The 57671-nt window shown below is 72.5% G+C and carries 47 protein-coding genes (1 of these 47 running past the window's edge); 17 read left to right on the forward strand and 30 right to left on the reverse strand.

The genetic code is table 11. The annotated features are described in order from the left end of the window. Positions 1-395: 395 nt before the first annotated feature. On the reverse strand, positions 396-1403 hold the full coding sequence (locus tag ACZ4VK_RS23870; RefSeq protein ID WP_468355358.1) for a stage II sporulation protein M: 1008 nt from the start codon (positions 1401-1403) through the stop codon (positions 396-398). A 119-nt stretch (positions 1404-1522) separates the two neighbouring features. Between ACZ4VK_RS23870 and ACZ4VK_RS23875 the strand changes: the two genes are divergently transcribed. Then, the gene (locus tag ACZ4VK_RS23875; protein ID WP_468355361.1) at positions 1523-2503 is read left to right on the forward strand and encodes an RDD family protein; all 981 of its coding nucleotides are present in this window, start codon (positions 1523-1525) and stop codon (positions 2501-2503) included. A gap of 3 nt (positions 2504-2506) precedes the next feature. On the opposite strand, the gene ACZ4VK_RS23880 is transcribed toward ACZ4VK_RS23875, so the two are convergent. The 8 genes from ACZ4VK_RS23880 to ACZ4VK_RS23915 form a co-directional block, all read right to left on the reverse strand. After that, positions 2507-3121 carry a hypothetical protein gene (locus ACZ4VK_RS23880; RefSeq protein WP_468355364.1) on the reverse strand — a complete coding sequence of 205 codons (615 nt, stop codon included), beginning with the start codon at positions 3119-3121 and terminating at the stop codon, positions 2507-2509. 153 nt (positions 3122-3274) lie between these two features. Further along, entirely contained in the window at positions 3275-4729 is a 1455-nt protein-coding gene (ahcY, locus tag ACZ4VK_RS23885) for an adenosylhomocysteinase (protein WP_468355367.1), read from the reverse strand. A 307-nt stretch (positions 4730-5036) separates the two neighbouring features. After that, on the reverse strand, positions 5037-6002 hold the full coding sequence (locus ACZ4VK_RS23890; protein ID WP_468355370.1) for a cation diffusion facilitator family transporter: 966 nt from the start codon (positions 6000-6002) through the stop codon (positions 5037-5039). A gap of 66 nt (positions 6003-6068) precedes the next feature. Then, positions 6069-7220, reverse strand: coding sequence for a mannose-6-phosphate isomerase, class I (manA, locus tag ACZ4VK_RS23895; RefSeq protein WP_468355373.1), 1152 nt, complete (start codon positions 7218-7220; stop codon positions 6069-6071). A 137-nt stretch (positions 7221-7357) separates the two neighbouring features. Continuing rightward, entirely contained in the window at positions 7358-8506 is a 1149-nt protein-coding gene (locus tag ACZ4VK_RS23900) for an SIS domain-containing protein (RefSeq protein ID WP_468355376.1), read from the reverse strand. 804 nt (positions 8507-9310) lie between these two features. Next, the gene (locus ACZ4VK_RS23905; RefSeq protein ID WP_073820091.1) at positions 9311-9493 is read right to left on the reverse strand and encodes a Trm112 family protein; all 183 of its coding nucleotides are present in this window, start codon (positions 9491-9493) and stop codon (positions 9311-9313) included. A 101-nt stretch (positions 9494-9594) separates the two neighbouring features. Next, a complete protein-coding gene (locus tag ACZ4VK_RS23910) occupies positions 9595-10959 on the reverse strand; it encodes a phosphomannomutase/phosphoglucomutase (protein WP_468355379.1) in 1365 nt (454 codons plus the stop codon). 137 nt (positions 10960-11096) lie between these two features. Next, positions 11097-11531, reverse strand: coding sequence for a DUF3499 domain-containing protein (locus tag ACZ4VK_RS23915; protein ID WP_468355382.1), 435 nt, complete (start codon positions 11529-11531; stop codon positions 11097-11099). 299 nt (positions 11532-11830) lie between these two features. Here ACZ4VK_RS23915 and ACZ4VK_RS23920 point away from each other — a divergent pair, with 299 nt between their 5' ends. Next, entirely contained in the window at positions 11831-12286 is a 456-nt protein-coding gene (locus tag ACZ4VK_RS23920) for a metallopeptidase family protein (RefSeq protein ID WP_468356333.1), read from the forward strand. A gap of 42 nt (positions 12287-12328) precedes the next feature. On the opposite strand, the gene ACZ4VK_RS23925 is transcribed toward ACZ4VK_RS23920, so the two are convergent. From ACZ4VK_RS23925 to ACZ4VK_RS23935, 3 genes are all read right to left on the reverse strand, one after another. Then, positions 12329-13861, reverse strand: coding sequence for a DUF5719 family protein (locus ACZ4VK_RS23925; protein WP_468355385.1), 1533 nt, complete (start codon positions 13859-13861; stop codon positions 12329-12331). Continuing rightward, a complete protein-coding gene (locus ACZ4VK_RS23930; RefSeq protein WP_468355388.1) occupies positions 13858-17607 on the reverse strand; it encodes a glycosyltransferase family 2 protein in 3750 nt (1249 codons plus the stop codon). The genes ACZ4VK_RS23925 and ACZ4VK_RS23930 overlap by 4 nt, the downstream gene beginning before the upstream one ends. Positions 17608-17848: 241 nt before the next feature. Beyond that, complete coding sequence (locus ACZ4VK_RS23935; RefSeq protein WP_015033978.1) at positions 17849-18112, reverse strand: WhiB family transcriptional regulator; 264 nt, start codon at positions 18110-18112, stop codon at positions 17849-17851. A gap of 697 nt (positions 18113-18809) precedes the next feature. Between ACZ4VK_RS23935 and ACZ4VK_RS23940 the strand changes: the two genes are divergently transcribed. From ACZ4VK_RS23940 to ACZ4VK_RS23950, 3 genes are all read left to right on the forward strand, one after another. Then, on the forward strand, positions 18810-19319 hold the full coding sequence (locus tag ACZ4VK_RS23940; RefSeq protein ID WP_468355391.1) for a cysteine dioxygenase: 510 nt from the start codon (positions 18810-18812) through the stop codon (positions 19317-19319). 83 nt (positions 19320-19402) lie between these two features. Continuing rightward, the gene (gene cofD, locus ACZ4VK_RS23945; RefSeq protein WP_468355394.1) at positions 19403-20359 is read left to right on the forward strand and encodes a 2-phospho-L-lactate transferase; all 957 of its coding nucleotides are present in this window, start codon (positions 19403-19405) and stop codon (positions 20357-20359) included. A 95-nt stretch (positions 20360-20454) separates the two neighbouring features. Continuing rightward, complete coding sequence (locus tag ACZ4VK_RS23950) at positions 20455-21762, forward strand: coenzyme F420-0:L-glutamate ligase (protein WP_468355397.1); 1308 nt, start codon at positions 20455-20457, stop codon at positions 21760-21762. A 128-nt stretch (positions 21763-21890) separates the two neighbouring features. Here ACZ4VK_RS23950 and ACZ4VK_RS23955 read toward each other — a convergent pair whose 3' ends face one another. The 3 genes from ACZ4VK_RS23955 to ACZ4VK_RS23965 all read right to left on the reverse strand — a co-directional run bounded on the left by ACZ4VK_RS23955 (position 21891) and on the right by ACZ4VK_RS23965 (position 26007). Beyond that, positions 21891-22931 (reverse strand): DNA-3-methyladenine glycosylase family protein, encoded by a 1041-nt coding sequence (locus tag ACZ4VK_RS23955; RefSeq protein ID WP_468355399.1) that lies wholly within the window; start codon positions 22929-22931, stop codon positions 21891-21893. A 287-nt stretch (positions 22932-23218) separates the two neighbouring features. Continuing rightward, positions 23219-24301, reverse strand: coding sequence for a mannose-1-phosphate guanylyltransferase (manB, locus tag ACZ4VK_RS23960; RefSeq protein WP_468355402.1), 1083 nt, complete (start codon positions 24299-24301; stop codon positions 23219-23221). A gap of 104 nt (positions 24302-24405) precedes the next feature. Beyond that, a complete protein-coding gene (locus ACZ4VK_RS23965; RefSeq protein WP_468355405.1) occupies positions 24406-26007 on the reverse strand; it encodes a peptidoglycan recognition protein family protein in 1602 nt (533 codons plus the stop codon). Positions 26008-26144: 137 nt separating this feature from the next. Between ACZ4VK_RS23965 and ACZ4VK_RS23970 the strand changes: the two genes are divergently transcribed. The 4 genes from ACZ4VK_RS23970 (at position 26145) to ACZ4VK_RS23985 (ending at position 32236) form a co-directional block, all read left to right on the forward strand. After that, complete coding sequence (locus tag ACZ4VK_RS23970) at positions 26145-26900, forward strand: TIGR03089 family protein (protein ID WP_468355408.1); 756 nt, start codon at positions 26145-26147, stop codon at positions 26898-26900. A 221-nt stretch (positions 26901-27121) separates the two neighbouring features. Beyond that, positions 27122-28375 carry an LCP family protein gene (locus ACZ4VK_RS23975; protein ID WP_468355411.1) on the forward strand — a complete coding sequence of 418 codons (1254 nt, stop codon included), beginning with the start codon at positions 27122-27124 and terminating at the stop codon, positions 28373-28375. A 307-nt stretch (positions 28376-28682) separates the two neighbouring features. Next, the gene (locus ACZ4VK_RS23980) at positions 28683-30419 is read left to right on the forward strand and encodes an LCP family protein (RefSeq protein ID WP_468355414.1); all 1737 of its coding nucleotides are present in this window, start codon (positions 28683-28685) and stop codon (positions 30417-30419) included. A gap of 50 nt (positions 30420-30469) precedes the next feature. Next, positions 30470-32236, forward strand: a complete 1767-nt coding sequence (locus ACZ4VK_RS23985) for an LCP family protein (protein ID WP_468355417.1) — start codon at positions 30470-30472, stop codon at positions 32234-32236. 89 nt (positions 32237-32325) lie between these two features. Here ACZ4VK_RS23985 and ACZ4VK_RS23990 read toward each other — a convergent pair whose 3' ends face one another. Continuing rightward, complete coding sequence (locus ACZ4VK_RS23990) at positions 32326-33351, reverse strand: glycosyltransferase family 2 protein (protein ID WP_468355420.1); 1026 nt, start codon at positions 33349-33351, stop codon at positions 32326-32328. A gap of 72 nt (positions 33352-33423) precedes the next feature. Between ACZ4VK_RS23990 and ACZ4VK_RS23995 the strand changes: the two genes are divergently transcribed. Continuing rightward, entirely contained in the window at positions 33424-34956 is a 1533-nt protein-coding gene (locus ACZ4VK_RS23995) for an LCP family protein (protein ID WP_468355423.1), read from the forward strand. 33 nt (positions 34957-34989) lie between these two features. Here the strand turns inward: ACZ4VK_RS23995 and ACZ4VK_RS24000 are convergent, their stop codons facing one another. Beyond that, entirely contained in the window at positions 34990-35523 is a 534-nt protein-coding gene (locus ACZ4VK_RS24000; RefSeq protein WP_468355426.1) for an acyl-CoA thioesterase, read from the reverse strand. 130 nt (positions 35524-35653) lie between these two features. On the opposite strand from ACZ4VK_RS24000, the gene ACZ4VK_RS24005 reads away from it, so the two are divergent. After that, positions 35654-36919: an LCP family protein gene (locus ACZ4VK_RS24005; protein WP_468355429.1), complete on the forward strand. Its 1266-nt coding sequence runs from the start codon at positions 35654-35656 to the stop codon at positions 36917-36919. A gap of 108 nt (positions 36920-37027) precedes the next feature. Further along, on the forward strand, positions 37028-38353 hold the full coding sequence (locus ACZ4VK_RS24010; protein WP_468355432.1) for a UDP-glucose dehydrogenase family protein: 1326 nt from the start codon (positions 37028-37030) through the stop codon (positions 38351-38353). Positions 38354-38430: 77 nt separating this feature from the next. Here the strand turns inward: ACZ4VK_RS24010 and ACZ4VK_RS24015 are convergent, their stop codons facing one another. The 4 genes from ACZ4VK_RS24015 to ACZ4VK_RS24030 all read right to left on the reverse strand — a co-directional run bounded on the left by ACZ4VK_RS24015 (position 38431) and on the right by ACZ4VK_RS24030 (position 42346). After that, a complete protein-coding gene (locus ACZ4VK_RS24015; protein ID WP_468355435.1) occupies positions 38431-39354 on the reverse strand; it encodes a membrane dipeptidase in 924 nt (307 codons plus the stop codon). A gap of 123 nt (positions 39355-39477) precedes the next feature. Next, entirely contained in the window at positions 39478-40677 is a 1200-nt protein-coding gene (locus tag ACZ4VK_RS24020; RefSeq protein WP_468355438.1) for a dipeptidase, read from the reverse strand. Beyond that, entirely contained in the window at positions 40674-41171 is a 498-nt protein-coding gene (gene purE / locus ACZ4VK_RS24025; RefSeq protein ID WP_468356336.1) for a 5-(carboxyamino)imidazole ribonucleotide mutase, read from the reverse strand. The genes ACZ4VK_RS24020 and purE overlap by 4 nt, the downstream gene beginning before the upstream one ends. Positions 41172-41206: 35 nt before the next feature. Beyond that, entirely contained in the window at positions 41207-42346 is a 1140-nt protein-coding gene (locus ACZ4VK_RS24030) for a 5-(carboxyamino)imidazole ribonucleotide synthase (RefSeq protein WP_468355441.1), read from the reverse strand. A gap of 188 nt (positions 42347-42534) precedes the next feature. On the opposite strand from ACZ4VK_RS24030, the gene ACZ4VK_RS24035 reads away from it, so the two are divergent. Continuing rightward, positions 42535-43050 (forward strand): GtrA family protein, encoded by a 516-nt coding sequence (locus tag ACZ4VK_RS24035; protein ID WP_468355444.1) that lies wholly within the window; start codon positions 42535-42537, stop codon positions 43048-43050. A 66-nt stretch (positions 43051-43116) separates the two neighbouring features. Here ACZ4VK_RS24035 and ACZ4VK_RS24040 read toward each other — a convergent pair whose 3' ends face one another. Together ACZ4VK_RS24040 and ACZ4VK_RS24045 are read right to left on the reverse strand one after the other, a co-directional pair. Continuing rightward, positions 43117-44388: an ATP-binding protein gene (locus ACZ4VK_RS24040; protein WP_468355447.1), complete on the reverse strand. Its 1272-nt coding sequence runs from the start codon at positions 44386-44388 to the stop codon at positions 43117-43119. Between the two features lie 25 nt (positions 44389-44413). Beyond that, positions 44414-45091 (reverse strand): response regulator transcription factor, encoded by a 678-nt coding sequence (locus ACZ4VK_RS24045; protein WP_468355450.1) that lies wholly within the window; start codon positions 45089-45091, stop codon positions 44414-44416. 430 nt (positions 45092-45521) lie between these two features. On the opposite strand from ACZ4VK_RS24045, the gene ACZ4VK_RS24050 reads away from it, so the two are divergent. Further along, entirely contained in the window at positions 45522-47042 is a 1521-nt protein-coding gene (locus ACZ4VK_RS24050) for a peptide MFS transporter (protein WP_468355453.1), read from the forward strand. A gap of 60 nt (positions 47043-47102) precedes the next feature. Here the strand turns inward: ACZ4VK_RS24050 and ACZ4VK_RS24055 are convergent, their stop codons facing one another. From ACZ4VK_RS24055 to ACZ4VK_RS24080, 6 genes are all read right to left on the reverse strand, one after another. Next, positions 47103-48494 carry a hypothetical protein gene (locus tag ACZ4VK_RS24055; protein ID WP_468355456.1) on the reverse strand — a complete coding sequence of 464 codons (1392 nt, stop codon included), beginning with the start codon at positions 48492-48494 and terminating at the stop codon, positions 47103-47105. A 14-nt stretch (positions 48495-48508) separates the two neighbouring features. After that, a complete protein-coding gene (locus ACZ4VK_RS24060; protein WP_468355459.1) occupies positions 48509-49543 on the reverse strand; it encodes a hypothetical protein in 1035 nt (344 codons plus the stop codon). Beyond that, positions 49540-50385 (reverse strand): hypothetical protein, encoded by an 846-nt coding sequence (locus tag ACZ4VK_RS24065; RefSeq protein WP_468355462.1) that lies wholly within the window; start codon positions 50383-50385, stop codon positions 49540-49542. Before ACZ4VK_RS24065 ends, ACZ4VK_RS24060 begins: the two co-directional genes overlap by 4 nt. A 116-nt stretch (positions 50386-50501) precedes the next feature. Continuing rightward, positions 50502-51197, reverse strand: coding sequence for a peptidase (locus ACZ4VK_RS24070; RefSeq protein WP_468355465.1), 696 nt, complete (start codon positions 51195-51197; stop codon positions 50502-50504). Positions 51198-51332: 135 nt separating this feature from the next. Next, positions 51333-51752, reverse strand: a complete 420-nt coding sequence (locus ACZ4VK_RS24075) for an ATP-binding protein (RefSeq protein ID WP_468355468.1) — start codon at positions 51750-51752, stop codon at positions 51333-51335. A gap of 178 nt (positions 51753-51930) precedes the next feature. Next, a complete protein-coding gene (locus ACZ4VK_RS24080) occupies positions 51931-52299 on the reverse strand; it encodes an STAS domain-containing protein (protein ID WP_468355471.1) in 369 nt (122 codons plus the stop codon). Positions 52300-52521: 222 nt separating this feature from the next. Between ACZ4VK_RS24080 and ACZ4VK_RS24085 the strand changes: the two genes are divergently transcribed. The 3 genes from ACZ4VK_RS24085 to ACZ4VK_RS24095 all read left to right on the forward strand — a co-directional run bounded on the left by ACZ4VK_RS24085 (position 52522) and on the right by ACZ4VK_RS24095 (position 57061). Next, positions 52522-53457, forward strand: coding sequence for an RNA polymerase sigma factor SigF (locus tag ACZ4VK_RS24085; protein WP_468355473.1), 936 nt, complete (start codon positions 52522-52524; stop codon positions 53455-53457). Positions 53458-53669: 212 nt separating this feature from the next. Beyond that, a complete protein-coding gene (locus tag ACZ4VK_RS24090; RefSeq protein WP_468355476.1) occupies positions 53670-54866 on the forward strand; it encodes a DegT/DnrJ/EryC1/StrS family aminotransferase in 1197 nt (398 codons plus the stop codon). Then, positions 54863-57061, forward strand: coding sequence for a lipopolysaccharide biosynthesis protein (locus ACZ4VK_RS24095; protein WP_468355479.1), 2199 nt, complete (start codon positions 54863-54865; stop codon positions 57059-57061). The genes ACZ4VK_RS24090 and ACZ4VK_RS24095 overlap by 4 nt, the downstream gene beginning before the upstream one ends. A 21-nt stretch (positions 57062-57082) precedes the next feature. Here ACZ4VK_RS24095 and ACZ4VK_RS24100 read toward each other — a convergent pair whose 3' ends face one another. Further along, a protein-coding gene (locus ACZ4VK_RS24100; protein ID WP_468355482.1) for a glycosyl hydrolase crosses the window boundary here: on the reverse strand, positions 57083-57671 show its 3' portion. 473 nt of this gene lie beyond the right edge of the window; the window shows 589 of its 1062 coding nt (coding positions 474-1062); the start codon falls outside the window, past its right edge; the stop codon is at positions 57083-57085.

The raw sequence follows: 57671 nt of genomic DNA on the forward strand, positions 1-57671 counted from the left end.
TTCTCAAGGAACGGACGCTTCCTTTGTACTCACCCTCTCGGGCTTTCCTCCGGGCTTCCCTTCGGTCTTGCGTTTCCGACTCTATCAGATCTTTCAGATCCGATTTCCTCAGTGCTTTCCGGTCCCTTTTGTTTTCACTCCGGGGGCCTTTCGGCGGTTCCGACTTTATCAGATTCATTTCGGCCGACCTAATCGGTGGCTTTCGTGATTCGAATAAGAATCGGGGTGACTCCGTGGAATCGAATTCCCGACCGGAGTGAGTTGGACTCTAGTTGGTCGCTGCGGAACTGTCCAGTTCCCACGCAACCGTTTAAATCTACCTCCCCACGTCCACCATGTCAATGGCTTTTGTGGGCACCAGTGGAGACTAGCAGGTCAGCGGGGCCGTACGCACATCAGGCGGCGGTGGGGAGCTCGGCGCTGCGGTCGCGCTCGTCCAGGTCGCCCGCCTCGCCGGCGCGGGAGGCTCGGCCGCCCAGGACGTAGACGTAGGCGAGGAAGACCAGCTCAGCGGCGATGCCGATGGTGATGCGGGCCCAGGTCGGCAGGCCGGAGGGGGTCACGAAGCCTTCGATCAGGCCCGAGACGAAGAGGACCAGAGCCAGGCCGATCGCCATGCCGACGGCGGCCCGGCCTCGTTCCGCCAGGGCCGCGCGACGAGTGGTCGGGCCCGGGTCGATGACCGTCCAGCCGAGGCGCAGCCCCGTGCCGGAGGCCACGAAGACGGCGGTCAGTTCGAGCAGGCCGTGGGGAAGGATCAGGCCCAGGAAGACGTCGAGGCGGCCTGCCGATGACATCAGGCCGATGGCGACGCCGACGTTCAGCATGTTCAGGAAGAGGATCCAGAGCACCGGGATGCCCAGGAACGCGCCCAGGACCAGGCACATGGCGGCGGCCTGGGCGTTGTTCGTCCAGACCTGGGCGGCGAAGGAGGCCGCCGGGTGGCTGGAGTAGTACGTCTCGTACTGGCCGCCGGGGCGGGTCATCTCACGGAGGTCGGTGGGAGCGCCGATCGCGGCCTGGACCTCCGGGTGCGTACCGATCCACCAGCCGATCAGCACGGCGAGCAGGGTGGAGAGGACGGCGGTGGGGATCCACCAGTGCCGGGACCGGTAGACGGCCGCCGGGAAGCCGGCTGTCAGGAAGCGGGCCGCGTCGCGCCAGGAGGAGCGGCGGGTGCCGGTGACGGTGGCTCGGGCGCGGGCCACGAGCTGGGTGAGCCGGGCCGTGAGCATGGGGTCGGGCGCGCTGGACTGGACGATCGAGAGATGGGTGGCCGTGCGCTGGTACAGGGCGACGAGTTCGTCGGCCTCGGCTCCGGTGAGCTTGCCGCCCCGGCGCAGGAGCTGGTCGAGGCGTTCCCACTCGGCGCGGTGGGCGGTGACGTAGACGTCGAGGTCCATGATCGGCTGCTGCTCCAGGCATCGGCTGCGGACGGGTCCGTACTGCTGCGGCGCGCTGCGGGTCAGCTTGGCAGACTGGCGTTCGGAGGGGTCGGGTAGGTCGGAGAAGGGTGGGTGCCGTGAGTGGGTTGGTGACGGGAGACGCCGTCGTACTGGGGTTGCAGCCCGCGCGGCTGCCGAGCCGGGCGCTGGCGGTGCTCATCGACCTCGTCGTCGTGTGGGCCGCGTATCTGCTGATCACGCTCGGACTCGCGGTCGCCACCGCGTCGCTGGACGAGGCGGCGGTGACGGCGGTGTCCATCGCCTCCTTCCTCCTGATCCTCGTCGGGGCGCCGATCGCGGTGGAGACGCTTTCGCACGGGCGGTCGCTGGGGAAGATGGCCTGCGGCCTTCGGGTGGTGCGGGACGACGGCGGGCCGATCCGGTTCCGGCACGCGCTGGTGCGCGGTGCGATGGGGGTCGTGGAGATCCTGATGACCTTCGGGGCCGTCGCCTGTATCGCGTCGCTGGTGTCGGAGCGGGGGCGGCGGCTCGGGGACGTCTTCGCGGGGACGCTGGTGGTGCGGGAGCGGATACCCGCCGCGCGGGTCCAGGTCCTGCCTCCGCCGCCGCCGTGGCTCGTGGGGCGGTTCACCGGGCTCGATATCTCGGCCGTGTCCGAGGCTCTGTGGCTGGAGATACGGCAGTACCTCACGCGCGCGCGTCAGCTGGATCCGGTGGTGGGGCGGCAGCTCGCGGAGCGGCTCGCCGACGATCTGGTGGCCCGGACGGGGACGCCTCCGCCGCCGGGGGTGCCGGCCGACGCGTATCTGGCCGGGGTGGTGGCCGAGCGGCAGGCTCGGGACGCCCGGCGGGCGTTCGTCTCCTCACCGGAGCCGGAGCCGGAGACGTGGGCGGGGATGGGGACGGGTACGGGTACGGGCACGGCGGGTGGGGGTGGGTCGGTTGCCGGTTCGCCGACTGGCGGGTCGTCGGTTGCTGGTTCGTCGGTTGCCGGTTCGCCGACTGGCGGGTCGCCGGTTGTCGGCTCTTCGCCCGCTTCCCCGCCCGCAGGCGGGGAGTCCGCCTCGCCTGTCACCGGGTTCGCTCCGCCCGCCTGAGCTTCAGGGGAAGACCGACGGCGGGGTCTCCAGGGCTTCGAGTTCGATGCCGGGGGCCGCGAGGACCACGTCGCCGGCGATGTGGACGGTGTGCCGCTCGCCTGTGTCCAGGGCGCTGACCTGGTACTCGTCCACCAACAGGGGGCCGTTGTCAGTGGCGTGCGCTTCACTCTTCAGCAGGGCCCAGGACTGGTCGACCGTGAGGGGGGCGAGCACCGGGTCCGTGAAGGCGACGAGCCTGACACGGGTCTCGGGGGAAGCGGGGGTGAGACGCAGGAGTCGCGTGAGCGCGACGAGGAACGCCGGGGACATGCCGGTGAAGGCGTGGGCGCGCACATTGCCTTCGGTGGCGTGGGTTCCGGTGGGGTCCGTGCGGACCCAGGTGACGCCGTCGAGGGCCGCGCCGCGGACCTGCCAGCCGGCGGCGTGGAGTTCGAGGCGGATGGGGCGGCCGAGTTCGTCGACGGCCAGGTCGACGGAGCCGCGGTGGTCGCCGGAGGGGGTGGTGATCTGCGAGACGTAGCGCCAGCCGGAGGGGCCGGGCGCGCAGTGGAAGTGTTCTTCACCGAGGGGGGTGTGGTCGTGCGGATCATGGAGCGAATATCGGCCGCGGGGCATGGGTCGGTCCTCGGGAGGGGGCGCTTCCAGGAGCGGTAGCGGGGGCGGGACGGGGCAGGCCCCCCGGCACGGGGGTGCGGGGGGCCTGCCTGAATCCTCTACGGGTGTCCGGGACGGCGCCGCGTCAGCGCGCGGGCGCCGCCGGCCGGGGCATCAGTAGCGGTAGTGGTCCGGCTTGAAGGGGCCCTCGACCTCGACGCCGATGTAGGCGGCCTGCTCGGGACGGAGGGTCGTCAGCTTCACGCCGAGCGCGTCCAGGTGGAGGCGGGCGACCTTCTCGTCCAGGTGCTTCGGCAGCACGTAGACGTCGGTCGGGTACTCCTCCGGCTTCGTGAAGAGCTCGATCTGGGCCAGGGTCTGGTCCGCGAAGGAGTTCGACATGACGAAGGAGGGGTGGCCGGTCGCGTTGCCCAGGTTGAGCAGGCGGCCCTCGGACAGGACGATGAGGACCTTGCCGTCGGGGTAGGTCCAGGTGTGAACCTGCGGCTTGACCTCGTCCTTGACGATGCCCGGGGTATTGGCGAGGCCGGCCATGTCGATCTCGTTGTCGAAGTGGCCGATGTTGCCGACGATGGCCTGGTGCTTCATCTTGGCCATGTCCCCGGCCATGATGATGTCCTTGTTGCCGGTCGTGGTGATGAAGATGTCGGCGGTCTCGACGACATCGTCGAGGGTCGTGACCTGGTAGCCGTCCATTGCCGCCTGCAGCGCGCAGATCGGGTCGATCTCGGTGACGATGACCCGGGCGCCCTGGCCGCGGAGGGACTCGGCGCAGCCCTTGCCGACGTCGCCGTAGCCGCAGACGACCGCCGTCTTGCCGCCGATGAGGACGTCGGTGGCGCGGTTGATGCCGTCGATGAGGGAGTGGCGGCAGCCGTACTTGTTGTCGAACTTCGACTTCGTCACGGCGTCGTTCACGTTGATCGCCGGGAAGAGGAGGGTACCGGCCTGGTGCATCTCGTACAGGCGGTGGACGCCGGTGGTGGTCTCCTCGGTCACGCCGCGGATCTCGGACGCCAGCTGGGTCCACTTCTGCGGGTTCTCGCCGAGGGTGCGGTTGAGGAGACGGAGGATGTAGCCGTACTCCTCGCTGTCCGCGGTGGACGGGTCCGGGGCGGAGCCGGCCTTCTCGAACTCGACGCCCTTGTGGACGAGGAGGGTGGCGTCACCGCCGTCGTCCAGGATCATGTTCGGGCCGCCGGTGGGCGTGTTCGGCCAGGTCAGCGCCTGCTCCGTGCACCACCAGTACTCCTCGAGGGTCTCGCCCTTCCAGGCGAAGACCGGGACGCCCTGGGGGTTCTCCGGGGTGCCGTTCGGGCCGACGGCGATGGCCGCGGCGGCGTGGTCCTGGGTGGAGAAGATGTTGCAGGAGGCCCAGCGGACCTCGGCGCCGAGGGCGACCAGGGTCTCGATGAGGACGGCGGTCTGCACGGTCATGTGCAGGGAGCCGGTGACGCGGGCGCCGGCGAGCGGCTGCTGCTCGGCGTACTCGCGGCGGATCGACATCAGGCCGGGCATCTCGTGCTCGGCGAGGGTGATCTCCTTGCGGCCGAAGGCGGCGAGGGAGAGGTCGGCGACCTTGAAGTCCTGGTGGGCGACAGTCGTCATGACTGGTGCTGCTCCTCGTGTGATCGAGTGCGAGGGTCGGTTGGGCGCCGGGCGCCACGGAGGGTCTCCGGGCACAGGAATGCCCGGGGTTCTCCACGGTGCCGTCGTCGGAGGCCCTCTCTCCCTCGGCCGGTCCGTACGGACCGCCCGACCGCCATCAGCAGCGACGTCTGGCTGGTCACGAATCTACACCGGACGGGGCCGCGGGCCACAGTCCGCATCGGGCGGCGGGACGGTCCGGGAGCCTCGTTCGGACGCGCGAGACCCCCGGGACGGCGGGGTCCCGGGGGTCTCGTGGCGGCGGGGGTCAGTGACCGGCGCCGTCGGGGCTCTTGGCCGGGTTCCGGCCGGCCGATGCGGCCGTCTCGCTGTAGATGTCGGGCTCCAGGTAGATGACCCGGGCGATGGGGACGGCGGCGCGGATGCGGTCCTCCGCCGCGTTGATGGCGTTCGCGACCTCGGTGGCCGATTCGTCGTGCCGGACGGCGATCTTCGCGGCGACGAGGAGCTCCTCGGGGCCGAGGTGGAGCGTCCGCATGTGGATGAGGCGGGTGACGGTCTCGCCGTCGACGACCGCGTCCTCGATCTTCTTCACGTCGTCGATGCCGGCGGACTCGCCGAGCAGCAGCGACTTGGTCTCGGCGGCCAGGATGATGGCGATGGCGATGAGCAGGACACCGATGCAGAGGGTGCCGATGCCGTCCCAGATGCCGTCACCGGTCAGCAGCGCGAGGCCGACGCCGCCGAGGGCGAGGATGAGGCCGACGAGGGCACCGAGGTCCTCGAGGAGGACGACGGGCAGCTCGGGGGCCTTGGCCCGGCGGACGAACTGGGTCCAGGACAGCCCGCCGCGGATCGCGTTGGACTCCTTGATGGCGGTGCGGAAGGAGAACGTCTCGGCGATGATCGCGAAGACGAGGACGCCGACCGGCCAGTACCAGGCCTCGATCTTGTGCGGGTCGTGGATCTTCTCGTAACCCTCGTAGATGGCGAACATGCCACCGACGGAGAAGAGCACGATGGAGACGAGGAAGGCGTAGATGTACCGCTCGCGGCCGTAGCCGAAGGGGTGCTGGGGGGTCGCCTCTCGCTGGGCCTTCTTGCCGCCGAGGAGCAGCAGGCCCTGGTTGCCGGAGTCGGCGAGCGAGTGGACGCTCTCCGCGAGCATCGAGGACGAACCACTGAAGAGGAACGCCACGAACTTGGCTACGGCGATCGCCAGGTTGGCGGCGAGTGCCGCCACGATCGCCTTGGTTCCGCCTGACGCGCTCATGGGTGTACGTGGTCCCTTCGTCGATGCACCGGCACTGTCGCCGCGGTTCGGCCGGTCATTGTCGCATCAGGCCACGACGGTGGCGCGGAAGACCGTCCCCGTACCCGAGAGTTCGGTCGGTTCGCCCGCCGGTACGAAGACGGATTCGCCGGGAGCGAGGGTGACGTCACCCGCTTTCGGGCGGCCCGCGACGGCGAGCAGGATCTGCGGAGTGGGCCTGGTCAGGTCGGTGGGGGCGGCGCCCTCGGCCCGCGCGAACCGGGAGAGGCGGAACTCGTCGGTCGGGGTGTCGTAGACCTCCTCGCCGGTCGGGGAGGCCTCGGGGCGCAGGACGTTCGGGTCGGCCGGCTCGAAGCGGACCACGCGAAGGAGTTCGGGGACGTCGACGTGCTTGGGGGTGAGACCGCAGCGCAGGACGTTGTCGGAGTTGGCCATGATCTCGACGCCGAGGCCGTCGAGGTAGGCGTGCGGGACGCCCGCGCCCAGATAGAGGGCCTCGCCGGGCTGGAGCCGTACCCGGTTGAGCAGCATCGCGGCGAGGACGCCCGGGTCGCCGGGGAAGTGGTGGGCGAGGCTCGCGAACACGGCGTGGTCGCCGCCGAGGCGGTCGGCGGCCGCTGCGGCCTCCGCGACGGTGTGCGCCATCTCCTCCGGGTCCGCGGTCAGCAGCGCCGTCAGGACCTCGCGGAGCGCGGCCTCTTCGGGGTGGGCGTGGAGCAGGTCGACGTACGGCTTGAGCGAGTCGACGCCGAGCGCGGCGACCAGGTCGGCGGCCTCGGCCGGGGCGCGGAAGCCGCACAGGCCGTCGAAGGGCGTGAGGGCGCAGATCAGCTCGGGCTTGTGGTTGGCGTCCTTGTACGTGCGGTGCGGGGCGTCGACCGGGATGCCGGCGGCCTCCTCGGCCGCGTGACCGGCCTGGGCCTGCGTCAGGTCGGGGTGGACCTGGAGGGAGAGCGGGGCGCCGGCGGCGAGCACCTTCAGGAGGAACGGGAGGTGCGGGCCGAACTTCTCGACGGAACGCTCCCCCAGCTCGCGTACGGGATCGGCGTCGATCAGCTCGTTCAGCGAGCCGCGCTCGGTGCGGGAGGGCGCGCCGGGGTGGGCGCCCATCCACATCTCGGCCTGGGGCTCGCCGGACGGGGCGATTCCGAGCAGCTCCGGGATGGCCGTCGTGGATCCCCAGGCGTAGGGGCGAACGGTGTTGACGAGGCGGTCCATGGTGCCTGCCAGCTCCTCGGGGTGGTGACGGATGGTGAGGGGTGTCGGGAGACAGGTGACAGGGGGCGGGTGACGGGTGGGTGTCGGGGTGGTGGACGGGGTGGGAGGGGTGGGGGTGTCTGGGGGTGTGCCGCGCCCTAGTGGGGCGTGCGGGCCGGGGTGGTCAGGGAGAGGTAGACGGCCGCGAAGTCGGTCACCGCCAGCAGTTCCGCCAGGGTCTCCAGGTCGCCGCCCTCCTCCGGTTCCAGCTCGCTGACGGCCGTCTCGTGACTGAGGGCCAGTTCGCGGGCCGCGCGCGCCGCCGTGAGGCCGTCCGACGGGCGGTCACGCAGCAGGACCACCCGCGCGCGCAGCGCCTGCGGCTCGTCCACCCGGTCGCGGAAGAAGTCGTCGGGGTCGGCGCCCGCCGCGTAGTCGCCCGCCAGCAGGACCCCGTGGGCCGGCAGGGCCTCCGGGAGTTCCGCGGCCAGGGCCGGCAGGCCGGCGAGTTCGGCGAGGACCGCGGCGAAACGGCGGCCCGCCGGGGCCGCGGCGGCGCCCTCCGTCCAGATCAGCGGCAGCGAGTCCGCGAGCTCGGCGGCGAGCGTCTTCGCCGGGTTGCTGTACGTGGCGATGGCCGGGCCGCAGCGCTCGGCCGTACGGTCCAGCCGGTCGGCCACCTTCTCCAGCGTCTCGGGCGGCGCTTCGAGGAGCCCGACCCGGTCCAGCAGTACGAGCAGCGGGGTGAACAGGGCCCACAGGGCGCCGGGACCGGCCGCGATGGTCTCGGCGTACTCGTCGACCGTCTCGTTCGGGGCGGTGGCCATCGGGACGAACATGCCGTGGGAGCCGCTGACGGACTCCGCGAGCGGTGAGGCCTTCGGGGCGACGGCGACGACCGTGACACCGCGGCGGTACGCCTGCTCGGCGAGGAGCGCGAGGCCCGGTTCCGCGCCGTCCGTCGTCAGGAGCAGGAGGAGGTCCACCGAGCCCGCCCAGCCGGGCAGGGTCCAGCGCAGGGCGCCCGCGGCGGGGGCGACGCCGGTCGGCTGGAGCCGTACGACGGGGGCGGAGGCTCCCGCGAGGGCGCCGATCAGGTCGGCGACGCCGGCGGCGACGGTGCCGGGGCCGGCGACGAGGACGGCGCGGGGGCGGCCCTCGGGGCGCAGGTCCGTGATTCCGGCTTCAGCGGCGTGCCGGGCCGCCGTCCTCACCCGGGCGCCGGCCTCGGCCGCTTCGCGGAGCAGGCCGCGGCGGTCGGCCACGGCCAGGTCGTCCGGGGCGTCGAGGAGGGTCTCGTCGAGCATGGGCGGTGCCTCCGGTCGCGTCGTGGTCGGGGGGCGGGGCCTTGCGGGGGCCTTGCGGTGGTGCGGTTGCGGGGTGGTGCGGGGCCTTGCGGGGTGCGGGGCCTGGAGGTGCGGGTCTTTGTGCGCCCGGCCTTCGGCCGGGCTTGTCGGTTCCCACCCGCACCACCCGTGCGGATGGGAGGGCAGAGGTGCGGGTCCTCCCGTGGGGGTTCTCGCCGTCGGCGGCTGGCCCACGGTGGGCAGGGGCGCCGACCTGGTGGTCGTCAGCCGTGCCGTACGGCCTCCCGGCTCGGCCGTCCCGCGCCGTGCCGTGCGGCGTCCCGTCGGCCGACCCGTACGCCGTCTCGGCTCGGCCGTGCCGTGCGGCGTCACGTGTCGGCCCGTTCCGGCTCGGCCGCCCCGCGCCGGTCGACCTTCGCCAGTCGACCTTCGCCAGTCGACCTTCGCCGGTCGGCTCAGCGTCGCGCCCCACGTGGGCGGCTCAGCGTCGCCTTCGTCGGGCGGCTCCGCGTTGCCTCCCATGGGGGCGGCTCCGTGGTGCCTCCCGCGTGGCGGCTCCGTGGCGCCTCCCCCGGGCGGATCCGTGTCGCCTACCCCGAGTGGCTCCGTGGCGCCTCCCACGGACGGTGGGGGGCAGAACGGTGGGGCGATTGTCGGTCGGCGGGTTGGGCTGCCTGCGGAGGTCTGTGCCGCCCTTTGGGTGCTTCGGGGTGCCGGTCGTGTCTGATGCCGTCGACGGGGTGCCGTCGTGACCTCAGGAGCCTCGGGTGGCTAACGGCCTGCCCGCGCGGCTGGGACGCGTCGTCAGGACGGGCGGCGGGCCTCGTCCGTCAGGAGGACCGGGATGTTGTCGCGGACCGGGTAGGCGAGGCCGCAGTCCGGGCTGGTGCAGAGGAGTTCGGGGGTTTCGTCCGCCGTGCGGTCGTTCAGCGGAGCGTGGCACGCGGGGCAGGCCAGGATCTCCAGGAGGCCGGCTTCGAGCGGCATGGGGTGTCCCTTCGAACAAACGGTGGTGGTGCTGCCCTTCGGGCCAGGTCAGCCTACCGCCGGGGAACGAGGGGCGCCCCGTTCCCCGGCGGCCGGCCGGGTCAGTCCGTCGCCCGGACGAGGGCGAGGACCTCGTCGCGGATCTTGGTCATCGTGGCCTCGTCGCGGGCCTCCACGTTCAGGCGGAGCAGCGGCTCCGTGTTGGAGGCGCGGAGGTTGAACCACCAGTCCCCCGCCGTCACCGTCAGGCCGTCGAGGTCGTCGAGGGTGACGTCCCCGTGCTCGTACGTCGCGCGCACCTTCGCCGCGCTCGCCGTCTGGTCCGCGACCGTGGAGTTGATCTCGCCCGAGGACGCGTAGCGGTCGTACGCCGCGACCAGGTCGGAGAGGGTGCCCTCCTGGCCGCCGAGGGCCGCGAGGACGTGGAGCGCGGCGAGCATGCCCGTGTCCGCGTTCCAGAAGTCCCTGAAGTAGTAGTGCGCGGAGTGCTCGCCGCCGAAGATGGCGCCGGTCTTCGCCATCTCCTCCTTGATGAAGGAGTGGCCGACGCGGGTGCGGACGGGCTCGCCGCCGTTCTCGCGGACGACCTCCGGCACCGACCAGGAGGTGATCAGGTTGTGGATGATCGTTCCGCCGGGGTGCTTGGCGAGCTCGCGGGCGGCGACGAGGGCCGTGATCGCGGACGGCGAGACGGGCTCGCCGCGCTCGTCGACGACGAAGCAGCGGTCGGCGTCGCCGTCGAAGGCGAGACCGAGGTCGGCGCCCTCGGCGCGGACCCGTGCCTGGAGGTCGACGATGTTCTTCGGGTCGAGCGGGTTGGCCTCGTGGTTCGGGAAGGTCCCGTCCAGCTCGAAGTACATCGGGACGAGGTCCAGGGGCAGGCCCTCGAAGACGGTGGGGACGGTGTGGCCGCCCATGCCGTTGCCCGCGTCGACGACCACCTTGAGGGGGCGGATCGACGTGAGGTCGACCAGGGCCTTCAGGTGGGCCGCGTAGTCCGCGAGGGTGTCCCGCTCCGTGATCGAGCCCGGGGTCGCCGCGGCTTCCGGCGCGCCCGTCTCCGACCAGCGCTCGGCCAGCTCGCGGATCTGCGCCAGGCCGGTGTCCTGGCCCACGGGGGCGGCGCCCGCGCGGCACATCTTGATGCCGTTGTACTGGGCCGGGTTGTGCGAGGCGGTGAACATGGCGCCGGGCAGGCCGAGGCTGCCCGACGCGAAGTACAGCTGATCGGTGGAGCAGAGGCCGATCAGGGTGACGTCGGCGCCGAGGCGGGCCGCGCCGCGCGCGAAGGCGTCGGCCAGGCCGGGCGACGAGGGGCGCATGTCGTGTCCGATGACGATCGCGTCCGCGTCCGTCACCCGTACGAAGGCGGCACCGAACAGCTCGGCGAGGTCCTCGTCCCACTGGTCGGGCACCACTCCGCGGACGTCGTACGCCTTCACGATCTGCGACAGATCGGCAGTCACGGATCCACCCTCCTGAGTCTCGGCACGCGTGTGCGGCGCGTGTACGGAACGCCAAAACTACCCGGAACGGTGAAGGGCACACGCGGACGGTGGCCGGTTGTGCCCGGTCGCCGGATCAGTTGTCGGGAAAACCCGGATCAGTTGTCGGGGGAACGGAGCACCCTGAGGTGCCCTCGGCGGCCGACCTCCATGGGGTCCCCGCCGCGGCCTCCGCCGCCCTTGCCGCCGGCCTCGGCCGCGCGTTCCTGGGGGCGTGCCGCCTCCCGCACCGCGTTGGCCAGGGCTTCGAGGTCGTCGCCGCTGGGGCGGGACGGGGCGGAACCGTCGGTGAGCCGCACGACCTCCCACCCGCGTGGGGCGGTGAGGCGCTCGCTGTGCTCGGCGCACAGGTCGTAGCAGTGGGGCTCGGCGTAGGTGGCGAGCGGGCCGAGGACCGCAGTCGAGTCGGCATAGACGTACGTCAGTGTCGCGACGGCAGGGCGGCCGCACGCGGTGCGCGAACAGCGACGTACAGGGCTCACGACGTTGGACGGTACCGCACTCTTGAGCGGGCCGCGACGACTCTCCCTCACGTCACTCCACCGTGTCGCGCTGTGACCTCGACCACCCTCCTCGGGAACGCGGTCGCTCCGACCTGCGCGGGAGGGGACACAAGGGGGCGGGGCCGGGCATCGATCCGGACAGTCCGGGGTACGGATCCGGTCAACCACGGCCAGATGGCCGATCGCGAGAGGCTGTCGAATCGAGCGGGTGGTCGGCCGGAATGTTCAGGTTTCGACACGGGTCGTGGTGGCGGCCCGGGGGCGCCGGGGAAGGTCGCCGGGATGCGCCACGGTGCGGGGAGACGGATGAGGGTTACGCTGCGTCAGTGATGGACAGTCCTGTGCCGCCGAGCCCCCCGCACCGCTCAACGGAGCCCCCCGCGGAGCCTCGGGCGCGCCGCCGCGACCGGCACGGCCGCGGGATGCGCGGTCCTGTCGCCCCGCCGCAGGTGCCGCTCTCCGCGAGCCGGGCCGACACCTTCCGCGATCTGGTCCTCGACTCGGTGGAGCGTCTGGAGCGGCGCTGGCCGCAGCTCGCGGACGTCGAGTTCATGGTGCTTGAGGTGCCGCCGCCGGTGTCGGGAGAGACGGTGCCGCTGGGCGGTTCGGCGCCGGCCGAGAAGAACGAGCCGGCGCGGGTGGTCGTCTACCGGCGGCCGGTCGAGATCCGGTCGAAGAACCGGGACGAGCGGGCCCTCCTGGTCCACGAGGTGGTCGTGGAGCAGGTCGCCGAGCTCCTCGGGCTCTCCCCGGAGTCGGTCGACCCCCGGTACGGGCAGGACTGACCCCGCCCGTAGCCGTACCCGCTCGCCCGGCGGCCGCCGGGCTCAGTCCAGTACCCCGAGGTCCTGGTGGGCCGACGGGACCTCGACCGTGCCCCGGTCGTCGACGAAGGTCTGGACCGTGAACATCGGGGTGTCGTCCAGCGGCAGGACGAGGATCCGCGCCGCGTACACCTTGCCGCCGGAGACCGGTTCGACGGTCAGCGCGTAGGAACCCTTGAGGCCCTCGGGGACCAGGTCCGTGAGGGTCGTCGTCGTGCCCGCCTTGACGGTGACCGTCCTCGACACCGGCGTGCCCGCCTCGGAGCCGGCCGAGGCCGTGACCTTGACCTGGGCGGCGGCGTCGGGAGCGGTCAGGGTGAGCGTCGTGCCCTTGGCCCGGTTGTCGGCGACCGTCGCGCGGGCGGCGATCCCGGCGGTCGCCGGTACGAAGGCGATCTCGGTGTCGTCGCCCTTGCCGCGGACCACCCGGAGGCCGGCCACGACCGGGGTGGCCTTCTTCGGGTCGCTGGGGGTGAGCAGCAGGGAACCCCCGTCGCCCCGGGTGAGGTCGGGCAGGTCGGCGGAGGCCGTCATCCCGGACTTGACGTGCAGGGATCCGGCGCCGGCGGGGACGATCGTGCCGGACGCGGTGACGAACTGGACCTTCAGGTCGGCGTCGTCCTCGCCGGGGGCGAAGGCCACGAGCCGCACCGAGGTGGCGTCGGCCGGGATGCCGGGGAGGACGGCGCTGGTCGCCGGGTCGGCCGCGGCCGCGATCCAGTCGCTGCCGCGCTTGTCGTCGGCGGCGGCGATGGCGGCGCCGATCCGTCCGCTGCGGGTGGTGACGTGGACGGTGACGGCCTCCTGGGCGGCCTCGCCGGTGAGGGTGGAGAGGAGGACGGGGACCGTGGAGCGTGCGGGGACCGGGATGCCCTCGGTGTACTGGGACTTGAGGGCGCCCTCGGGGCCGTACAGCTCGATGTCGGCGACGGCGGCCGTGTCGTCGGGGTTGGTGAGGTGGACGTAGTCCTGGCGCTCCTTGGCGGTGGAGGCGGCGGGGAACCAGAAGTCGGTGTCCGGTGCGCCGCAGCCGAGGCCGAGGAGGCCGCGTGCGCCGCCCGCCGGGACGACGGTGGTCTGCTGGACGGTCCAGCCGGGGGCGAGGGTGCCGGTCGCCGAGCCGCCGAGGGCCGGTGCGGCGGCGCCGTTCGCCTCGGCGGTGACGGGCTTGCCGGGGGTGGTGACGGTGGCCGGGGCCTTGGGGGCCTTGGGCTTCTTGCCGTTCTTGGCGGTGCCGCCCGAGGGCGTCGTGCTCGCGGCGGGCCGCAGCTGGGCGGTGGGCCGCTCGGCCTTGTCCTCGCCGCCCCTCGCCGTGCCGGTGCCGGTGCCGGTCGGGGTGTACGAGGTGTAGAGGGTCTCGGCCACCTCGGAGGTGCTGGGCGCGGGGCAGACCAGGCCGACGCGCGCGACCGGCAGCCGAGTGGGGGCCTTCCCCTCGGGAGCGGCGGTGCCCGCCGGGGCGGTGAGGGACGCGAGGCCGGTGACGGCGGCGAGCGCCGCGGTGACCGCGATCAGGGAGAGGGTCGTGCGCTTCACTGGTTGCTGCTCCCGTCGGGACGCTGCTCGGTCTCGTGGCCCTGGGGGTGCCCGTAGCCGGGGGCGTACGGGTCGTACTGCCCGCCCTCGTACTGCCCGCCCGGCTCGTACTGCCCGCCGTCGTACTGCTGCGGGGCGTACTGCTGCTGCCCGTACTGCTGTTGCGGGTCGTAGCCCTGTTCGGCGTACGGCTGCTGCTGGTCGTACTGCTGCGGCTGCTGCTGCTCGTACCCCTGCTGGGGGTAGGCGTAGGGCTGCTGCTGGTACGGGTCGGCCGCGTACTCCTGGTAGTAGCCCTGTTCGGCGTACCCCTGGGGCTGCTGCTCCTGGTGTTGCGCCGGGGTCTGCTGCGGGGCCTGGGCGTAGGCCGGGTCGTGGCCGCCGTCCCATTCCTGGGGCTCGTAGGCCTGCTGCTCCGGGACCGGGACCGGGCCGGCTTCCTGTTCCGGGCCGTGCTCCGCGGGCTCCGCGGTCTCGGCCTCGGCGGCGGCGCGCAGCCGGCGCGCCCGGCGGCCGTCGCCCTCGGTCGCCTGGGCGGGGATCGCGAGCTCCTCCTCGGGCAGGTCGTCGTCGATCTCGCGGCGCCGCCCCGGCAGGGCGAGGACAAGCAGGACGACGGCGAGGCCGGCCTGGGCCCAGATCCACGCGGTGTGGGTGAGCGGCTCGTCGTACGTGAGGTCGAGGCGGCCGCCCTCGGCGGGGAGGGTGAAGCCCTGGGCCCAGCCGTCGACGGTGGTGGGCGTCAGTTCCCTGCCGTCGAGGGTGGCGGTCCAGCCCTCGTCGGCGCGGTCGGCGAGGCGCAGGACGCGGCCCGTGGGGCCGGCCGGGATCTCGGTGTGCGCCTCGACGGGGCCGGCGGCGACGGGGACCGGCTTGGCGGTCTCGCCCTTGGCTCCGTCCTCGGCCTCTGCCCCGGCCTTCGCCGCGGGCGGGACGATCACGATGCGGGCGATCTCGCGGTCCACGCGCCAGAGGGCGCTGCCGTCGAGCTGGCTGAGGCGGCTGAGCCCGGGGGTGGAGTCGAGGACGCGGCCCATCTGGCGGGGTGCCCCGTCCCGTACGAGCACGTAACGGATCGCGTAGCCGCTGAGCTCCTCGGTCTGGTCGGCGCCGGAGCCGGCGACGAGGTGGGCGACGACGTCGTCGAGACGCGGGTCCTCTTCGGCGGCGGCGGTGAGTTCGGCGTCGCCGAGGCGGGCGCCGGAACCGCGGACCAGGGTGTAGGCGACCTCGCCCGGGGTGCTGCCGCCGAGGACGAGGGTGCGGGCCTGGTCGCGGGTGCCGCTCTCCTCGGCGACGAAGGCCGGGACCTGGACCGGGTCGCGGCGGGTCAGCGGTCCGTCGGCGCCGCCGATCATCCAGCCGGTGGCGGCGACGGCGGGGCCGACGGCGCAGGCGAGGGCGATGAGGGCGGCGACGGGCTGGCGCCAGCCGAAGCCGTGTGCGGCGACGCGGGTGCGGCCGCCTTCGGCGCCGATCATTCCGGCGGCGATGAGGGCGGCGCCGTAGACGAGGGTGGCGGGTCCTGCCCAGCCGGTGCCGCCCGCGCCGTTGGAGAGGACGGCGAGGAGGAGGCCGGCGAGGGCGGCGGTCCAGGCGGTGAGGACGGCGAGCCGGCGCTCCTCGCGCAGCAGCCCGGCGAGGCCGGCGAGGACGAGGCCCGCGAGGAGGAGACCGCCGGTGGTGCCGGGGCCGCCGGGGCTGGTGCCGAGCAGGTCGAGCGCGGTGGCCGTGCCCGTACGGATGTCGATGCCGGCCTCGCGCAGGAAGGCGGCGGGGTCGGTGAGCAGGGTGAGCGACCAGGGCGCGAGGACGAGCAGCGGGGTGCCGACGGCGGCCAGGAAGCGCAGTCCGTACGCCGTGATGTCGGAGCGGCGTACGACGAGCACGCCGAGGCCGAGGACGACGGCGAGCGGCCAGACGGCCGGGGTGAACGCGGTCGCGAAGGTGAGCAGGAAGCTGTACGCCCAGGTGGCGCGCCAGCTGCCCCGGTCGGGCCGGTTGAAGCCGTGGGCGGCGACGGCGGCGCGGGCCATGAGCGGGAGCAGGATCGCGAGGACGGCGGTGCCGAGCCGGCCGGTGGCGAGGGCCCCGGTGACGGCGGGCAGGAAGGCGTACGCGATGGCGCCCCAGGCGCGCAGGAGCCGGGACTCGACGATGCCGCGGGCGGCGAAGTAGGCGGTGAAGCCGGCGAGCGGGACCGAGCAGACGAGCAGCAGGGTCAGCGCGGTGGAGGTGGAGCCGAGGAAGAGCGCGGAGAGCGCGGCCAGGACGGCGAGGTAGGGCGGGGCGGTCTGGGTGCCGCCGGTGCCGAGGGCGTGCCACGCGTCGGCGTACCGCGACCAGAGGCCGGAGACGGTGTCGGGGGCGGGCAGCAGGGCGCCGCCGGCCAGGGAGCCGCCGGTGAGGAGGTTGCGGCAGGCGACGAGGGAGACGAGGAGCAGGAGGGCGAAGAGGACCGGGCCGGGCCGGGCGGCGATCTTCTTGAGCCGGGCGAACTGCTCGATCTCCAGGTAGTCGGCGTCGTCGCCGCCGGGGCCGGACTCGACGACGCCGTGGCGGGAGCCGCCGGAGTCGGCCTCGGAGCCGCCGAAGTTGGCGGTGAACTGTTCGAGTGCGGCGCGGACGGTGGCGCCGGGCGGCGGGAACAGCGGGCGGAGTTCGCTCGCGGCGACGGCGGGGTTCTTGCGGCGTTTGCGGGCGGCGAGGATCTTCTCGGGGCGCAGCAGGGTGGCGAGGAGACCCATGACCTCGTCGACGGCCTGCCCGGGGACCTTGCCGACGAGGTAGGCGAGGGTGCGGAGCAGGGTGCTGACGACGAGCCGTGCGAAGACGTAGGGGAGGGCGGCGCCTCGGGTGTTGGCGAGGAGGGTGTAGACGGCGCCGGCCTTGTCGACGCGGTGCGGGTTGGCGGCCGTACGCCCGGCGCAGTCGACGGTGCGGCGCTCGCGGGCGGAGGCCTCGGCGTGCCGGAGGACGGCGTCGGGGGCGATGAGGACGCGGTGGCCGGCGGAGTGGGCGCGCCAGCAGAGGTCGACGTCGTCGCGCATGAGGGGCAGGCGCCGGTCGAAGCCGCCGAGTTCCTCGAAGACGTCGCGGCGGACGAGCATGCCGGCGGTGGAGACGGAGAGGACGGAGCGGACCTGGTCGTGCTGGCCCTGGTCCTGCTCGCGCCGGTCGAGTCCGGTCCAGCGGCGTCCGCTGCGGGCGATGGAGACGCCGGTCTCCAGGAGCTGCTTCCTGTCGTACCAGCCGCGCAGCTTGGGGCCGATGACGGCGGCGTACGCGTCGGAGTCGGCGACGCGCAGGAGTTCGGCGAGGGCGCCTGGCTCGGGGGCGCAGTCGTCGTGGAGGAGCCAGAGCCACTGGACCGGTTCGCCGTGCGGCAGGTCCGGGAGGTCGTAGGCGTCGTCGTTCCAGGTGCGGCTGACGGGGTCCCAGCCGCTGGGGCGCTTCAGATAGGGGAGGTCCTCGGGTCCGAGCACGGGCGCGGTGCGGGCGGCCTCCTCGACCGCGGCGCCGAAGCCGGTGCGGCGGGCGAGGTGCAGGACGCGGTCGGTGCCGATGGCGTCGGCGAGGAGCTGCGCCGAGTCGTCGGCGCTGCCGGTGTCGGCGGCGACCACGTTCTGCACGGGGCGTTCCTGGGCGAGCAGCCCGGCGAGGGCGTCCGGCAGCCAGCGGGCGCCGTCGTGGGTGACGAGCACGGCGGTGACGACGTGTCGCGGAAACTCAGGAGTTGAGGACATCGAGCTACGGGCCCTCCGGCCGGGGTCGCCCGCGGGGGGCGTGGGGAGCGTCTCGGACGGAGGCCCACACTAACGGCTGCGCGCGGGGGCGGTCCGCCCCTGTGGACAGCGCCCTGTGGACAGAGCACGCAGAACGGTCCGCCGCCTGTCCGTGGAGCACAGGGGGCGGACCGTTTCGCTTCTTCCGGGTGTTCTGGTGGGCCGCGCCGTGGTGCGCGGGGCCCGGCGGGCTTCCCGCGGTTCAGACGGCGGCCTTCTTCAGGCGGCGTCGCTCGCGCTCGGAGAGGCCGCCCCAGATCCCGAACCGTTCGTCGTTCTGCAAGGCGTATTCGAGGCATTCGGAGCGGACCTCGCAGGCGAGGCAGACCTTCTTGGCCTCGCGGGTCGAGCCGCCCTTCTCGGGGAAGAAGGACTCGGGATCGGTCTGGGCGCACAGCGCGCGCTCCTGCCAGCCGAGTTCTTCGTCCGCGTCCTCGACCAGCAGTTCCTGGAACAACTCGGTCATGTGCGCCCCTCGTCTGTTCTGTGCGTCCCCGTGATGTTGCCGTGGTGTACCCGGCCGAACGACACGAGTGAAATTACAAGTTCGTGCTCTGCGCGAGTCAAGCCGAGATCTGCTATTGGGCCCCGTATTCACTCTGCGGAACCAAGCCTATGCGGTAAGTGTTCAAATCACCAAAAACCGTGACACATGCCACCGGCCTGGGTGACGCCGGGCGGCCCTCACGGAAGAGGACGTCCGAGACTTGGATCTTGTTGCGATCCAGCCATGGAAGCGATCCGGATCACAGTCCGATCACGGACGGTCCGGCCCGCCGGTGGCCGACCGGAGCCGATCACGCGGGCGCTGCCATGTTTACGGGCACGGCTGAAGCGGCATCTCTCCTGGTCCGCGCCTGAACAAACCTTTCTCCGGGCGCTGTAACCGGATGAGGTGAAACATTACCCCCAAATCGGGCATTGGGTTGACAGTCGGGTACCGTTCCGGCCACCTTTGGTGGCATGCCAGCGACCGCAGCGCCCTCCGCGACCCACAGCCGTGGGTTCCGCCGCGCTGTCCAGGCGCGCTGTTGCTGTTGCTGTCCCAGCTGTTGATGCCGTAGAGCTCCAGCTTCTTCTCCCAGCGTCACCCTGCGTCACTCGCGTCACTTCGTCTCCGTGACCCCCACCGCTTCTGTTTCTGCTGAGGAACCACCCCACCCATGAACATGGACAGCGACCTTCAGATCGCCGGCGACATCCTCGAGGTCCCCCACCTCCTCCAGCCCGAGCGCGCCCACCCCGTCACCGTGGCCGAGTTCGCCGGCCTCGCGCGCGCGATCGCCGACGACCGCTCCCAGTGGGCCCCGTACGTCGAGTACGACGCCACCACCCGCTGGTACCACCGGCTGCGCACAGGCCCGGGCTACGAGGTGTGGCTGCTCTCCTGGGTGCCCGGCCAGGGCAGCGGACTCCACGACCACGGGCTCTCCTCCGGCGTACTGACCGTCCTGGACGGCGAGCTGACGGAGCGTACGGACCGGGGCGCGCGGACGCTCGCGCCCGGCGCGCAGCGGGTCTTCGCGCCGGGGTACGTCCACGAGGTCGTCAACGGCTCCCTCGAACCGGCCGTCAGCCTCCACGTCTACTTCCCCGGCCTCACCGAGATGCCCATGCACGAGTCGCTCCAGGCGCAGTGCGCCCCCGTCACGCCCGGTCTCGCGGTGGCCTGAGCGCCCCCGTCACCCCGCTGTCTCCGTGGCCTGAACAGCCCCTGTCACCGCCTGTGTCCGCGTGGCCTGACAGACTGCTGTGCATGCGCATTGTGGTTCTGGCCGGCGGCATCGGTGGTGCCCGTTTCCTTCGCGGCCTCAAGCAGGCCGCGCCGGACGCGGAGATCACGGTCATCGGCAACACCGGTGACGACATCCATCTCTTCGGGCTGAAGGTCTGCCCCGACCTGGACACGGTGATGTACACCCTCGGCGGTGGCATCAACGAGGAGCAGGGCTGGGGCCGCCGTGACGAGTCCTTCGCCGTCAAGGAGGAGCTCGCGGCGTACGGCGTCGGACCCGAGTGGTTCGGCCTCGGCGACCGGGACTTCGCGACCCACATCGTCCGTACGCAGATGCTCGGCGCGGGATACCCGCTGAGCGCCGTCACCGAGGCGCTGTGCGCCCGCTGGCAGCCGGGCGTACGCCTCCTCCCCATGTCCGACGACCGCGTCGAGACGCACGTGGCGATCGAGGTCGACGGCGAGCAGCGCGCGGTGCACTTCCAGGAGTACTGGGTGAAGCTGCGCGCCTCGGTCGACGCGAAGGCGATCGTGCCGGTCGGCGCGGAGGCCGCGAAGCCGGCGCCGGGCGTCCTGGAGGCCGTCGCCGAGGCGGACGTGATCCTCTTCCCGCCGTCCAACCCCGTGGTGAGCGTCGGGACGATCCTGGCCGTCCCCGGGATCCGCGAGGCGATCGTGGCGGCCGGGGCGCCCGTCGTGGGCCTCTCCCCCATCGTCGGCGACGCGCCCGTGCGCGGCATGGCCGACAAGGTGCTGGCGGCCGTGGGCGTGGAGTCCACGGCGGCCGCCGTCGCCCGGAACTACGGCTCCGAGCTCATCGACGGCTGGCTCGTCGACACCGTCGACGCGGGCGCGGTCGCGGAGGTCGAGGCGGCGGGCATCCGCTGCCGGGCGGTCCCGCTGATGATGACCGACGTCGAGGCGACGGCCGAGATGGCCAGGGAGGCGCTGGCACTCGCCGAGGAGGTCCGGGGGTGACCGACGCGCCTCGCCGGGAAGGTCTGGGGGTGACCGACGCACCTCGCCGGGAAGGTCCGGAGATCACCGACGCACCTCGCCGGGAAGGTCCGGAGGTGGGCGCCGTGGCCCCTTCGTACCGGGTCTGGGCCCTGGCCGGGCTGCCGGAGGTGACGGCCGGGGACGACCTGGCCAAGCTGATCTCCTCCGTCTCGCCGGAGCTCGTCGACGGGGACGTCCTCCTCGTCACCTCCAAGATCGTGAGCAAGGCCGAGGGGCGGGTGGTCGCCGCCGACGACCGCGAGGAGGCCATCGACGCCGAGACGGTACGGGTGGTGGCGCGGCGCGGCACCCTGCGGATCGTCGAGAACCGGCAGGGGCTCGTCATGGCCGCCGCCGGGGTCGACGCGTCCAACACCCCCGCCGGGACGGTGCTGTTGCTGCCCGAGGACCCCGACGCCTCGGCGCGGCGCATCCGTTCGGGGTTGCGCGAGGCGCTCGGCGTCGACGTGGGCGTCGTCGTCACGGACACCTTCGGGCGGCCCTGGCGCAGCGGGCTCACCGACGTGGCCATCGGGGCGGCCGGCGTACGGGTCCTGGACGACCTGCGCGGCGGGACCGACGCGTACGGCAATCCGCTGAGCGCGACCGTCGTCGCCACCGCCGACGAACTCGCCGCCGCGGGCGACCTGGTGAAGGGCAAGGCGGCCGGTCTGCCGGTCGCCGTCGTCCGCGGTCTGCCGCACGTGGTCGCCGGTGACGCGGAGCCGGGGGCGCGGGCGCTCGTGCGCGGCGCGGCCGGCGACATGTTCCGGCTCGGCACCTCGGAGGCCGTGCGCGAGGCGGTGACGCTGCGGCGGACCGTACGGGAGTTCACCGATGACCCGGTCGACCCCGGCGCGGTACGGCGCGCGGTCGCCGCGGCCGTGACGGCTCCGGCCCCGCACCACACCACGCCGTGGCGGTTCGTGCTCCTGGAGTCGGCGGCCTCGCGGACGCGGCTGCTCGACGCGATGCGGGACGCGTGGATCGCGGACCTGCGGCGGGACGGCAAGTCCGAGGAGTCCATCGCCAAGCGGGTGCGGCGCGGGGACGTCCTGCGGAACGCCCCCTATCTGGCGGTGCCCTGCCTCGTCATGGACGGCTCCCACCACTACGGCGATCCGCGCCGGGACACGGCCGAGCGCGAGATGTTCGTGGTCGCGGCGGGCGCGGGCGTGCAGAACTTCCTGGTGGCGCTCGCGGGTGAGCGGCTGGGGTCGGCGTGGGTGTCCTCGACGATGTTCTGCCGGGACGTCGTACGGGAGGTCCTCGACCTGCCCGACGGCTGGGACCCGCTCGGCGCGGTGGCGATCGGACACCCGGCGGGGCCGCCGAGGGAACGGGCCGCGCGGGTGGCGGCGGAGTTCGTCGAGGTGCGCTGAGGTTCGCTGTGAACCTCAGCGCGGCTACGGGATTCGCCTCCGGGCGGCCTGATCCCGTCGCTCCCGCTGCCGGTCCGTGCCGGTCACGGCCATGGGGGGGGCTTCCCCCCGTGGCCGGCCGCTGTCGGTCAGATCGCCGTGATGTCGCCCGGGGTCATGCGGGGCGCCCTGCGGGGCGGGACCCGGCCGCTCAGCAGGATCAGCCGGGCCGCGCGGTGGCGCTGGCCCGCGTACGGGGCGAGAAGCTCCAGCATCGCCTCGTCGTCGGCCGTGCGGTCGCCCGCGAGGGCCCAGCCGACGATCCCCGGGAGGTGGAGGTCGCCGGTGGTGACCTCGTCGGGGGCGCCGTTGCTGCGCTGGATCGTCTCGGCGCTCGTCCAGGGGCCGATGCCCGGGACCAGTTCCAGGCGTTTCCGGGCCGCCGGCGGGTCCATGTGCGCGGCCTCCTCCAGGCGGGCGGCCACGCGGGCGGCGCGGACGATCGTGGCCGAGCGCTTGCCGTCGACGTTCGCGCGGTGCCACTCCCAGGACGGGATCATCGACCACGTACGCGCGTCCGGCATCACGTACATGCCCTCGGGGGCGGGGCCCGGGGCCGGCTCGCCGTACTTCCGTACGAGGAGTCGCCAGGCGCCGTACGCCTCGTGCGTCGTGACCTTCTGCTCGAGGACGGAGGGGATCAGCGACTCGAGGACCAGGCCGGTACGGGTGAGGCGGAGGCCGGGGCGGCGGCGGTGGGTCGCCAGGAGCAGCTTGTGGCGGGGGACGAAGGCGGCCGGATCGTCCTCGGCGCCGAGCAGCGCGGGGAGGCGGGACATGAGCCAGGAGCCGCCCGCGCCCCACGCCTCGCCCGCGACCCGGCCGTCGCGGACCGCGACACGGAGGGTGCCGGGGCCGTCGGGGGTGCGGCTGGCCCGCCAGACGGAGCCGTCGGGGGTCATGCGGAAGGTGGGGTCGGCGGGGCCGCGGCGGAGGGGGGCGAGGGTGAGGCGGAGGTCGGGGCCCTGGGTGTGGGCCTGGTCCAGCTCCGCGGCCGCGGCCGCCTCCGGCTGGGGCTGGTCGTCCGGTGCGGCTTCGGGCCTGGCGTCCCGGACGGGCCCGTGGGGTACGGGAATGTGGCCGCCGCGGATCGTGGTGCGGGTGGGTCTGGGTGCGAAGCGGCCGGCCATGGCTACGAGCGTAGCCGGGCGGGGCGCCGGCGGGCGGCCGGGCGGGGCGCCGGCGGGCGGCCGGGCGGGGCGCCGGCGGGCGGCCGGGCGGGCGGCCTGAGCGGGGTGAGCGCGCGGGGCGGTGTGCGGGGGTGGTCGCGGTGCGGGGGAGGTCCTTCGGGTGGGCGTGCTGGTGACGGGCGGCGCCCTGAGGGGGTTGTGCCCACCCGTTCCGCCCTTGGCGGACGTATGCCCACAACCCGGGTGGGGGACGGGCCCGCCCCCGGTGGGAGCGGGCGGCGCCGGGGTTACTGGTCCGAGGAGAAGCGGACCGTTGACGCGGGGAGGGTGGCGTCGCACCAGATGCGGATGCCGTCGCGGAGTTCGTTGTCGGGGCCCACGTGGGCGCCGTCGCCGATGACCGCGCCCGTGAGGACCGAGCGCGCGCCGATGCGGGCGCCCGCGCCTATCAGGGAGTCGGTGATCACCGCGCCCGGTTCGACGACCGCGCCCGCGAGGAGCGTGGAGCCGGTGATGCGGGCACCCTCGCCGACCACCGCGTCGGCGCCGACGACCGTGCCACCGGTCAGCTTGGCGTCGGGGGCGACGCGGGCCGTCGGCAGGACCAGGCGGTCGCCGCAGCGGCCCGGGACGGCCGGCGACGGGGCGCGGCCCAGGACCAGGTCGGCGGAGCCGCGGACGAAGGCCTGCGGGGTGCCGAGGTCCAGCCAGTACGTCGAGTCGACCATGCCCTGGAGGTGCGCCCCGGAGGAGAGGAGTTCGGGGAAGGTCTCGCGTTCGACGGAGACGGGGCGGCCCGTGGGGATCGTGTCGATGACCGAGCGGCGGAAGACGTACGCGCCCGCGTTGATCTGGTCCGTGACGATCTCTTCGGGGGTCTGGGGCTTCTCCAGGAAGGCCGTCACCCGGCCCGTCTCGTCCGTGGGGACCAGGCCGAAGGCTCTCGGGTCCTCCACCCGCGTGAGGTGGAGCGAGACGTCCGCGCCGGAGGAGGAGTGGGTGGCGACGAGGGCCCCGATGTCGAGGCCCGTGAGGATGTCCCCGTTGAAGATGAGGACCGGGTCGTCGGGGCCGGACCGCAGCCGGGAGGCCACGTTGCGGATCGCGCCGCCGGTGCCGAGCGGCTCCTCCTCGGTGACGTACTCCAGGCTCAGGCCGAGCGCGGAACCGTCTCCGAAGTGCGGTTCGAAGACCTCGGCCAGGTAGGAGGTGGCGAGCACGATGTGCTCGACGCCGGCGGCGCGGGCGCGGGCCAGCTGGTGCGTCAGGAAGGGGACGCCCGCTGCCGGGACCATGGGCTTGGGCGTGTTGACCGTGAGCGGTCGCAGCCGTGTTCCCTTGCCACCGACCAGGAGGATCGCTTCTGTCACCTTGTCGTCTCTGCTTCCTGTTCGGGGCCGGTCGGCTCGCCCGTCTCGGTCGTCCGTGCGATATGACCGGTCAGTTTAGGCAGATGGTTGCCCCGATGACCCCATCAGCTCCTTCCCTGGTATTTCGCGGAGCTCGCACGGGCCGTTCCGAGCTTGCCGTACAGCCGCACTCCGGGGCACTCCGTGGCGAATCCGTCACGGTGTCCCGCGATGGCGTTGAACCGGACCTTCGTGCCCTTCTTGTACAGGTTTCCGCCTCCTGAGACGAGAGAGGACGTTCCCTTCGGGTTCAGCCCGTACAGCCCGAGCTTCCAGGCCGTCAGGCGGGCGACGGCGGTCACCGCGGCTGTCGGCGGATTGGTCTTGCTGAAGGTGCCGAGGACGGCGATGCCCATGCTGTTGGTGTTGAAACCGAGGGTGTGCGCGCCGAGAACGGCCTTGGCCACGCCTCCCGCACGTCCTTCGTAGATGTTTCCGCACTTGTCGACGGCGAAGTTGTAGCCGAAGTCCCGCCATCCGCTGCTCAGGACGTGGTAGCGGTAGATACTGCGCAGGACTGAGGGCGCCTGGGCGCAGGTGTAGTTGTTGCCGGTCGCGCTGTGGTGGACGAAGGCCGCCTTGATGGTCTTCGTGTAGACGAAGCCCTTCTCCCGGATCTTCTCGTCGGCGCCCCAGCCCTTACGCGTGATGATCTTGGGCCGGGGGCCGATGTACGGCTTCGCCGCGGCGGCCGGCTGCGCCGCGTCGGGGGCGGACGGCTGCGCCGCGGCGTCCTCGGCGGCTTGGGCGGTGGCGTCCTCGGCGGACGCCGGCAGGGCGTACGGGAGGTGGGCCAAGGCGTTCTGGATCGTCTGTGTGCGGGGCAGGTACGGGATCGTGAGCTCCGTCGCCTGCTTCGACAGGGCCGGGATCCAGTGGGCGCCGAACGCGGCCAGCTGGGCGTTGACGGCGCTGGCCGCCGCCTCCGCCGCGTGCAGGCCGGTCACGCCGGCCAGGCCCGCCACGGGGATCGGGACCGCCGCGGTCCGGGTCACGGGAGCGGAAGCGGGCACGGGCCCCGGCGCGGATTCGGGTGCGGGAGCGGATCCCGGCGCGGACTCGGATCCCGGCACGGACCCCGGCGCGGATTCGGGTGCGGGTGTCCCCGGGCCCTCGCCCGGGTCGACCAGTTCCAGGCGGAGGCCCTCGGGGAGCGGTTCCTCTCCCCGTACGCGGATCTCCACGCCGTCCGAGTCGCCCACCCACAGCGGGGCCGTGGACCCCTTGAGCGCCCGTCCGGCGCCTTCGGCGGTGTCCGGGTCGGCGCCGTGTTCCTCGTTGTGGGTCTCCACGTCCTGCCACTCCGACCAGACGTCGCCGCCGGTGGCCCGGGTGCGGACCTGCACGGTGCCGTGCAGTGCGGCGGCCGGGTCGTCCCAGACGACCCCGACGAGGGAGAAGGGCCTGACGTCGCGTCGGGTGAGTCCCTGCGCGTCCGTCCCGTCCCCCCCGCCCCCCAGGGACCGGTCGGCGTCCCCGCCCTGCGCTTCCAGCGGCAGGGACTGGGTGGTGCCGGAGAGTTCGGGCGTGGGTGGCTGTGCGGAGAGTGCGGGTGGCTGTCCGAGCGCCGGTGGCACCTCGGCCGCCGCGGGCGCGGCGAGGGAGACCGGCAGGGCGAGGACCGCCGCGCAGGTGACGGCGATCGGGGAGGCGAGTGAGGCACGCATGGGCCGATCGTGCGTACCCGGGAGCCGTTCCGCGCGCCGGGAAAAGCCCCGGAAACTGACGCCGTGTCGGGCCGACCGGTGGACGGCGTCACCGGTACGGCGGACCCCCGCACGGCCCCGCGCGTACGCTGTCCGGCGTGAACGCCAGCGACCGCACCCCTGCCGACCTGCTGCGATCCGCGCTCGCCGCGGACCCCGCCCGCCCCTTGGTCACCTTCTACGACGACGCCACCGGTGAACGGGTGGAATTGTCCGTCGCCACCTTCGCCAATTGGGTGGCCAAGACGGCGAACCTGCTCCAGGGCGAACTGTCCGCGGAGCCCGGCGACCGGCTCGCGCTGCTGCTTCCCGCGCACTGGCAGAGCGCCGTCTGGCTGCTCGCCTGCTCCTCCGTCGGGGTGACCGCGGAGATCGGCGGCGACCCGGCGGACGCGGACCTCGTCGTGGCGGGTCCTGACACGCTCGACGCGGGTCGCGCCTGCTCCGGCGAGCGGATCGCGCTCTCGCTCGCCCCGCTGGGCCGCCGTTTCCCGGCCGCGCCCGCCGGATACGCGGACTACGCGGTCGAGGTGCCGAGCCAGGGCGACCGGTTCGCCCCGTTCGCACCGGTCGATCCCGACGCCGCCGCGCTCGTCGTCGACGGTACGGAACGCAGCGGCGCGCAGCTCGTCGAACAGGCCCGCGCGGACGCGGAGGCGCTCGGCCTCGCGCCCGGCGCCCGGCTGCTCTCCGGGCTCGGGTACGGGGAGTGGAAGGGGCTCTCGGCCGGCCTGTACGCGCCCCTCGCGGCCGGCGGATCCGTGGTCCTCTGCCGGAACCTGGACCAGCTGTCGCCCGAGTCCCTCGCCAAGCGCGTGGAGAGCGAGCGGGTGACGGTGACGACCACCGCCTGACCCACCGGCCCCCGAGCGCCCCGGACCAGGCCGCCCGGACGAGGAATCCTCGTTCGGCGTAGCACCGCGCCGAGTCCCCGGGTCCCGGCGTGCCGTCCGGTGGATGATCGGCCGGGGGGAGTCGATTCCTTCCGTACAACCATGTGTCGGGTTCGGCCGTCTCCTTCTGCGACCGGCGGCCGCCCGGCGTGCCGCCGACGCCATGAAGGACGGACTCAGACGTGACGGACCGCGTGGGCACGCCCTCCGAACCGGATCCGCCTCCCGCGGAGGGCACGGCGCCCGGCGCCCCGGAGGGGCCGCGCCGGCAGCAGTGGCCGCGGTGGGCCACGCCCGTCGAGCCGGAGGGGCCGCGCCGGCACCGCTGGCTCCGGTGGACGGCGCTCGGCGTCTCGGTCGTGCTGCTGGCCGGGGCCGGGGCCGGCTGGTGGTTCTACCGGAAGCTCGACGGCAACATCACCACGGACACCCACGCCGCCGACGAGCTCCGGAGGTACGAGAAGGAGCGCCCGGCCGCGGTCGTCTCGGCGGCCCGGAACATCCTGCTCATCGGTTCGGACACCCGGGCGGGCGCGGGCAACCGCGAGTACGGCAGGGACAAGGGGACCCAGCGTTCCGACACGACGATCCTGCTGCACCTGTCGGCGGGGAAGTCGAGCGCGACCGCCGTCTCCCTCCCCCGCGACCTGATGGTGACGATCCCGAGCTGCCGCCAGGCCGACGGGACCCGGACCGGTGAGCAGTTCGCGCAGTTCAACTCGGCCTTCGAGTTCGGCGGGACGGCGTGCACGATCCGTACGGTCGAGAAGTTGACCGGGATCCGGGTGGACCACCACATGGTGATCGACTTCCGGGGCTTCAAGAAGATGGTCGACGCCGTCGACGGCGTGGAGGTCTGCCTCAAGGAGCCCGTGGACGACCCCGACGCGAAGCTGAAGCTGCCCGCGGGCCGGCAGACGCTCCACGGGGAGCAGGCGCTCGGCTTCGTACGCGCGCGGAAGTCGATCGGCAACGGCAGCGACACGGAACGCATGGACCGCCAGCAGCAGTTCCTCGGCGCCCTCGTCAACAAGGTGCAGAGCGACGGGGTCCTGCTGAACCCGACCAAGCTCTATCCGGTCCTGGACGCGGCCACCAAGGCGATCACGACCGACTCGGGTCTTGACTCGCTGCGGGACCTGTATGACCTCGCGCGGTCGATGCGGGCGGTCCCGACCGAGAAGGTGCAGTTCCTCACGGTCCCGCGCCGCCCCTATACATACGACGCGAACCGGGACGAACTCGTACAGCCGGAGGCGAGTCAACTCTTCAAGCAGCTACGGGAGGACCGGCCCGTGGCGGTGGTTCCGGGCGAGCCGGACGACGACGGACGGGGCGGCGGGACGGACGGGAAGCCCGACGACGCGGACACCCCGACACCCTCCACGACCCCGACGTTCACCGGCCGGAACGCGGCGGAAGGGGTGTGCGCCTAGCGGGTCGGTCCGGCGGGGGCCGGCGGAGGGGTCGGTGAAAGGGGTCGCCTCGAAGGGCCCCTGAGGACGCTGAGTAAAGGCCACACCAAGGGGAGGGCCGTGAGCGATGAGGTTTGAGCAAATTGCCCGGTTGTAAGGGGCGTGGAATTTGTCACGCGCGTCGCCCCACGCTGAACTGGGCGGATAGTGTGACGCGATCCGGTGCACCCCGACCGTGTGGTCGCATCACCAAGGATCGAACGACCGAGAGAGCGGCGCCCTGTGGGGGAGGCGCCTCGCGTGGCACCGACGGAGGACTCGAGTAACCGTGGACGCGCACAGCCGTGGACGGGCGGACGAGATCGACCCCGCCGACCAGTGGGTGCTCAACCCGCAGACAGGCAACTACGAACTGCGACTGGACCACTCCGCTGGGCAGTCACCGTCGCACGCCCCGTCCAGGCCCCGTAGATCCACCGTCCCCGCTCCGGCACCCGCCGACACCCCCGTCGAGGCACCCGTGCCCGGCCAGCGCCGCCGCCGGGTCACCGGGACGGGCGGCGGCGGTCAGCAGCCGCCCGCGAGCCGCCGCAAGCGCAAGCAGGGCGCGTCCCGCAAGAAGAAGGTCCTGCTGTGGACCGGCGGCACGATGGCGTTCGTCCTCGTCGGCGGCGCGACCGGCGCGTACCTGCTCTACAACAAGCTCGACGGCAACATCGGCTCGGTCGACGTCGGCAACGCCACGGTCAACGCGGAGACGATGGACGGGCCGCTCAACATCCTGATCATCGGCAACGACGTCCGCACAGGTGAGGGCAACGAGAGCTACGGGAACAAGTCGAACGTCACCGGCCACGCCGACACGACGTTCCTCATCCACATCTCCGAGGACCGGACCAACGCGACGGCCCTGAGCATCCCCCGTGACCTCAAGATCGAGATCCCGGACTGCCCCACGAAGCAGCCCGACGGCTCGACGAAGGTCATCCCCGGCTCGGTCGGCAAGACCAAGTTCAACGAGTCCTTCGGCGTGGACGGCCGCGACCCGGGCTGCACGATCCGCACCATCACGGAGATGTCCGGCCTGGGGATCAACCACTTCATGATGGTCGACTTCAACGCCGTCAAGACGCTGTCGACCGCCGTCGGCGGCGTGAAGGTCTGCCTGTCCAAGCCCATCAAGGACACCGAGTCCAAGCTCGACCTCCCCGAGGGCGAGCACCGCATCCAGGGCGAGGACGCCCTCGCGTTCCTCCGCAACCGTCACGGCCTCGGGAACGAGAGCGACCTGGACCGCATCAAGATGCAGCAGCAGTTCCTCGCCTCGATGATGCGGCAGCTCAAGGAAGACACCCTGGACAGCCCGTCGCAGCTGCTCTCGGTCGCGAACGCGGCCACCGAGGCGCTCACGGTCGACAAGGGGATAGACAGCGTCATGAAGCTGACGACCCTGGCCAAGGAGATCGGAAAGGTCGACCTGAAGAACATCAGCTTCGTGACCGTTCCGGTCGTCGACAATCCCGACGAGCCGCCCAACAAGCGGGCGACGGTCGTCCTCAACCAGGAGCTGGCCCCTCAGGTGTTCTCGATGATCGAGAACGACGTCTCCTTCACCGAGGTGAAGAAGAAGGAGAAGCAGGCCAAGGACGCCAAGGCGCAGGCCCAGGCGAAGCTCCTCCAGGGACCGCGCGCCGCGGCCGCCGACGTACGCGTCGACGTCTACAACGGCAGCGGCATCCAGGGCGCGGCCCAGTCGACCATCGTCTGGCTCCAGAACGAGCAGGGTGTGACCCGCTCCACCAACAAGAGCAACGCCCCCGAGAAGGCGGCGAAGACCACGCTCACCTACGCCCCGAACCAGGCCGATCAGGCCCGCAAACTCGCGGACATGATGGGCCTGCCCGCCACGGCGCTCAAGCCGGGCACACAGGCCGCCGGGGAACGCGAGCCCATGACGCTCGTCCTCGGCGCCGACTTCAAGGGCGCAGGGATTTCCATGGCCGCTCCGACGAAGGCGCCGGACGTGGGTCAGGTTGAAGCAGACAAGCAGGTGTGCGCCAAGTGACCCGGAACCACCGGGGCTCGGCGCGCTCCTGACTGACGAGGGGACCAGGGGTGGGACAGAACAGTGTGCGTGGGGAGGGAACGCGGGGACGCGTACCACGCGCCCGTGAACTGGGCTGGGACGACGAACTGCACGGCGCCGGTGACGCCACCGGCGCCGGCGGCGACGCTCCCGAGGAGAAGACGACGGACGCACCCGCGCCGACCCGCGCCGAACGCCGCCGCGGCGGTACGGGGCCAGGTCGCGGTCGTACGGGCTCGGGCGGCGGTACGGGTGCGGGCGGGCGCGCCGCCGCGCGCCGGCGCGCCAAGAAGACCGGCAAGCGCAGGGCGATGCGCTGGGCGGCGATCGCCCTGTCGGTGCTGATACTCGGGACGGCCGGCGCCGGATACCTGTACTACGAGCACCTGAACGGCAACATCCGCGGCGGCTCGCGCGCGGGCGGCGACAGCGGCGTGAAGAAGGGCCCGCCGAACGCGCTCGGCGACACCCCGCTGAACATCCTCCTGATCGGCTCCGACAGCCGGGCGGACGCCAAGAACGTGGCACTCGGCGGCGGCAAGAACCTCCGCGAGGCGAAGCCGCTCGCCGACGTCCAGATGCTGCTGCACGTCTCGGCCGACCGGCAGAACGCCTCCATCGTCACCATCCCGCGCGACACGATCGTGCCCATCCCGGAGTGCAAGGGCGAGGACGGCTCCACCTACCGGGCGACGACCACCTCCCCCATCAACGAGACGCTCGGTCGCGGCGGTCCCGGCTGCACGCTGACCACCTGGGAGAGCATCACCGGGGTCTACATCGACCACTGGATGATGATCGACTTCGCGGGTGTGGTGGCGATGGCCGACGAGGTCGGCGGCGTCCCCGTCTGCGTGAAGACCGGCGTCTGGGACAGGCCGACCCGGCGGGTGAAGGGCGGCTCCGGTCTCAAGCTGAAGGAGGGCACCACGGAGATCCAGGGCAAGCAGGCCCTCCAATGGCTCCGTACCCGGCACGCCTTCGGTAACGACCAGGGCCGGGCCAAGGCCCAGCACATGTACCTCAACGGCATGGTCGAGAAGCTCCAGAAGCAGAACGCCTGGAGCGACACCGGCCAGCTGATGGGGCTCGCCGAGACCGCCACCAAGGCGCTCCAGGTCTCCGACGAGCTCAAGTCGGTGAAGAAGCTCTTCGACCTGTCGATGCAGCTCAAGAACGTGAAGATGAACCGCCTCACGACGGCGACGGTCCCCACGACCGAATGGTCCCAGGACAAGAACAAGCTCGAGATGGTCAAGCCGTCCGCCGAGAAGATGTGGGCGATGCTCCGCGACGACATCGCCTTCGACAAGAACGGCAAGCCGGCCACGACCAAGCCGAAGCCGAGCACCTCCGCGAAGCCGAAGGCCACCGCCGAGGCCCCCGGCTCCTTCCCCGTCACGGTCGCCAACGGCACCGCGGGCACCGACGAGGCGCCCGTCGAGGGACGCGCCAAGGCCGTCACCGAGACCCTGACGGGCCACGGCTTCACCCAGGCCGAGGCCTCCAAGGAGGCCCAGCCCCGCGAGGACTCGGTCGTCCTGTACCCGAAGGCGGACGGCGACCAGGGCCGGGCGAACGCGGTGTCCGTCGCGAAGGCCCTCGGACTGCCGGAGGCCAAGGTCAGGCCCGACGCCACGACGGAGGGCATCACGCTCGTCGTCGGCGCGGACTGGCGCGAGGGTGATGTGTACAAGGCTCCGGCGGTGGAGGCGGGCGACCTGCCCGAGGGCGCCGACGACAAGTCGACCTGCATGGACATCTACTCGGTCTACCGGTGGGACGGGGAGAGCTGACGTTCCCCACCTCACGCCTGACGACACGGCGGCCGGGCCCCGAAAGGGACCCGGCCGCCGTTCTCGTACGCGGGTGTACGCGGGTGTCGTCAGACCGTCTCGGACTCGCCGGTCTTCACCGCCGGGCGGCGGCTGGCGATGACCTTCCTCGCGAGCGAGCGCGGGCTCGTGAGGAAGCCGTACCCCCACGACATGTGCATCGTCGCGAGCGCCACCGGGATCTGGAGGCGGGCCTTCAGCGGGAGGCCCTTGCCCGCCGGGACGGAACCGGCCGTGATCGCGGCGAGGTAGCCGGCCGGGATCACGAAGCCGAGCGGGGTCAGGACGGCGCCGACGACCAGGCCGGCGGCGATGGCGCAGACGGCGGTCGGCGGGGCCAGATAGCGGAGGTTGATGGAGCCCTGGTGGTAGCGGGCCACCACATGGCGCCAGCGGCCGTAGTCCTTGTACTGCTTGGCGAGGGCCTTCACGGAGGGCCTCGGGCGGTACTGGACGCGCAGCTCCGGCGAGAACCAGATCAGGCCGCCGGCCTCACGGATGCGGAAGTTCAGCTCCCAGTCCTGGGCGCGGATGAACTCCACGTTGTAGCCGTCCTGCTGCTCGAGCGCCTCGCGCCGGAAGACACCCAGATAGACGGTCTCCGCCGGGCCCGCCTCGCCTCCGGTGTGGAAGGCCGCGTTGCCGACGCCGATCTTCGAGGTCATCGCGGCGGCGACCGCGTCCTCCCAGGCGTTCTCGCCCTCGGCGTGCATCACCCCGCCGACGTTCTGCGCGCCGGTCTCCTCCAGGAGCCGGACGGCGGTGGCGATGTAGTTCGGCGAGAGCATGCCGTGGCCGTCGACGCGCACCACGATCGGGTGACGCGAGGCCTTGATCGCCGCGTTGAGGGCGGCGGGCGTGCGGCCGGTGGGATTCGGCACGGTCTTGACGCGGGGGTCTTCTCGTACGAGCTCGGCGGCGATCTCGTCCGTACGGTCCGTGGACGGGCCGAGGGCGATCACCACCTCCATCTCGCCGTCGTACTCCTGCTCCAGGATGTGACGAACCGAGGTGCGCAGATGCCGCTCCTCGTTGAGGACCGGCATGATCACGGAGACGGGGGGCGTGGCGTTCATTGCCCGCCACGTTACCGCGAACGGGGGACAGCGGTGCGCGCCGCATGGGTGGTGCTCCCTTGCGCTGATCGTATGGGCCTACGGTGCTCACGGTTCCCTTTGTCACACCCGCGGAGGTGTCCGTCCGTGCCCACACCGCCCCGCACGCCCCGTCCCCGGCCCGCCGCCCGCCGCGTGCCGGTCCGCCGGCCGCGGAGGCGCCCCCGGTGGGGCATGCGGATGGCGACGGCGCTCTCCGTGGCGGTCCTCGCGGCCGGCGGGATCGGGCACGCCGTGGTGACCGGTCTCGACACCGGGATCACCCGGGTCGACCCCTTCAAGGACATGAAGAACCGCCCGCAGGCCGGGCACGGGATGAACATCCTGGTCGTCGGCACCGACGGCCGGGACCGGATCACCCAGGAGGAGAAGGCGAAGTACCGGCTCGGCGGCGCGCCCTGCCACTGCACCGACACGGTGATGCTCGTGCACATCTCGGAGGACCGGGAACGGGCGAGCGTGGTGAGCCTGCCCCGTGACTCGTACGCCGAGATGCCCGAGCACACCGACCTCACCAGCGGGAAGAAGCACCAGGCGCACCCGGTGAAGCTGAACGCGGCGTACGCCGAGGGCGGTCCCGGGCTCACCGTGCGGACCGTCGAGTCGATGACCGGCGTCAAGATCGACCACTATCTGGAGGTCGACTTCACCAGCTTCATGCGGACCGTGGACGCGGTCGGCGGCGTGCAGATCTGTACGGCCCGGCCCGTGAAGGACGCGTACACCGGGCTCGACCTGGCCGCGGGCACGCATGAGCTGGACGGCGGCCAGGCCCTCCAGTACGTGCGCTCCCGGCACGTCGACGGGGCCGCCGACATCGGGCGGATGCAGCGGCAGCAGCGCTTCCTCGCGGCGCTGATCGACCGGACGACCAGCGGCGGGGTGCTGCTCAACCCGGTCCGGTTCCGTCAGGTGGCCACGACCATGCTGGGCTCCGTCCGGGCCGACGAGGACTTCGGTACGGACCAGCTGTTCGCCCTCGCCAAGGCGATGCGCGGCTTCACCCCGGCGTCGTCCGAGTTCGTGTCCGTTCCCATCGGGGACATGAGCTTCCCGGTGGAGGGGATCGGCTCGACGGTGAAGTGGGACGCGTCGAAGGCGCAGAAACTCTTCCAGGCGCTGCGGGAGGACCGGCCGCTGACCCCCACGGAACCCGCCGCCTCCTCCTCGGAGAAGGCCACCCCCAAGGCCTTCGCGGTGGACGTGGCGCCGCGCGAGGTCCGGGTGCAGGTCTACAACGGGACCGGCACGGACGGTCTCGGCCGGAAGGTCGACGACGCGCTGCGCGGGACCGGCTTCGACACGACGCGGACGCCCATGACCGCTCCGGGGAAGAACCGGGCGCGCACGGTCGTGGAGTACGACCCCCGCTGGGACCGCTCGGCGAAGACCCTCGCGGCGGCGCTGCCGGGGGCGGAGCTGAAGCCGGTGACGGGGCGGGGCGGGACGCTGCGGGTGACGGTGGGGGCGGACTACCGGGGCGTGCGGGCGGTGGCGGCGGAGGAGGCGGCGGGGCGGGAGGGTCCGTTCGAGGCGGTGACCGGGGACCGGGTGGTGTGCCCCTAGGGGGTGTCCTGCCCTTGGGCCCTTGCCTGACCGTCAGTCCTCGTAGCCCTGGGATGCTCTGTGGTCTCTCAGGTCCTTGATGGCCTGGCGGCGGGCGAGGCGGTGGGTGCGGCGGATCTGGGCTTCCTGGTTCCGGCGCTTGTCCTGTTCCGTCTCCGGGATGACCTGCGGGACCTCGCGCGGCTTGCCCTCCGCGTCGACGGCGGCGAAGACGAGGTAGGCCGAGCCGACCTGGGTCGCGGGCGTGGACTCGTTCCAGCGCTCCGCCATGACCCGGACGCCGACCTCCATCGAGGACCGGCCGGTCCAGTTGACCTGGGCCTTCACATGCACCAGGTCCCCGACCCGTACCGGCTCGAGGAAGGCCATCTCGTCCATCGAGGCGGTCACCGCGGGTCCGCCCGAGTGCCGGCCCGCGACGGCGCCGGCCGCGTCGTCCACCAGCTTCATGATCACGCCGCCGTGCACCGTCCCCAGGAGGTTGGTGTCGTGGCTGGTCATGATGTGGCTGAGGGTGGTGCGGGAGGCGGAGGTCGGCTTGCCCGGGATATCGCCCTGATCTGTCATGCCCTCCACCATATGCCGGGTCCCGCGAGGGTCGCCGTTCGGTCCGCTTTGCATCAGCTTGGCAACAGCACCGGTCCGATCTTCCACCCGGCCTGTCGCCCGTAAAGCCCTGACCGGCACACTGGACCGCATGAATGACTGGCCCGATGACGGCGGATACGGCCGCGGCAGCTCGAACCCCCACCCGGAGGGTCCTCGCCGCATGAGCCATGTGCAGCGCCCGCAGGTACCGCAGCAGCCGCCTCGTTACGACCAGGGCTCCAACCCGAACTTCACGCAGGCCCAGGGCACGGGGTACGACTCCGGCTACAGCACGGGCCAGGTCTACGGCGGCGGCCCGCAGGGCGGCGGTCGCGGCACCGTTCCGCCGCAGTACGCGCCGGGTCCCGGCGCCGGCGGTCCCGGGCGGCCCGCCCCGGACTGGCGCAAGCGGATCAAGGTCGGCTCGATCGTCCTCGTCGTCGGCGTCCTCGCCTGGGGCATCGGCACCTACGCCTGGGCCAGCTCCCAGATGCGCAACGAGGTCGACCTCGCCAAGGTCATCGAGCGGCCCGCCGAGGGCGACTGCACGACGTACCTGATCGTCGGCTCCGACAGCCGCGAGGGCATGACCGCCGAGGAGAAGAAGAAGCTCCACACCGGCTCCGCCGCGGGCAAGCGGACCGACTCGATGATGATCCTCGCGGCCTGCTCCAGCGGGAACACGATGGTCTCGCTGCCCCGTGACTCCTGGGTGACGATCCCGAGCTTCGTCGGCTCCGAGTCGGGCAAGTCGTACCCGGCCCGTGGCGGCTCCAAGCTGAACGCGGCGTACGCCATGGACGGCCCCGAGCTGCTCGTGCGGACCGTCGAGTTCAACACCGGCCTCCGCATCGACCACTACGCGGAGATCGGCTTCGCCGGCTTCGCGAACATCGTGGACGCGCTCGGCGGTGTCGAGCTGAACATCGAGAAGGGCTTCAAGGACAAGAAGTCCGGCGCCGACTTCCAGGCGGGCACGCAGACCCTCGACGGCGAGCAGGCCCTGGCCTTCGTCCGTACCCGGTACGCCTTCGCCCAGTCGGACCTCCAGCGGACGAAGAACCAGCAGAAGTTCCTGTCCGCGCTCGCCAACGAGGCGGCGACGCCGGGCACGATCCTCAACCCGTTCGCGCTGTACCCGACGCTGGGCGCCGGTCTGGACACGCTGATCGTGGACAAGGACATGTCGCTGTACGACCTCGGGAAGATGTTCTTCGCCATGAAGGGCATCAGCGGCGGCGACGGCAAGTCCATGAACATCCCGATCTCCGGCAAGGCGCCGCAGAACTCGCTCAAGTGGGACATGCCGAAGGTCAAGCAGCTGGTGCAGCAGATCCAGAACGACGAGAAGGTCACGGTCGAGCCGAACCCGTAGCCCCCCCCGGACCGGAGGGGGCGCAGCGCACGGCCGCCTGCACCCCCTCCGGCCAGGGCACGACTATGCTCGGGCAGGCATTCCGCCCGACCTTCCCTGGAGACCCGCATGGCCCTCAAGATCACCGTGATCGGCACCGGCTACCTCGGCGCCACCCACGCCGCGGCCATGGCGGAACTGGGCTTCGAGGTCCTCGGCCTGGACGTCGTCCCCGAGAAGATCGAGCTCCTGTCGTCCGGCCGGGTCCCGATGTACGAGCCGGGCCTTGAGGAACTCCTCGCGAAGCACGTGGCCGGCATCGAGGGGTCGAGCGGGCGGCTGCGGTTCACCACCTCCTGGGAGGAGGTCGGCGCCTTCGGCGACGTGCACTTCGTCTGTGTGAACACCCCGCAGAAGCACGGTGAGTACGCCTGCGACATGAGTTACGTGGACGCCGCCTTCACCTCGCTCGCCGGGGTCGTACGCGAAGGGGCCCTGGTCGTCGGCAAGTCGACCGTGCCCGTCGGCTCGGCCGAGCGGCTCGCGGGCCTGCTGCCCGAGGGCGTCGAGCTCGCCTGGAACCCCGAGTTCCTGCGGGAGGGCTTCGCCGTGCGGGACACCCTGCACCCGGACCGGATCGTGGTCGGCGTCCACAGCGAGCGCGCCGAGAAGACGCTCCGCGAGGTGTACGCAGGGCCGGTCGGCGACGGCTCGCCGTTCGTGGTGACCGACTTCCCGACCGCCGAACTCGTGAAGACCTCGGCGAACTCCTTCCTCGCCACCAAGATCTCCTTCATCAACGCGATGGCCGAACTGTGCGAGGCCGCCGGCGGCGACGTCGCCAAGCTCGCCGAGGCGCTCGGCCACGACGACCGGATCGGCCCCAAGTTCCTGCGGGCCGGCATCGGCTTCGGCGGCGGCTGCCTCCCGAAGGACATCCGGGCGTTCATGGCCCGCGCCGGTGAGCTGGGCGCCGACCAGGCCCTGACCTTCCTGCGCGAGATCGACTCGATCAACATGCGGCGGCGCGGCCAGATGGTGGAGATGGCCCGGGAGACCCTCGGCGGGAACTCCTTCCTCGGCCGCCGGGTCGCCGTCCTCGGCGCCACCTTCAAGCCGGACTCGGACGACGTCCGCGACTCCCCCGCGCTGAACGTGGCCGGTCAGATACACCTCCAGGGCGGTCAGGTCACCGTCTACGACCCCAAGGGCATGGACAACGCCCGGCGCGTCTTCCCGACCCTCGGGTACGCGGACTCGGCGCGCGAGGCGGTGCGCGGGGCCGACGTGGTGCTCCACCTCACCGAGTGGCGCGAGTTCCGCGAGCTCGACCCGGCGGACCTGGTGGACGAGGTCGCGTCGCCCGTGCTCCTCGACGGCCGCAACGCGCTGGACGCGGAGCGGTGGCGGGCGGCCGGCTGGACGTACCGGGCGATGGGCCGCCCGCGCGCCTGAGACACGGACACGGGAAGAGGGGGCGCTTCGGCGCCCCCTCTTCTCCGCGTACGGTCACGCCGCGGGCTTTCCCACGGTCAGGCCGCCGCCCGTCGGATGCGGTTCGCGCGGGACAGGAACTCCGTCTCCCGCAGCGCCCGGGTGACGTTGGCGTGGGCGAGTCCGACCAGGTCCTGGGCCGGCCAGCCGCGGCGCAGCAGTTCGGCGAAGAGCGGGACGTAGCCGAGGGCCGGGGCCGTCGTGTGCGAGACGCCCACACAGTGCGGTCCGGCCTCCGTGCGCAGCCGGTCCAGGACGTCGGCGGCCGGGGCGGGATCGTCGGTCACCGTGACCATGCAGACGGCGCCGTTGTCGCCGAGGAGGCCCAGGACGTCGTCGGGGAGGCTCTCGGGGGCCGCCCGGGTCAGCAGGGCCGGGGCCCGGGTGACGGCGAGGGTGCGGCGGACGGTGTCCTGGTCGGCGCCGGAGAGGTCCACGGCCAGGCCGATGCGGTTCATCTCCCGTACCGCCTCGCGGGCGAAGCGGTCGAAGCGGGTGAGGTTGACGGCCCGTACGCCCAGGGCGTGGTACGCCCGCAGGGTGGCCGCCGAGCCGCCGAGCGCCGTCCAGCCGACGGGGCCGAGGAGGGCGGCGACGCGGCCGCAGTTGCGGGCGTGGGTCATCTCGGCCGTGGTCTGCGCGAGGCGCAGGTCCTCCGGGCAGCCGGCGACGAGCGCGCGGACGGAGTCGATGCGCCGCAGGGTCCCGATGACGCCCTCGTCAGGGTCGACGAGCAGCGACCAGAACTGGGCTCCGGCCTCGCGGGCACGGACGGGCGGCAGGTCCTCGGGGTCGAGCGACCCGGGGAGCTCGGTGTGTCCCTCGGCGACCGGCTGGGCCGCCAGGAGGGCGCGGGCGCGGGCCGTCTCGTCGAGCGGCGGGGGTGGCTCCGGTGCGTCGAGCTCGCCGGCGGCGGCTGGGACGGTGGAGAGGGTGGGAGGGTCGTCTATCAGGTCCGCCATGGTCTTACTCCGAACTCGGCGATGCAGTACCGCCCCGCCGAGTTCGGCGGGGCAGTACCGTCCACCGTGCCACCGGCCCCCGGTGGGGGCGCGGCGGAGTGGACCGTTCGGGTGAGCGGGCCCCTACGGTGCGTCGAGCACGTCGATGGTCGCGTTCGACGGTGCCGTACGGCTCCGCAGATCGCGGGAGACGGCCTCCGCGTCGCGGAGGACGCGGACCGCGTTGGACCAGGTCAGCTTGGCCAGGTCCGGGTGCGACCAGCCGCGGTGGAGCAGCTCCGCGATCAGGTTCGGGTAGCCGGCGACGTCGTCGAGACCGGCCGGGGTGAAGGCCGTCCCGTCGTAGTCGCCGCCGATGCCGATGTGGTCGATGCCGGCGGCCTCGCGCATGTGGTCGAGGTGGTCGGCGACCGTGGCGGCGGTGGCGATCGGGCGCGGGTTCGTCTCCTCGAAGGCGCGGTGCAGCTTCATCGCCTCGGCGGTGGTGTCGAGGTGGTCGAAGCCGTGCGCCCGCAGGTTCTCGTCGGCCCGCGCGGTCCACTCGACGGCCGCGGGGAGGATGAACTTGGGCACGAAGGTGGCCATCGCGACGCCGCCGTTGGCGGGCAGCCGCTCCAGGACGTCGTCCGGGATGTTCCTCGGGTGGTCGCAGACCGCCAGGGCCGAGGAGTGCGAGAAGATCACCGGCGCCGCCGTGGCGTCGAGGGCGTCCCGCATGGTGGTGGCGGCGACGTGCGAGAGGTCGACGAGCATGCCCGAGCGGTTCATCTCGCGGACGACCTGCCGGCCGAAGGCGGAGAGCCCGCCGACGCCGGGCTCGTCGGTCGCCGAGTCCGCCCAGTCGTTGTTGTCGTTGTGCGTGAGCGTCATGTACCGCACGCCGAGGGTGTGAAGCGCGCGCAGGGTGGCGAGCGAGTTGTTGATCGAGTGGCCGCCCTCGGCGCCCTTCAGGGAGGCGATACGGCCCTCCTCGCGGGCCGCCTCCATGTCGTCCGCCGTCAGGGCGGGGGCCAGCTCTCCCGCGTACCGCTCCAGGAGCTGGTCGACGATGTCGATCTGCTCCAGGGTCGCGCTGACCGCGTCGTCCCCGGCCAGCCGGCAGGGCACGTACACCGACCAGAACTGGGCGCCGACGCCGCCGGCCCGCAGCCGGGCGAGGTCGGTGTGGAGCGCGCCCGACTGGTCCGCGCCGATGTCCATGCGGTCCAGGTCGTAGCGCACGTGCTCGCGGAGCGCCCACGGCAGGTCGTTGTGGCCGTCGACGACGGGATGGCCCGCGAGCAGTTCGCGGGCCTCCGCCAGACGGTCCGCCGCGGTGCTCACTTGCCGAAGCCGAACGCGTCGGACCCGTCGACCTTGGCGCGCAGCCGCTTGCCCTTCTCGGCCGCCTGGTCGTTGAGCTCCTGCAGGAACTCGTTCATCCGGGCGAGGAGCTCCGGGTCGTGCGCGGCGAGCATCCGGGCCGCGAGCAGGCCCGCGTTCCGCGCGCCGGCGACGGAGACCGTGGCGACGGGCACACCGGCCGGCATCTGCACGATGGAGAGCAGCGAGTCCATGCCGTCGAGGTACTTCAGCGGCACCGGCACGCCGATCACGGGGAGCGGGGTGACGGAGGCGAGCATGCCGGGCAGGTGGGCGGCGCCGCCCGCGCCCGCGATGATCGACTTCAGACCGCGGCCCGCGGCCTCCTCGCCGTACGCGATCATCTCGCGCGGCATCCGGTGCGCCGAGAGGACGTTGACCTCGTAGGGGATCTCGAACTCGTCGAGCGCCTGGGCGGCGGCCTCCATGACCGACCAGTCGGAGTCGGATCCCATGGCGATGCCGACGGCGGGGGAGGTGCTGATGCTGCTCACTCGGTGATCGTTCCTCGCAGATAGCCGGCGGCGTGACGCGCGCGCTCCAGCACGTCGTCCAGGTCGTCGCCGTAGGTGTTGACGTGCCCCACCTTGCGGCCGGGCTTCACGTCCTTGCCATACATGTGGATCTTGAGCTGCGGGTCCCTGGCCATGCAGTGGAGGTACGCCGCGTACATGTCCGGGTAGTCGCCGCCCAGGACATTGCACATCACGGTCCACGGCGCGCGCGGGCGCGGATCGCCGAGGGGCAGGTCGAGGACCGCGCGGACGTGGTTGGCGAACTGCGAGGTGATCGCCCCGTCCTGGGTCCAGTGGCCGGAGTTGTGCGGGCGCATCGCCAGCTCGTTGACGAGGATGCGGCCGTCCCTGGTCTGGAACAGCTCGACGGCGAGGTGGCCGACGACGCCGAGCTCCTTGGCGATCCGGAGGGCCAGCTCCTGCGCCTGGCCGGCGAGCGCGTCGTCGAGGTCCGGCGCGGGCGCGATCACCGTGTCGCAGACGCCGTCGACCTGACGGGACTCGACGACCGGGTAGGCGACGGCCTGGCCGTGCGGGGAGCGGACGATGTTCGCGGCGAGCTCGCGCGTGAAGTCGACCTTCTCCTCGGCGAGCACCGGGACCCCCGCGAGGAACGGGTCGCGGGCGTCCTCCGGCGTACGGACGAACCAGACGCCCTTGCCGTCGTAGCCGCCGCGCACGGTCTTCAGGATGATCGGGAAGCCCCCGACCTCGGCGGCGAAGGCCGCCGCGTCCTCGGGGTCCGCCACGATGCGGTGCCGGGGGCTGGGCGCGCCGATCTCGTCGAGCTTCGCGCGCATCACCCCCTTGTCCTGGGCGTGCACAAGAGCGTCCGGGCCCGGCCGGACGGGGATGCCGTCCGCTTCGAGGGCCCGCAGGTGCTCCGTGGGGACGTGCTCGTGGTCGAAGGTGATCACGTCACATCCGCGCGCGAAGTCACGCAGCGTGTCCAGGTCGCGGTAGTCGCCGATGACGACGTCGCCGGCCACCTGGGCCGCGGATTCCTGGGGGGTGTCGCTGAGGAGCTTGAACTTGATGCCGAGGGGGATGCCCGCCTCGTGCGTCATACGGGCGAGCTGCCCGCCGCCGACCATGCCTACTACGGGGAACGTCACCCTCTTAGGGTATCCGCACCATCAGGGAACACTCGTCCGGCTGTGGTTTGACACAAGAACACCGCAGGTGAAGCCCCGGTTCCCCGGGGGTTTACGAGGTACACGGGCGGGTGACAGGCGCGCTGGTTAGCATGGATGGGTTGACGTCACCCGGACGTCATCCGGACGGACGGGACAGAGCCATCACCATGAGTGAACCCGGCGCGCTGCGCACGCGACTCGACCGGCTCGTCCGCGAGGTCGCCAAGTTCGGGGTGGTCGGCGGTCTCGGCGTCCTGGTCAACCTCGGCGTCTTCAATCTGGTCCGCGGCACGACCGACATTCCGATGGTGCGGGCGAGCCTGATCGCCACCGTCGTCGCCATCGTCTTCAACTACGTGGGGTTCCGCTACTTCACGTACCGCGACCGGGACAAGTCGGGGCGGACGAAGGAGATGACGCTGTTCCTGCTGTTCAGCGTCGTCGGCATGGTCATCGAGAACGGCGTGCTCTACGCGGCGACGTACGGCTTCGGCTGGGACGGCCCGCTGGCCAGCAACTTCTTCAAGTTCTTCGGGATCGGCATCGCGACGCTGTTCCGCTTCTGGTCGTACCGCACCTGGGTGTTCCGCGCGCTGCCCGCGAAGGAGGCGGTGCAGGCCGCCGAGTCCTTCCTGGAACAGCCCCCGCGGCAGGCGACCCGCCGCCAGCCCGACCGCGTCTGACCAGGCCTGTCGGACCGGGCGCGCTTTTCACCGTACGGGCGGGTTCTCACCGTACGGGCGGCTTTCTCACCGTACGGGGCGGTCCCGTGGCTCGTCCGAGACGCTGCGGACCTCACGGCTGAGGAAGAGCGCGAAGACCGGCGGCTGCTGCTGAAGGAGTTCGAGCCTGCCGCCGTCCGCCTCCGCCAGGTCGCGGGCGACCGCGAGGCCGATGCCCGTGGAGCTGCGGCCGCTGACGGCCCGCTCGAAGATCCGCGCGCCGAGATCGGCCGGGACGCCCGGTCCCTCGTCGGTGACCTCGATCACCGACTGGTTGCCGATGACCCGGGTCCTGAGGGCGACCGTGCCGCCGCCGTGCATGAGCGAGTTCTCGATCAGGGCCGCGAGGACCTGGGCGACCGCGCCCGGCGTGCCGACGGCCCGCATCCCCTGCTTGCCCGAGTGGACGATGGCCCGCCCCGCGCTGCGGTAGGCCGGCCGCCACTCCTCGATCTGCTGCTTGACGACCTCGTCCAGGTCGAAGGCGATGGCGGAGCCGGAGCGCGGGTCCCTGGAGTTGGTCAGGAGCCGCTGCACGACGTCGGTGAGCCGCTCGACCTGGGTGAGCGCGATGTGCGCCTCCTCCTTGACCGTGTGCAGGTCGTCGGCGAGGGCCACCTCCTCCAGGCGCATGGAGAGCGCGGTGAGGGGCGTGCGCAGCTGGTGCGAGGCGTCGGCGGCGAGCCTGCGCTCGGCGGTGAGCATCCGGGCGATGCGCTCGGCGGAGGCGTCGAGGACGTCCGCGACCCGGTCGAGCTCGGGCACCCCGTACCGCTTGTGCCGGGGCCGCGGATCGCCGGAGCCGAGGCGCTCGGCGGTCTCCGCGAGGTCGGTGAGCGGGGAGGTCAGCTTGTTCGCCTGGCGTACGGCGAGGAGGACGGCGGCGATGACGGCGAGCAGGGCCACCGCGCCGATGATCAGGAGCGTGCGGCCGACCTCGTCGGTGACGGTGGAGCGGGACTCCTCGACGGTGACGGTCTCGCCGCGCTCGCCCTCGGCGAAGCCGCGGATGACGTCCCCTTCGGGGCGGGTGCCGATCTCGATGGTGTCGCGGCCGGGGATGAGGATCTGGGCGTACCGCTTGGCGCCGCTCTGCTCGGCGAGGATGTCCGGATTGACCGGCTCGCCGCCGATGAGCCGGCTGTCGACGATGGAGGCGAGCCGCACCGCCTCGGTGTCCACCCGCTCCTGGGCGGTGCTGGTGATCGTGCGGGTCTCGACGATGACGAGGGAGACCCCGAACACCGAGATGACGACGAGCACCACGGCGAGCGTGGAGTTGATCAGTCGGCGGCGCATGGTGCTCTCCGGGAGACGGGGTGGCTCAGCTCTTCTCGAAGCGGAAACCGACTCCGCGCACGGTGGCGATGTAGCGCGGGTTCGCCGCGTCGTCGCCGAGCTTCTTGCGCAGCCAGGAGATGTGCATGTCGAGGGTCTTGGTGGAGGACCACCAGGTGGTGTCCCAGACCTCGCGCATCAGCTGGTCACGGGTGACGACCCGGCCGGCGTCCCTGACCAGGACCCGGAGCAGGTCGAACTCCTTCGCGGTGAGCTGGAGCTCCTCCTCGCCCATCCAGGCGCGGTGCGACTCGACGTCGATCCGCACGCCGTGGGTCGCGGGGGCGACGGCGGGCTCGGTGGAGCCGCGCCGGAGCAGGGCCCGGACGCGGGCGAGGAGTTCGGCGAGCCGGAAGGGCTTGGTGACGTAGTCGTCGGCGCCCGCGTCGAGTCCGACGACGGTGTCGACCTCGTCGGCCCGTGCGGTGAGCACCAGGATCGGGACCGCGTGCCCCTCGGCGCGCAGCCGCCGTGCGACCTCGAGGCCGTCCATGCCGGGCAGGCCGAGGTCGAGCACGACCAGGTCCACTCCGCCCTGGAGTCCGGCGTCGAGGGCGGTGGGACCGTCCTCGCGGACCTCGACCTCGTACCCCTCTCTCCGCAGGGCGCGGGCCAGCGGTTCCGAGATGGAGGCGTCGTCCTCGGCGAGCAGTACACGGGTCATGGGGTGATGGTAGTCCGCGGGGGTACCGGGGCGGGTCATGATCCCCAGGAACGGATGGCCCCTGGGTATCGGGTGACCATCCTTCACATGACCTTCGAATACCCTTCCCTGGTTGCACTTCCGCCTGTGATCCATCTCTCAAGTCCTTCCATATCCGGCACTGTCGTGTCGTATGGTGGCGAGACGTCTGTAGCGGTAATCGGGGACCTTTGGCCAGCTTCGTGCGCCGAGGTCCTCTTTCTGCGTGAGGTCGGCTCCGCCGATCCTCGAAGACGGCGAATGACCTGTGGGCCGGGTCCCGGGGCGCGATGGACGCGTCTCCCGGGGCGTGGATCCCGGCGGAGCCCCCACGGGCTCCCGCCGGTGCCGGCCTCCCCCACCGGGCGCACCACGCTCACAAGGCGCGCGTCCCGACAGAGCAAGGATCGACATGGCGTCCAGCCTGACGAAGGACTCGGCCGACACCCTCGGCTACGAGAAGACCTTCCTCGGCCACCCCCGCGGCCTGGCCACTCTCTTCATGACCGAGATGTGGGAGCGTTTCTCCTACTACGGCATGAGGGCCCTTCTCGTTCTGTACCTGGTCTCCGGCGGCGTGGACGCCGCCACGGGCAGCCAGGGCGGCGGCCTCGCGATGACCGCGGCGACGGCGACGGCGATCTACTCCGTCTACGTCTCGATGGTCTACCTCATGGCCATGCCCGGCGGCTGGTTCGGCGACCGCGTCTGGGGCGCCCGCAAGACCGTCACGATCGCGGCCTCCGTGATCATGCTCGGCCACGTCTCGCTGGCCCTCCCGGGCCAGGCGATGTTCTTCGTCGGTCTCGCGCTCGTCGCGGTCGGCTCCGGTCTGCTGAAGGCCAACATCTCGACGATGGTCGGCCACCTCTACAAGAACGCGGACGACCCGCGCCGTGACGGTGGCTTCACGATCTTCTACATCGGCATCAACCTGGGCGCGTTCCTCGCTCCCCTGGTGATCGGCACCGTCGGCGAGAAGGTCAACTGGCACCTGGGCTTCGCCCTCGCCGCCGTCGGCATGGGCCTCGGCCTCGCCGTCTTCCTGGCCTTCGGCAAGACGCTGAACCCGAAGAGCAACGAGGTCCCGAACCCGCTGTCCGCCGAGGAGCGCAAGGCCGTCATCACCAAGGCCGCCGTCATCACCGTCGTGATCGCCGCGTTCTACGGTGTCGTCGTCGCCCTGGGCATGTACACCCTCAACTGGGCGATGGTCCCGATCACGCTCGCCGGCCTGATCATCCCGGTCGCCGTCCTGGCCCGCATCAAGCGCGACAAGGACCTGAGCTCCGGCGAGAAGTCCCGTGTGACCGGCTACATCTGGTTCTTCGTCGCCGCCGCCATCTTCTGGATGATCTACGACCAGGGCGGCTCGACGCTGTCCCTGTTCGCCGACGACAAGACCGCCGACACCATCTTCGGCCTGGGCTTCCCCGCCACCTGGTACCAGTCCCTGAACCCGCTGTACGTCATGGCGCTCGCCCCGGTCTTCGCCTGGCTGTGGCTGTGGCTGGCCCGCAAGAACCAGGAGCCGAACACCATCGTGAAGTTCGCGATGGGTCTCGTCCTGGTCGGCGCGTCCTTCTTCGTCTTCATCGTCCCGATGAACATGGCGGGCGACGGCACCAAGGTCTCCCCGATGTGGCTCGTCTCGATCTACATGATCCAGACCATCGGTGAGCTGTGCCTCTCCCCCGTCGGCCTCTCCGTCACCACGAAGATGGCGCCGCAGAAGTACGCCTCCCAGATGATGGGTGTCTGGTTCCTCGCCGTCACCGCCGGTGACTGCACCACGGGTCTGCTCTCCATCGCGGGTGTCGACCTCAACGGCACGGGGATCATCGGCATCCAGGCGGCGCTCGCCGTCGCGGCCGGATTCGCGATCTACATGTACCGCAAGAAGGTCCAGGGCCTGATGGGCAGCGTCCACTGACGCGCCCGCGCCCACGGAGGCCGCCGCACCGGGTTCGGTGCGGCGGCCTCCGTCGTTCCCTCACCTCCTGAGCCGCGCCCAGGGAGTGAAGGTGAACACCGCGCCGCCGAGCAGGATCACCGTGCCCGCGACCAGGGCGAGGGCGCGCAGGGCGCCGTCGCTCTCGGCGCCGGTCTCGGCGAGGTTCCCGCCGTCGGAGCCGGAGCCGCCGGAGGCCGATCCGGAGCCCGAGCCCGAGCCGGAGCCCGAGCCGGTGGTGCTCGTGCCGCCGTCGGAGCCGCCCGAGGCGCCGCCCGCCTGCTTGCTCGTGTCCAGCTCCAGGGAGGCCTGGACCGAGCCCTTGACCGCGCAGGGGATCACGATCGGGCTGCCGCCGAGCGAGACGCTGATGGTGAGCGCGCCCGGACTGAGCGTGGAACGGCCCGTCGCCCCCGGTGTGTACGTGCCCTTCATGTCGGACAGGTCGACCGGCTTGCCCGCCTCCAGCGGGGCCGCGTTGGCGGGTCCCGTGACCTTCACCGTCCCGCTGTCGGCACCGCCGACCTTCACGGCCATGGACGGTTTCAGGGCGCCGGCCGGGAGGGCCGCCGGGCTGTTCATGACGCCCTTGGCGGTCTTGACCGTGAGGTCGTAGGCGTTGCCGTTCTTCCTGGCGTCGATCGTCACCTTGGAGGCGATCGAGGCGGGCCCGGGGGGCTGGCAGGAGAACTGCACGGAGACCTGCTTGCCGGGGAAGTCGGTCTGGCCGCCGCCCCCGCCGGAGCTTCCGGAGCCTCCGCCGGAGGTGGTCGTACCGCCCGAGGTGGTCGTCGTACCGCCGGACGCGGCGCCGCCCGAGGTGGTGGTCGTACCGCCCGAGGACGTCGTCGTGCCACCCGCCGTCGTCGTGCCGTTCGTGCTCCCGCCGGTCGTCGTCTCCCCTCCGCCCGCCGTCACCTTGATCGTCGCGGCGACCGGGACCGGCTCCTTCGGCGCGCACTTCGTGTCCGTCGACAGCGGCTTCGACACGTTGATCGTGTACTTGTCCGGCGTCAGCGTGATCTCGCCCGCCTTCTCCAGCTTCAGCTTTCCCTTCATCTCGGGCAGCACCATGGGGCTGTTCTTGGGGATCGGCGGGTTCTTCCGCGGTCCCTCCATCGCCACCGTGCCGCTCGCCGCGCCGCCCACGGTGACGACGCCGGTCGGTTTGACCGTGTCCTCGCCGAGGTCGAGCACGTCGGGGTTCTTCGAGGCGGCCTGGACCGTCTTCCAGACGATCTCGACCTCGTCGCCGACCTTGGCCTCCGCCGGCGCCGTGATCAGCACCTTCGTCGTGCCCTGCACGGGCGGAAGCCCGGAGATGGACGGCGGGATGCACTCCGTCCTGTACGAGACCTCGGCGGCCTGTGCGGGTCCGGCGGAAATCAGGATCCCCGCGCCGCCGAGCATCAGCGCGACTCCGGCCGCGCTCATCCTCCGTTGCGTACTCACGCATGTCCCTTCGTCGTCGGGCTGCTCTCCGGTGCTGACGGTGCGGAGTCAGGACTGAACCACGGCAGGGCCGCGGTCGGTTCGTCGTCCCCCGGGGCCCGCCGGGCGGGGACGGGGGTACGTGTACGGGGCCGCCGGCGGCGCGGGGGCCCTGCCCCGGCAGGGCTCGCGGCCGGACGGACGCGGTCCACCACGGCCATCCCGATCCGGAACAGGGCCGCCGGTACGACGAGGGCAAGCAGCAGCCAGAAGAGCGTCACACCCCAGGGCCTGCCGACCCCCCACGGCTGCTCGGCGAGGACCTTGCCCGCGTACCGCACGGAGACCTGGTAGTCGCCGTGCGCGCCCGCCGCGAGCTCCACGGGGAGCCGGACGACGGCCTTCCCGCCGGGTGCCAAGGTGCCGCGCCACTGGCGTTCCTCGTACTGCGGCGCGAAGACGCCGTGGCCGGTGCCGACCTGGAAGACCGGGTCCTTGACGGCGGCGGAGCCCAGATTGCCGACGGTGAGGACGATCTCTCGGCGCGGGGGCGCCCCGAACCAGGTGAGGAGGCCGCTGGAGCCGTCGAGGCGTACGGCGGCGAGGACGGCGAGCCGCCCGTCGCCCGAGGGCTCGGGGAGCGGGGCCGTGGGGTGCCCGGCGACGGTGAACTCCCGGTCCACGGCGTCCTGCTGTCCTGTGACCCCGGCCACGTGCACGACGCAGGGGCAGGGCTTGGGCGGCTCGGCGACGGGGAGTCTCGCACTGAAGGCGCCCCGGGCGTCGACGGTGGCGGCCCTGCCCTCGGTGTTGGCGCAGGAGTTGGTGCCGCCGATGACGCCGGTGCCGGGGGCGGCCTGGCCGCAGATCAGGAGCATGAGCAGCGCGCCCGGTTTCCAGCCGCTGCCGCTGACGGTGATCTCGCCGCCCTTGCCGCCCTCCGCCCGGGAGAGTTCGACGGCGGGGCCGGGCGCCGCGTGCGCCGGGGCGGCGGGCAGCAGGGCGAGGGCGAGGGCCGCCAGGAGCGCCGTGGCCGTACGTGTCCCTCTCATGGGGTCGCTCCCGCCGATGCTCGTGGGGTACGGGACCTTCCGCGCCGCCGTAACGCGTGTCCGCCGGCGGCCGCGGCCGCGAGGAGCAGGCCGGCCGCGCCGGTGAGCGCCGGGCCCGGGGCGAAGGAGGCCTCGGCGCGGGCGGTGGCCGGGGTGGCGCCCTGGGCGGTGGCGGTCAGGCGGACGGTGACGGAGTCGAGCGCGGGCGGGTCGGGCCAGGGTTCGGTGCGGGTGGTCCGCTCGCCGGGGCGGAGCGTGAGCGGCAGGGGGCGGCCGGGCCGGTCGAGGACGGTGCCGAGGACGCCTTCGGCGTGGACCGCGAGGTGCGGGGCGAGGACGGTGCTGCCGCGGTTGACCAGGGTGTAGCGGAGGGTGCCGGTCGCGGTGTCGACGTGGACGTCCTCGACGGTGAGGGCGGCGAGCCGGGGGCCGCTGACCCGTAGCCGCAGGTCGACGCGTATCTCCCGGTCCGCCACCGACGCCCGTACGGCGCCCCGGTGTTCGCCTGGCGGGATGTCCGCGGTGACGGTCACGGCGAACGGCACGTCCGCCCTGGTCCTCGCGGGCACGGTCACGTTCCGGGCGGCGAAGGCCACGGGCGCGCCCTGGCCGCTGAGCCGTACGGTGAGTGGCCGGGCGCCCGGGTTGGTCACCGACAGGGTGTCCTGGAGGACGCTCCCGGCGGGGCCCTCCAGATAGACGTACGGCCGCCCGGCGGCGGGAGTCGCCGTCCAGGCGGGGGCGGTCGACGTCCGGGTCGGGGTGGTGGGAGCCGACGCCCGGGCCCGGGTGTCGGCGGGCGCCGCCGCGACCGCGCCGAGGAGGGCTGCCACGGCGGCCACGAGCCCGGTGCGTGCCGCTGACCGGCGTCCTGGGCGTGCCGCACGCCCGCCGGTGTGTGCCGCCGTCCGGGGGCCCGGGCGTGCCGTGCGCCCGCCGGGGCGCGCCGCCGTCCGCATCAGCGTGCCGTGCGCCGGGTGAGCCAGAGGACTCCGGCGGCGCCGGTCAGCAGGACGGTGCCGCCGAGGGTGCCGAGGGCCATGGCGGAGTCGAGCGGGCCGGTCCTGGGCAGTTCTGCGCCCGTGTCCTCCGGATCGTCGGCGGGCGCTGGAGTGTCGGAGCCGCCGGATACGCCGCTGACCTGGAGTTCGAGCGACGGCGCGGGGCTGTTCTTCGGGGTGCAGACGGCCGCGTCCATGCCGAGGGCGTGGACGGTGAGCCTGCCGGCCGTGAAGGTGATCTTCCCGTTCTTCTTCGGGGTGTACGTGCCCGTCAGCGTGCCGATCCTGATGGGCGTGTCGGGCGGGACGGCGACCGTGTTCGGCGTTCCCTTGACCTGGACGGTGCCTTCGGCGTCGCCGCCGAGGACGAGTTCGGCGCGCGGGGTCATGACGCCCTTGGGGAGTTCGACCGGGCTGTCGGAGACGCCCTTCTCGAACGACATGGTGATCGTGTAGGCACTGCCGTTCCTGACGGCCTTGATGTCGACGGGCGAGACGGCGCTCTTGGGGCCGATCTTCGTCTCGCAGGCGTAGGCGACGTCGACGACGACCGCCTGGGCGGCCGGGGCGCCGGCCAGCACGGCCGTACCCGCCACCGCGACCGCGGCCGTGAGCGCGGCGGCCGTTCTCCTCCGGTTCGGCTCCTTGGACACCCCGAACACCCCTCACCGCAAGGTAACTGACGGTCTTTCAGATTGGGCGTCAAGGTACGCCTGAGGCCTTGCGGAGGGAAGGCAGGGGAACGGGTGGGATTGTGAAGGTCCCAGGGGGGCGCCTCCGGGGGTGCCCTAGACCGGTGAGGCGAGTTCGGCCCAGACCGTCTTGCCGGGGGCGCCCGGCGTGCGCTCGATGCCCCAGTCGAGGCAGAGGCGCTGCACGATGAACATCCCGTGGCCGCCGGGCCGGCCGGAGCGGTGCGGGGTGCGGGGCGCGGGCTGGCCGGCGCCCCGGTCGGTGACTTCGAGGCGCAGGACCTTGGCGAGGCGCAGGACGCGGAGGCGCTCGGGGCCCTCGGCGTGCAGGCAGGCGTTCGTGACGAGTTCGGAGACGACGAGGAGGACGTCCTCGGCGGCGGCTCTGCGGTCGGCGGTGGCGGCCGGCAGCCAGCCCCATTCCTGGAGCGCGGTCCGTGTGAAGTCACGGGCGAGCGGCACGGTGCCGCTGGTCTCGCCGAGGGCGAGCGTACGGACGTCGGAAGCTTGGTCCATCAGCGCTTCACCTCACCGATCGACGGGACAGAGGGGCAGGACGTACGGGGCGCCCCGGGCGGAGCGGTGGCACGCGGGCCGGGACCCGGCGGGCGGGGGCCCGGCCGGGGAGGCCGAGGCTCAGCCGGAGGAGCCGGGGCTCGACCGGAGGGCCGTGGTTCAGCCGGAGAGCCGGGGCTCAGCCGGGCAGGGCTGTGGCGAGTGTCTCGTGCACGGTGAAGACGGCTTCCGCGCCCGTGATCTGGAACACCCGGGCGACCGCGGGACGCATCGCCACGAGATGGACCCCGCCGCCGGCGGCGTCCGCCCTCAGTCTGGCCCCGAGCAGGACGTTGAGTCCGGTCGAATCGCAGAACTCGAGGCCCGAGCAGTCGACGACAAGCCGTGAGCGGCCGGCGTCGAGCGCGTCGTCCAGGGGGGAACGCAGCAGTTCGGCGGTGTGGTGATCGAGCTCACCCACCGGCGCGAGGATCGCGCTGGCCCCCACGGTCCGCACCTCGACCCGCAGCCGCGCGGGCGGTGCGCTGCCGATGTTCTCGCGGTCCATGGCCGTGCCTCTTCTCGCTCTCGCGGATGCCGACTGACGTGCCTCGAACCCTACAAGCGGGGCGGCCCTCCATGCACATGAGGTCCCCCCTATAACCGGACAAAACGGATTGTCGACACTTGCGACCTTGCGCGTCCACCAGGTAGGGCTAGTAGAGAACACCCGACACGACCGGCTTCGGAGGCGCCGCAAACCGCAGCAGAAGAACCACGAAGGAGACCCATGTCACCCCGGCTCGACGCCCCGCGTACCCCCGACGCGCCGTCGGCAGCAGTCACCCTCGACCGCCCCACGGACAGTTCCCCCCACGATTCCGCGGACCGTTCCGTCCGGCTCCCCGACGAGCTCGCGGACCGGCTCGCCGACGGGCCCCTCGACCGGATCGCACCGGTCGACGCGCGCGCCCTGTCGAAGCAGCTCTTCGCCCGGCTCGCCGAGCTCGAAGAGGGCACCCACGACCACGCGTACGTCCGCAACACCCTCGTCGAACTCAACCTCGCCCTCGTCCGGTTCGCCGCCGCCCGTTTCGGCACCCGCAGCGAGCCGATGGAGGACATCGTCCAGGTCGGCACCATCGGCCTCATCAAGGCGATCGACCGCTTCGAGCTCACCCGCGGCGTCGAGTTCCCCACCTTCGCCATGCCGACGATCATCGGCGAGATCAAGCGCTTCTTCCGCGACACCTCCTGGTCCGTGCACGTGCCGCGCAGGCTCCAGGAGCTGCGGCTCGACCTCGCCAGGGCCGGTGACGCGCTCTCCCAGCGCCTCGACCGCGCCCCGACCGTCGCCGAACTCGCGACGGAGCTCGGGATCTCCCCCGAGGAGGTCGTCGAGGGCATGGCCGCGAGCAACGCCTACACCGCGACCTCGCTCGACGCGCAGCCCGACGAGGAGGACGGCGCCGGAGGCGAGGCCACGCTCGCCGACCGGCTCGGCTACGAGGACCACGGCCTCACCGGGATCGAGTACATCGCCTCCCTGAAGCCGATGATCGCCTCGCTGCCCGCCCGCGAGCGGCAGATCCTCTCCCTCCGCTTCGTCTCCGGCATGACCCAGTCGGAGATCGGCACGGAGCTCGGCATCTCACAGATGCACGTGTCCCGGCTGCTCGCCCGCACCCTCGGCCGGCTCCGCCGCGGACTCACCCTGGAGGAGTGACCTCGCCCGGAGGGAACGACCCGCCGTGGGGGAACGATCCCACTGTGCGGGAATGACCTCCGTCGCCTCCCCCGAGCCGCCAAGATGGCTTCGGAAAGGGCCCGTTCACGGTCTTCGGACCCGGGACGGGCCCTTCCGCGTGACCGGAGGGGCCTTGTTGACGCGCCGTCCGGATTGGGCCACATTGAGCCCGGGGTTCAGGGGGGAATCACATGGTTTCTGCGTACGCGGACATGGAAGAGCGCATGCGCGGCAGGCTCGGGGGCAGAGAGTGCCTCTACGTGCCGTCGTGCCGCTTCGGTCTCTATCTCGCACTGCGCCACTGGTGCGGGCCCGGCGGCCGGGTGCTGATGTCGCCGGTCAACGACGACGTCATCCTCTTCGTCGTCCTGGCCGCCGGGCTCCGCCCCGTACAGGCTCCGCTCGACCCCCGCGACGGGTCGATCGACACGGCCGCCGTGCCCGAGGCCGTCTGGCGCGGCCTCTCCGCCGTCCTCACCACCAATCTGTACGGGAACCCCGACCCGGCACCCGAGCTGCGGGACCACTGCGACCGGCTCGGCATCCCGCTGATCGAGGACGCGGCGCACGCGATCGGCTCGACCGTCGGCGGACGGCCCGTCGGCACGTACGGCGAGGCCTCCGTCTTCAGCCTGTCGAAGCACACCGCCGCCAAGGCCGGCGGCTTCCTCACCGTCGCCGACCCGGCGCTGCGCGGCGAACTCGCCGCCGCCCGCGACGCGTTGCTGCACCCGGCCCGCACCACCGCCGAACTCGCCTATCTGCTCCGGCCGTACGCCGAGGCCACCCTGCGCAGCCTTCGCCTGACCGGCGCCGCGCGCGCGGCCGTCCGGCGGCTCGGTCTCGAGGAGCGCGAGGAGATCCGGATGCCGCTCCGCGCCGACGCGCTGCGGCAGGCCCTCCCGGCCGCGCCCGCGCTCGAACCCTTCCACTCCTGGGTCCGCGTCGACATGCACGACTACCGGCTCCGGCCCGGCACCGGCAGGCTCCGCCGCGCCTCCCGCAGGCTCGACCGGCTCGACGGCGTCCTCGCCGCCCACCAGGACGGCACAGGACGCCTCCTGGGGAGCGAGTACGGCACGCCCGGCGACGCGGGGAAGCCGGCGCAGCCGCTGTTCCGGGTGCCGCTGCTCGTCGACGACAGGGACGCGGCGATCGACGCCCTCGCCCGGCACCGGATCACCACCGGCTACATCTACGACCCACCCCTCGACAGCTACGCGGGCGAGGCGTTCACCGACCCCTCCCCCGCGCCCGGGCCGGCCGCCTGGTTCGCCCGGCACGCCCTGCCGGTGGACCCGCGCCGCGCGGACGAGGTCCTGCGCGTCCTGCGTGCGGCGGCCATCCGCCCGGCCCACCTGTCGGCGGCGCCCGGCGGCGCGCGGTGACCGAGACCGTACGACTGCGGGACACCGAACGTCCCGCGGCCGAGGAGCCCGGGGGCGCCGCGCCGGAGCCCCCCGCCGACCAGGACGGCGCGGGCGACGGCTCCGGAGAGAGCTCCCTCTTCCGGAACGCGTACGCGCTGATGCTCTCCACCGGCGTCTCCGCCGCCCTCGGGCTCGGCTTCTGGCTCGTCGCCGCCCGCTACTACACGGAGGAGGCCGTCGGACAGGGCTCCGCCGCCATCGCCGCCCAGCGGATGCTCGCCTCCCTCACCGCGACGACGCTCACCGGCGCGGTCGTCCGGTACGTGCCCCGGGCCGGGCGCGCCACCGGGCCGCTCGTGCTGCGCCTGTACCTCTTCAGCACCCTCGTCGTCGGTGTCGCCTGCGGGGTCTTCCTGCTCACCCTGGACTGGTGGGGACCCTCGTACGCCCCTCTCGGCACCCTGTCCGCGGGGATCTTCTTCACCGCCGCCAGCATCGGATGGGCCCTGCTCACGCTCCAGGACGCGGTCCTCACCGGGCTGAGACGGGCCATCTGGGTCCCCGTCGGCAACGCCGTCTTCTCGCTCGGCAAGCTCGTGCTGCTCGTCGTCCTCGCCGTCGCCCTGCCGGTGCTCGGCGTCTTCGTCTCCTGGGCGGCGGCGATCGCCCTCTCCGTGGTGCCGGTCGGCTGGCTCGTCTTCCGGCGCCTCATCCCCCGGCAGGCGCGCGCCGACCGGGACCGCGAGCCGCCCACGATGCGGGAGATCGGCCGGTTCCTCGCCGGGGACTCGGTCGGTTCGGTCTTCAGCCTCCTGATGATCAGCCTGCTGCCGATGATGGTCGCCGTCCGCTTCGACGCCGCACACAACGCGTTCTTCTACACGGCGTACACCGTCGGCGGCACGATGGAGTTCATGGCCATCAACATGGCCTCGTCGCTCACCGCGCACGCCTCGCACAGCCCCGACTCCCTCGCCGAGGGGGTCAGGGGCGCGCTGCGCCGCATGGTGCTGCTGCTCGTCCCGGTCGTCCTCTTCCTCGTCGTACTCGCCCCGCTGCTCCTGGCGCCCTTCGGCGGGGACTACGCCGACAACGGCACGACGGTGCTGCGACTGCTCGCCGCCGCGGCGCTGCCCCGGGTGGCCGTCGAGCTGTACATCGGGGTGCTGCGCGTCCAGGGCCGTACGGGCATGCTCGCCGCCCTCCAGGGCGCGATGTGCGTCCTGGTGCTCGGCAGCGCGGCCTTCCTCCTGGGGCCGTTCGGCATCGCCGGGGCCGGATACGCCGTCCTGGGCGGGATGACTGTGACGGCGATCGCGTGCATGCCGGGCCTGCGGGCCACGCTCAAGGGACGGGCGGCGCCCGAGGGCCCGAAGACCGAGGCGCGGGTGAGGGAGCGCGCGGAGGACGACTACGGCACGAGCTGGGCGCGGGAGAGCGCGTATCTGCGCGGGGCGCACGACTCGGTGACGCCGGCGTTCGGCATCCCGGTGTACGTACCGCGGCAGCGCGCGGAGGAGGCACAGGGCAGCGTGGGGGAACGGGGCGGCGCGGGCACCGCTCGCGCCCCGCAAGGCGCCGCCTCCGGCACGGACCCGGCAGGGGCCACGCCCCGCCGTGGCCGGGCCGGGCTGAGGCCGCTCCTCCGCCTCGGCCCGGCCGTGACCTGGCTGTGGCTGCTCCTCGGCCTGGCCGCCGGGCTCTTCTGGTTCCCGCTCGCCGGCGCCGGCGCGCTCGACGTGGAGCGGCTCTCCGGGACCGGTCTCCTGACCGCGCTCCCACCCGTCACCCTCGCCGCCGGGCTGCTGTTCGTCGCCCTCCAGGGCGCCGCCGTCGGGCTCCGCGTCTTCCGGCCCGCGTACGCCGGAGCGGTCCTGCTCGCCACCTTCCTCGCCCTGCACACCGCGCCGCCCCTGCTCGGCCTGCGTCCGGCCGAGGCGGGTGGCCCCGGCGCCGCGCTCCTGGGCGAGGGGGCGGGGCGGACCGTCGCCCCGATCGTGCTCCAGGCGCTGTGCCTGCTGATCACGGCCGTGCTGCTGCGGGTGGTCGGGGTGGGCGCGCGGGTCACGGCCGGGGTGGTGTGGGTGCTGGTCTGGGCGGGCTGGGCGGGACAGCAGGCCTTCGCCGCCGCCCCGCTCCCGCTCTTCCTCGGCCTGGCCGGCGGCACGATGGCGGTGTGCGCCTTCCGGGGGCTGACGTCGGGCAGACGCTGACCGAAGGGGCCGCCCGGCATGTCAGTTCCCGGGCACGTCCTGGTGGAAGTACGGGTCCTGGCCCGCGATCCGGTAGCCCTCCAGGCCGGGACCGGAGTCGACCGTCAGGTCGCAGCCGGGTCCGGGTACGGCACGGTTCCAGTGGACGTACGCCTTCACCTCCGGCAGCGTCGGCGCGACCTCAGGGATGGCGGTGTACCAGTCGCGCTGCCGCTCGGGCCGCTTCGGGTCGGGGGCGGTGGAGAACTCGGAGAGCATGACGGGCTTGTCGGCGGAGACGTTCTTCCGGAGCCAGTCGTAGCTGGGGCGCTGGCTCCTGTCGAAGTCCAGCCAGTTCGGCGACTTGTGGCAGAGGTAGTAGTTGTACTGGTCCATGCCGATCCAGTCGACGTAGTCGTCGCCGGGGTAGAGCTGCTTCATCAGGGTGGCGTTGCCGAGGTAGCCGGAGACGGTCCACACCCACACCACGTTGGTGACGCCCAGCTTCTCGAAGCGGTCACGGACGTGGCGGTAGGCGGCGACGTACTCCTGCGGGGTCCCGGCACCCTGCTCGATGCGGAAGTCGGCCTCCTGGTCGAAGGAGAAGAAGACCCGCTTGCCGTACTCCTTG

The organism is Streptomyces sp. NPDC028711 (assembly GCF_055565415.1).

What these genes read in the sequence shown, in the direction of transcription:
- purE (WP_468356336.1), bottom strand. Translation starts at nt 41,171, where the DNA reads ATGGGATCCGACTCCGACTGGTCGGTCATGGAGGCCGCCGCCCAGGCG.
- ACZ4VK_RS24010 (WP_468355432.1), top strand. Translation starts at nt 37,028, where the DNA reads ATGGCCCTCAAGATCACCGTGATCGGCACCGGCTACCTCGGCGCCACC.
- ACZ4VK_RS23900 (WP_468355376.1), bottom strand. Translation starts at nt 8,506, where the DNA reads ATGCTCGACGAGACCCTCCTCGACGCCCCGGACGACCTGGCCGTGGCC.
- manA (WP_468355373.1), bottom strand. Translation starts at nt 7,220, where the DNA reads ATGGACCGCCTCGTCAACACCGTTCGCCCCTACGCCTGGGGATCCACG.
- ACZ4VK_RS23870 (WP_468355358.1), bottom strand. Translation starts at nt 1,403, where the DNA reads ATGGACCTCGACGTCTACGTCACCGCCCACCGCGCCGAGTGGGAACGC.
- ACZ4VK_RS24040 (WP_468355447.1), bottom strand. Translation starts at nt 44,388, where the DNA reads ATGCGCCGCCGACTGATCAACTCCACGCTCGCCGTGGTGCTCGTCGTC.
- ACZ4VK_RS24015 (WP_468355435.1), bottom strand. Translation starts at nt 39,354, where the DNA reads ATGGCGGACCTGATAGACGACCCTCCCACCCTCTCCACCGTCCCAGCC.
- ACZ4VK_RS24075 (WP_468355468.1), bottom strand. Translation starts at nt 51,752, where the DNA reads ATGGACCAAGCTTCCGACGTCCGTACGCTCGCCCTCGGCGAGACCAGC.
- ACZ4VK_RS23920 (WP_468356333.1), top strand. Translation starts at nt 11,831, where the DNA reads ATGGACAGTCCTGTGCCGCCGAGCCCCCCGCACCGCTCAACGGAGCCC.
- ACZ4VK_RS23990 (WP_468355420.1), bottom strand. Translation starts at nt 33,351, where the DNA reads ATGAACGCCACGCCCCCCGTCTCCGTGATCATGCCGGTCCTCAACGAG.
- ACZ4VK_RS23890 (WP_468355370.1), bottom strand. Translation starts at nt 6,002, where the DNA reads ATGAGCGCGTCAGGCGGAACCAAGGCGATCGTGGCGGCACTCGCCGCC.
- ACZ4VK_RS23905 (WP_073820091.1), bottom strand. Translation starts at nt 9,493, where the DNA reads ATGCCGCTCGAAGCCGGCCTCCTGGAGATCCTGGCCTGCCCCGCGTGC.
- ACZ4VK_RS23930 (WP_468355388.1), bottom strand. Translation starts at nt 17,607, where the DNA reads ATGTCCTCAACTCCTGAGTTTCCGCGACACGTCGTCACCGCCGTGCTC.
- ACZ4VK_RS23935 (WP_015033978.1), bottom strand. Translation starts at nt 18,112, where the DNA reads ATGACCGAGTTGTTCCAGGAACTGCTGGTCGAGGACGCGGACGAAGAA.
- ACZ4VK_RS24050 (WP_468355453.1), top strand. Translation starts at nt 45,522, where the DNA reads ATGGCGTCCAGCCTGACGAAGGACTCGGCCGACACCCTCGGCTACGAG.
- ACZ4VK_RS23955 (WP_468355399.1), bottom strand. Translation starts at nt 22,931, where the DNA reads ATGGCCGGCCGCTTCGCACCCAGACCCACCCGCACCACGATCCGCGGC.
- ACZ4VK_RS24000 (WP_468355426.1), bottom strand. Translation starts at nt 35,523, where the DNA reads ATGACAGATCAGGGCGATATCCCGGGCAAGCCGACCTCCGCCTCCCGC.
- ACZ4VK_RS24085 (WP_468355473.1), top strand. Translation starts at nt 52,522, where the DNA reads ATGTCACCCCGGCTCGACGCCCCGCGTACCCCCGACGCGCCGTCGGCA.
- ACZ4VK_RS23880 (WP_468355364.1), bottom strand. Translation starts at nt 3,121, where the DNA reads ATGCCCCGCGGCCGATATTCGCTCCATGATCCGCACGACCACACCCCC.
- ACZ4VK_RS23995 (WP_468355423.1), top strand. Translation starts at nt 33,424, where the DNA reads ATGGGCCTACGGTGCTCACGGTTCCCTTTGTCACACCCGCGGAGGTGT.
- ACZ4VK_RS23965 (WP_468355405.1), bottom strand. Translation starts at nt 26,007, where the DNA reads ATGCGTGCCTCACTCGCCTCCCCGATCGCCGTCACCTGCGCGGCGGTC.
- ACZ4VK_RS24060 (WP_468355459.1), bottom strand. Translation starts at nt 49,543, where the DNA reads ATGAGAGGGACACGTACGGCCACGGCGCTCCTGGCGGCCCTCGCCCTC.
- ACZ4VK_RS24090 (WP_468355476.1), top strand. Translation starts at nt 53,670, where the DNA reads ATGGTTTCTGCGTACGCGGACATGGAAGAGCGCATGCGCGGCAGGCTC.
- ACZ4VK_RS24005 (WP_468355429.1), top strand. Translation starts at nt 35,654, where the DNA reads ATGAATGACTGGCCCGATGACGGCGGATACGGCCGCGGCAGCTCGAAC.
- ACZ4VK_RS24035 (WP_468355444.1), top strand. Translation starts at nt 42,535, where the DNA reads ATGAGTGAACCCGGCGCGCTGCGCACGCGACTCGACCGGCTCGTCCGC.
- ACZ4VK_RS24055 (WP_468355456.1), bottom strand. Translation starts at nt 48,494, where the DNA reads ATGAGCGCGGCCGGAGTCGCGCTGATGCTCGGCGGCGCGGGGATCCTG.
- ahcY (WP_468355367.1), bottom strand. Translation starts at nt 4,729, where the DNA reads ATGACGACTGTCGCCCACCAGGACTTCAAGGTCGCCGACCTCTCCCTC.
- ACZ4VK_RS24045 (WP_468355450.1), bottom strand. Translation starts at nt 45,091, where the DNA reads ATGACCCGTGTACTGCTCGCCGAGGACGACGCCTCCATCTCGGAACCG.
- cofD (WP_468355394.1), top strand. Translation starts at nt 19,403, where the DNA reads ATGCGCATTGTGGTTCTGGCCGGCGGCATCGGTGGTGCCCGTTTCCTT.
- ACZ4VK_RS24080 (WP_468355471.1), bottom strand. Translation starts at nt 52,299, where the DNA reads ATGGACCGCGAGAACATCGGCAGCGCACCGCCCGCGCGGCTGCGGGTC.
- ACZ4VK_RS23940 (WP_468355391.1), top strand. Translation starts at nt 18,810, where the DNA reads ATGAACATGGACAGCGACCTTCAGATCGCCGGCGACATCCTCGAGGTC.